Annotated in this window: 58 protein-coding genes (1 of these 58 only partly in view); 34 read left to right on the top strand and 24 right to left on the bottom strand. The window is 63.1% G+C overall.

Annotated features, from left to right (window positions below; all coding sequences use genetic code 11):
• Positions 1-448, bottom strand: partial view of a LysR family transcriptional regulator gene (locus R3X27_RS21325; protein WP_317710922.1) — the 5' portion only. The gene continues 410 nt to the left of window position 1, outside the view; only the first 448 of its 858 coding nucleotides appear in the window; its start codon is at positions 446-448; its stop codon lies beyond the left edge, outside the window.
• Positions 449-611: 163 nt separating this feature from the next.
• Between R3X27_RS21325 and R3X27_RS21320 the strand changes: the two genes are divergently transcribed.
• Entirely contained in the window at positions 612-1,826 is a 1,215-nt protein-coding gene (locus R3X27_RS21320) for a pyridoxal phosphate-dependent aminotransferase (protein ID WP_317710921.1), read from the top strand.
• Entirely contained in the window at positions 1,823-2,626 is an 804-nt protein-coding gene (locus R3X27_RS21315; protein WP_317710920.1) for an aspartate dehydrogenase, read from the top strand. Before R3X27_RS21320 ends, R3X27_RS21315 begins: the two co-directional genes overlap by 4 nt.
• Positions 2,627-2,737: 111 nt before the next feature.
• Here the strand turns inward: R3X27_RS21315 and R3X27_RS21310 are convergent, their stop codons facing one another.
• The 7 genes from R3X27_RS21310 to R3X27_RS21280 form a co-directional block, all read right to left on the bottom strand.
• A complete protein-coding gene (locus tag R3X27_RS21310; RefSeq protein WP_317710919.1) occupies positions 2,738-3,184 on the bottom strand; it encodes a hypothetical protein in 447 nt (148 codons plus the stop codon).
• 407 nt (positions 3,185-3,591) lie between these two features.
• Positions 3,592-4,344, bottom strand: coding sequence for an ABC transporter ATP-binding protein (locus tag R3X27_RS21305; RefSeq protein WP_317710918.1), 753 nt, complete (start codon positions 4,342-4,344; stop codon positions 3,592-3,594).
• Positions 4,341-5,207, bottom strand: a complete 867-nt coding sequence (locus tag R3X27_RS21300) for an ABC transporter ATP-binding protein (protein ID WP_317710917.1) — start codon at positions 5,205-5,207, stop codon at positions 4,341-4,343. Before R3X27_RS21300 ends, R3X27_RS21305 begins: the two co-directional genes overlap by 4 nt.
• Complete coding sequence (locus tag R3X27_RS21295; RefSeq protein WP_317710916.1) at positions 5,204-6,121, bottom strand: ABC transporter permease; 918 nt, start codon at positions 6,119-6,121, stop codon at positions 5,204-5,206. Before R3X27_RS21295 ends, R3X27_RS21300 begins: the two co-directional genes overlap by 4 nt.
• Entirely contained in the window at positions 6,118-7,140 is a 1,023-nt protein-coding gene (locus tag R3X27_RS21290; protein WP_317710915.1) for an ABC transporter permease, read from the bottom strand. The genes R3X27_RS21295 and R3X27_RS21290 overlap by 4 nt, the downstream gene beginning before the upstream one ends.
• A 36-nt stretch (positions 7,141-7,176) precedes the next feature.
• Positions 7,177-8,778, bottom strand: coding sequence for an ABC transporter substrate-binding protein (locus R3X27_RS21285; RefSeq protein ID WP_317710914.1), 1,602 nt, complete (start codon positions 8,776-8,778; stop codon positions 7,177-7,179).
• A 40-nt stretch (positions 8,779-8,818) separates the two neighbouring features.
• Positions 8,819-9,868, bottom strand: a complete 1,050-nt coding sequence (locus tag R3X27_RS21280; protein ID WP_317710913.1) for a dipeptidase — start codon at positions 9,866-9,868, stop codon at positions 8,819-8,821.
• 268 nt (positions 9,869-10,136) lie between these two features.
• Here R3X27_RS21280 and R3X27_RS21275 point away from each other — a divergent pair, with 268 nt between their 5' ends.
• Positions 10,137-12,197, top strand: a complete 2,061-nt coding sequence (locus tag R3X27_RS21275) for a methyl-accepting chemotaxis protein (protein ID WP_317710912.1) — start codon at positions 10,137-10,139, stop codon at positions 12,195-12,197.
• 374 nt (positions 12,198-12,571) lie between these two features.
• Here the strand turns inward: R3X27_RS21275 and R3X27_RS21270 are convergent, their stop codons facing one another.
• Complete coding sequence (locus R3X27_RS21270) at positions 12,572-12,796, bottom strand: hypothetical protein (protein WP_317710911.1); 225 nt, start codon at positions 12,794-12,796, stop codon at positions 12,572-12,574.
• Between the two features lie 141 nt (positions 12,797-12,937).
• Between R3X27_RS21270 and R3X27_RS21265 the strand changes: the two genes are divergently transcribed.
• The 12 genes from R3X27_RS21265 to R3X27_RS21210 all read left to right on the top strand — a co-directional run bounded on the left by R3X27_RS21265 (position 12,938) and on the right by R3X27_RS21210 (position 25,461).
• Positions 12,938-14,302 carry an MATE family efflux transporter gene (locus tag R3X27_RS21265; RefSeq protein WP_317710910.1) on the top strand — a complete coding sequence of 455 codons (1,365 nt, stop codon included), beginning with the start codon at positions 12,938-12,940 and terminating at the stop codon, positions 14,300-14,302.
• 130 nt (positions 14,303-14,432) lie between these two features.
• A complete protein-coding gene (locus R3X27_RS21260) occupies positions 14,433-15,335 on the top strand; it encodes an EF-hand domain-containing protein (protein ID WP_317710909.1) in 903 nt (300 codons plus the stop codon).
• Positions 15,336-15,492: 157 nt separating this feature from the next.
• Entirely contained in the window at positions 15,493-16,695 is a 1,203-nt protein-coding gene (locus tag R3X27_RS21255) for a PepSY-associated TM helix domain-containing protein (protein ID WP_317710908.1), read from the top strand.
• Positions 16,696-16,787: 92 nt separating this feature from the next.
• Positions 16,788-17,204 carry a hypothetical protein gene (locus R3X27_RS21250; protein ID WP_317710907.1) on the top strand — a complete coding sequence of 139 codons (417 nt, stop codon included), beginning with the start codon at positions 16,788-16,790 and terminating at the stop codon, positions 17,202-17,204.
• A gap of 165 nt (positions 17,205-17,369) precedes the next feature.
• Positions 17,370-17,966, top strand: coding sequence for a nitrous oxide reductase accessory protein NosL (locus R3X27_RS21245; RefSeq protein ID WP_317710906.1), 597 nt, complete (start codon positions 17,370-17,372; stop codon positions 17,964-17,966).
• Positions 17,967-18,033: 67 nt separating this feature from the next.
• Entirely contained in the window at positions 18,034-18,567 is a 534-nt protein-coding gene (locus tag R3X27_RS21240; RefSeq protein WP_317710905.1) for a nitrous oxide reductase accessory protein NosL, read from the top strand.
• On the top strand, positions 18,564-18,896 hold the full coding sequence (locus R3X27_RS21235; protein ID WP_317710904.1) for a hypothetical protein: 333 nt from the start codon (positions 18,564-18,566) through the stop codon (positions 18,894-18,896). Before R3X27_RS21240 ends, R3X27_RS21235 begins: the two co-directional genes overlap by 4 nt.
• Positions 18,893-20,035 (top strand): ABC transporter permease, encoded by a 1,143-nt coding sequence (locus R3X27_RS21230; protein ID WP_317710903.1) that lies wholly within the window; start codon positions 18,893-18,895, stop codon positions 20,033-20,035. The genes R3X27_RS21235 and R3X27_RS21230 overlap by 4 nt, the downstream gene beginning before the upstream one ends.
• 9 nt (positions 20,036-20,044) lie before the next feature.
• Positions 20,045-20,725, top strand: a complete 681-nt coding sequence (locus R3X27_RS21225; protein ID WP_317710902.1) for an ABC transporter ATP-binding protein — start codon at positions 20,045-20,047, stop codon at positions 20,723-20,725.
• Entirely contained in the window at positions 20,722-21,720 is a 999-nt protein-coding gene (locus R3X27_RS21220; RefSeq protein ID WP_317710901.1) for a hypothetical protein, read from the top strand. The genes R3X27_RS21225 and R3X27_RS21220 overlap by 4 nt, the downstream gene beginning before the upstream one ends.
• A 208-nt stretch (positions 21,721-21,928) precedes the next feature.
• Positions 21,929-24,298 carry a putative bifunctional diguanylate cyclase/phosphodiesterase gene (locus R3X27_RS21215; RefSeq protein ID WP_317710900.1) on the top strand — a complete coding sequence of 790 codons (2,370 nt, stop codon included), beginning with the start codon at positions 21,929-21,931 and terminating at the stop codon, positions 24,296-24,298.
• Positions 24,299-24,432: 134 nt separating this feature from the next.
• Positions 24,433-25,461 (top strand): Gfo/Idh/MocA family oxidoreductase, encoded by a 1,029-nt coding sequence (locus R3X27_RS21210; protein ID WP_317710899.1) that lies wholly within the window; start codon positions 24,433-24,435, stop codon positions 25,459-25,461.
• Positions 25,462-25,783: 322 nt separating this feature from the next.
• Here the strand turns inward: R3X27_RS21210 and R3X27_RS21205 are convergent, their stop codons facing one another.
• The 10 genes from R3X27_RS21205 to R3X27_RS21160 all read right to left on the bottom strand — a co-directional run bounded on the left by R3X27_RS21205 (position 25,784) and on the right by R3X27_RS21160 (position 33,416).
• Positions 25,784-26,563, bottom strand: coding sequence for a succinate dehydrogenase iron-sulfur subunit (locus tag R3X27_RS21205; RefSeq protein WP_317710898.1), 780 nt, complete (start codon positions 26,561-26,563; stop codon positions 25,784-25,786).
• Positions 26,564-26,649: 86 nt separating this feature from the next.
• Positions 26,650-27,081: a hypothetical protein gene (locus tag R3X27_RS21200; protein WP_317710897.1), complete on the bottom strand. Its 432-nt coding sequence runs from the start codon at positions 27,079-27,081 to the stop codon at positions 26,650-26,652.
• Positions 27,081-28,886 (bottom strand): succinate dehydrogenase flavoprotein subunit, encoded by a 1,806-nt coding sequence (sdhA, locus tag R3X27_RS21195; RefSeq protein WP_317710896.1) that lies wholly within the window; start codon positions 28,884-28,886, stop codon positions 27,081-27,083. The genes R3X27_RS21200 and sdhA overlap by 1 nt, the downstream gene beginning before the upstream one ends.
• Before the next feature lie 20 nt (positions 28,887-28,906).
• Positions 28,907-29,293 (bottom strand): hypothetical protein, encoded by a 387-nt coding sequence (locus R3X27_RS21190; RefSeq protein WP_317710895.1) that lies wholly within the window; start codon positions 29,291-29,293, stop codon positions 28,907-28,909.
• A 14-nt stretch (positions 29,294-29,307) separates the two neighbouring features.
• Positions 29,308-29,706 (bottom strand): succinate dehydrogenase, cytochrome b556 subunit, encoded by a 399-nt coding sequence (gene sdhC / locus R3X27_RS21185; protein WP_317710894.1) that lies wholly within the window; start codon positions 29,704-29,706, stop codon positions 29,308-29,310.
• A gap of 256 nt (positions 29,707-29,962) precedes the next feature.
• The gene (locus R3X27_RS21180) at positions 29,963-30,706 is read right to left on the bottom strand and encodes a DUF4344 domain-containing metallopeptidase (protein WP_317710893.1); all 744 of its coding nucleotides are present in this window, start codon (positions 30,704-30,706) and stop codon (positions 29,963-29,965) included.
• A gap of 27 nt (positions 30,707-30,733) precedes the next feature.
• Positions 30,734-31,768, bottom strand: a complete 1,035-nt coding sequence (locus R3X27_RS21175; RefSeq protein ID WP_317710892.1) for a MaoC family dehydratase — start codon at positions 31,766-31,768, stop codon at positions 30,734-30,736.
• 3 nt (positions 31,769-31,771) lie between these two features.
• A complete protein-coding gene (locus tag R3X27_RS21170; protein WP_317710891.1) occupies positions 31,772-31,975 on the bottom strand; it encodes a DUF1737 domain-containing protein in 204 nt (67 codons plus the stop codon).
• A gap of 4 nt (positions 31,976-31,979) precedes the next feature.
• Positions 31,980-32,537 (bottom strand): NnrU family protein, encoded by a 558-nt coding sequence (locus tag R3X27_RS21165; protein ID WP_317710890.1) that lies wholly within the window; start codon positions 32,535-32,537, stop codon positions 31,980-31,982.
• Between the two features lie 9 nt (positions 32,538-32,546).
• Positions 32,547-33,416, bottom strand: coding sequence for a CoA ester lyase (locus R3X27_RS21160; RefSeq protein WP_317710889.1), 870 nt, complete (start codon positions 33,414-33,416; stop codon positions 32,547-32,549).
• 204 nt (positions 33,417-33,620) lie between these two features.
• Between R3X27_RS21160 and R3X27_RS21155 the strand changes: the two genes are divergently transcribed.
• From R3X27_RS21155 to mdh, 3 genes are all read left to right on the top strand, one after another.
• Positions 33,621-33,977 carry a hypothetical protein gene (locus R3X27_RS21155; RefSeq protein WP_317710888.1) on the top strand — a complete coding sequence of 119 codons (357 nt, stop codon included), beginning with the start codon at positions 33,621-33,623 and terminating at the stop codon, positions 33,975-33,977.
• A 206-nt stretch (positions 33,978-34,183) separates the two neighbouring features.
• The gene (locus R3X27_RS21150; RefSeq protein WP_317710887.1) at positions 34,184-34,495 is read left to right on the top strand and encodes a hypothetical protein; all 312 of its coding nucleotides are present in this window, start codon (positions 34,184-34,186) and stop codon (positions 34,493-34,495) included.
• A 459-nt stretch (positions 34,496-34,954) separates the two neighbouring features.
• Positions 34,955-35,917, top strand: a complete 963-nt coding sequence (gene mdh, locus R3X27_RS21145) for a malate dehydrogenase (RefSeq protein WP_317710886.1) — start codon at positions 34,955-34,957, stop codon at positions 35,915-35,917.
• 157 nt (positions 35,918-36,074) lie between these two features.
• On the opposite strand, the gene R3X27_RS21140 is transcribed toward mdh, so the two are convergent.
• Positions 36,075-36,467, bottom strand: coding sequence for a VOC family protein (locus R3X27_RS21140; protein WP_317710885.1), 393 nt, complete (start codon positions 36,465-36,467; stop codon positions 36,075-36,077).
• A 96-nt stretch (positions 36,468-36,563) separates the two neighbouring features.
• On the opposite strand from R3X27_RS21140, the gene soxR reads away from it, so the two are divergent.
• On the top strand, positions 36,564-37,022 hold the full coding sequence (soxR, locus tag R3X27_RS21135; protein WP_317710884.1) for a redox-sensitive transcriptional activator SoxR: 459 nt from the start codon (positions 36,564-36,566) through the stop codon (positions 37,020-37,022).
• Positions 37,023-37,026: 4 nt separating this feature from the next.
• Here the strand turns inward: soxR and R3X27_RS21130 are convergent, their stop codons facing one another.
• Complete coding sequence (locus tag R3X27_RS21130; RefSeq protein ID WP_411572522.1) at positions 37,027-37,566, bottom strand: SH3 domain-containing protein; 540 nt, start codon at positions 37,564-37,566, stop codon at positions 37,027-37,029.
• Between the two features lie 101 nt (positions 37,567-37,667).
• Between R3X27_RS21130 and R3X27_RS21125 the strand changes: the two genes are divergently transcribed.
• Both R3X27_RS21125 and R3X27_RS21120 read left to right on the top strand, forming a co-directional pair.
• A complete protein-coding gene (locus tag R3X27_RS21125) occupies positions 37,668-38,654 on the top strand; it encodes a D-glycerate dehydrogenase (protein WP_317710882.1) in 987 nt (328 codons plus the stop codon).
• A 13-nt stretch (positions 38,655-38,667) separates the two neighbouring features.
• A complete protein-coding gene (locus R3X27_RS21120; protein ID WP_317710881.1) occupies positions 38,668-39,492 on the top strand; it encodes a hypothetical protein in 825 nt (274 codons plus the stop codon).
• A gap of 43 nt (positions 39,493-39,535) precedes the next feature.
• Here R3X27_RS21120 and panB read toward each other — a convergent pair whose 3' ends face one another.
• Together panB and panC are read right to left on the bottom strand one after the other, a co-directional pair.
• Complete coding sequence (panB, locus tag R3X27_RS21115; protein WP_317710880.1) at positions 39,536-40,345, bottom strand: 3-methyl-2-oxobutanoate hydroxymethyltransferase; 810 nt, start codon at positions 40,343-40,345, stop codon at positions 39,536-39,538.
• Positions 40,342-41,187, bottom strand: a complete 846-nt coding sequence (panC, locus tag R3X27_RS21110; protein WP_317710879.1) for a pantoate--beta-alanine ligase — start codon at positions 41,185-41,187, stop codon at positions 40,342-40,344. Before panC ends, panB begins: the two co-directional genes overlap by 4 nt.
• Positions 41,188-41,536: 349 nt before the next feature.
• On the opposite strand from panC, the gene tolQ reads away from it, so the two are divergent.
• From tolQ to tolB, 5 genes are read left to right on the top strand one after another with little or no spacing between them, the layout of a single operon-like run.
• On the top strand, positions 41,537-42,232 hold the full coding sequence (tolQ, locus tag R3X27_RS21105) for a protein TolQ (RefSeq protein ID WP_317710878.1): 696 nt from the start codon (positions 41,537-41,539) through the stop codon (positions 42,230-42,232).
• A gap of 3 nt (positions 42,233-42,235) precedes the next feature.
• Positions 42,236-42,724: a protein TolR gene (gene tolR / locus R3X27_RS21100; RefSeq protein WP_317710877.1), complete on the top strand. Its 489-nt coding sequence runs from the start codon at positions 42,236-42,238 to the stop codon at positions 42,722-42,724.
• The gene (locus tag R3X27_RS21095; protein ID WP_317710876.1) at positions 42,717-43,877 is read left to right on the top strand and encodes an energy transducer TonB; all 1,161 of its coding nucleotides are present in this window, start codon (positions 42,717-42,719) and stop codon (positions 43,875-43,877) included. The genes tolR and R3X27_RS21095 overlap by 8 nt, the downstream gene beginning before the upstream one ends.
• Positions 43,874-44,329 (top strand): hypothetical protein, encoded by a 456-nt coding sequence (locus R3X27_RS21090; protein WP_317710875.1) that lies wholly within the window; start codon positions 43,874-43,876, stop codon positions 44,327-44,329. Before R3X27_RS21095 ends, R3X27_RS21090 begins: the two co-directional genes overlap by 4 nt.
• Before the next feature lie 5 nt (positions 44,330-44,334).
• Positions 44,335-45,660 carry a Tol-Pal system beta propeller repeat protein TolB gene (gene tolB / locus R3X27_RS21085; protein ID WP_411572523.1) on the top strand — a complete coding sequence of 442 codons (1,326 nt, stop codon included), beginning with the start codon at positions 44,335-44,337 and terminating at the stop codon, positions 45,658-45,660.
• Positions 45,661-45,806: 146 nt separating this feature from the next.
• On the opposite strand, the gene R3X27_RS21080 is transcribed toward tolB, so the two are convergent.
• Positions 45,807-46,178, bottom strand: coding sequence for a hypothetical protein (locus R3X27_RS21080; protein ID WP_317710873.1), 372 nt, complete (start codon positions 46,176-46,178; stop codon positions 45,807-45,809).
• A gap of 195 nt (positions 46,179-46,373) precedes the next feature.
• Here R3X27_RS21080 and pal point away from each other — a divergent pair, with 195 nt between their 5' ends.
• The 8 genes from pal (at position 46,374) to folD (ending at position 55,240) form a co-directional block, all read left to right on the top strand.
• Positions 46,374-46,886, top strand: a complete 513-nt coding sequence (gene pal / locus R3X27_RS21075; protein WP_317710872.1) for a peptidoglycan-associated lipoprotein Pal — start codon at positions 46,374-46,376, stop codon at positions 46,884-46,886.
• A gap of 11 nt (positions 46,887-46,897) precedes the next feature.
• Positions 46,898-47,716 carry a tol-pal system protein YbgF gene (gene ybgF, locus R3X27_RS21070; protein WP_317710871.1) on the top strand — a complete coding sequence of 273 codons (819 nt, stop codon included), beginning with the start codon at positions 46,898-46,900 and terminating at the stop codon, positions 47,714-47,716.
• 10 nt (positions 47,717-47,726) lie between these two features.
• A complete protein-coding gene (gene tilS, locus R3X27_RS21065) occupies positions 47,727-49,040 on the top strand; it encodes a tRNA lysidine(34) synthetase TilS (RefSeq protein ID WP_317710870.1) in 1,314 nt (437 codons plus the stop codon).
• A gap of 76 nt (positions 49,041-49,116) precedes the next feature.
• Positions 49,117-51,042, top strand: a complete 1,926-nt coding sequence (ftsH, locus tag R3X27_RS21060; protein ID WP_317710869.1) for an ATP-dependent zinc metalloprotease FtsH — start codon at positions 49,117-49,119, stop codon at positions 51,040-51,042.
• Positions 51,043-51,302: 260 nt separating this feature from the next.
• Positions 51,303-52,082, top strand: coding sequence for a methyltransferase domain-containing protein (locus tag R3X27_RS21055; protein ID WP_317710868.1), 780 nt, complete (start codon positions 51,303-51,305; stop codon positions 52,080-52,082).
• Positions 52,083-52,230: 148 nt separating this feature from the next.
• Complete coding sequence (locus R3X27_RS21050; protein WP_317710867.1) at positions 52,231-53,907, top strand: formate--tetrahydrofolate ligase; 1,677 nt, start codon at positions 52,231-52,233, stop codon at positions 53,905-53,907.
• 56 nt (positions 53,908-53,963) lie between these two features.
• Positions 53,964-54,272, top strand: coding sequence for a chorismate mutase (locus R3X27_RS21045; RefSeq protein ID WP_317710866.1), 309 nt, complete (start codon positions 53,964-53,966; stop codon positions 54,270-54,272).
• Between the two features lie 74 nt (positions 54,273-54,346).
• A complete protein-coding gene (folD, locus tag R3X27_RS21040; protein ID WP_317710865.1) occupies positions 54,347-55,240 on the top strand; it encodes a bifunctional methylenetetrahydrofolate dehydrogenase/methenyltetrahydrofolate cyclohydrolase FolD in 894 nt (297 codons plus the stop codon).
• Positions 55,241-55,308 lie beyond the last annotated feature (68 nt).

The raw sequence follows: 55,308 nt of genomic DNA, 5'->3' as shown, positions 1-55,308 counted from the left end.
CGAAAGGCGGACGGATCAGGAAGGCGGCATCGATTTCCTGGCGCGAGAGCCGTTCGAACAGCTCGCGCGACGTCCCCGGAACGATATGCAGTGACGCGCCGGGCGCGGCGTCAGGCAATCTGGCGAGAAGGGCGGGGATACGGTCGCTGAGCGCGGTCGATATGGCGCCGAGGCGGATCTCTCCGCTGAGGCCGGTCTGGTCCAGATCCGTTGCGAGCTGTTCCATCTCGGCGCAGATCCGGCGCAGACGGGGCAAGCTCGCCAGACAGGCCGGTGTCGGCGCAACCCGTTGCCCGGCCCGGACCACAAGGCTTTCCCCAAGTTCTGCCTCAAGGCTCCGGACCCGTTGCGTGACAGCAGCTGGCGTGAGCTGTTGGAGGCGCGCAGCCGCGGCAAAGGACCCGGTCTCGACAACCGCAACCAGAGTTCGAATGAATCTTGAATCCATGCAAAACCTATCTTCTGAATTCAATTAAACATAGTATTTCTTCGTTTTGAAGCATGTTAAATGTTTCTTGCGCGGCCTTCCGGAGACAGGGCCGCTATGGGAAACTTTTCCGCAGGGGTGCCAATAGGATGTCCAGTGCGGGTCTTGCGGCAAGGGCAAAAAAATGACGACATTGGAAGCCAGGTTCAGCGGCCTTGGAGCCGACAACGCACCCGGACAAGAAGTGCGGCAAAGCGTGGATCAGGTTGCGGCCCTCCAGCGCGGGGAACGCATGGACGGAGCGCCCGTCGATTTCTCGCATGGCGATGTCGATGCCTTTCCGCCGCCGCCGGGAGCGGAACAGGCTTGGCGAGAGGGATATGCGGTCGGTGGCGCCCAGGCCTATACCGAATATCGCGGGGCCGCCGCGATCCGGGAGGGGTTGGCCGGCCGGCTCGCGGAGTTCTCCGGCGCTCCGATCGATCCGGAGCAGGAACTGATCCTCACGCCGGGCACGCAGGGCGCGCTCTTCCTTGCCATGGGCGCGGTTGTTGCGGACGGAACGAAGGTTGCCATCGTCGAGCCCGACTATTTTGCTAATCGCAAGCTTGTCCGCTTCTATGGCGGCGAGATTGTCCCCATCCCGCTTCGGTATTCCGGGAAGGCGGGCGAAAACGGCCCCGATCTCGACCGGTTGGAACAGGCGTTCCGGGATGGCACCAAGGTCTTGGTCTTTTCCAACCCGAACAACCCGACCGGGCATGTCTGCTCCGAGGAAACGATCAACAGGATTGCCGCGCTGGCGGCGGAGCATGGCGCGACGGTGATCGTCGACCAGCTCTATTCCCGCCTGCTCTATAGCGGCGAGACCTACACCCATCTGCGGGCCTGCCAGACGCGGCCGGAGAACCTTCTCACCATCATGGGGCCGTCCAAGACGGAATCGCTGAGCGGCTTCCGGCTCGGGGTCGCTTTCGGATCTGCCGCGCTTGTCGACAGGATGGAGAAGCTGCAGGCCATCGTTTCTCTGCGGGCCGCCGGGTATAATCAAGCGGCGCTCACCACTTGGTTCCAGGAGCCGGCAGGCTGGATGGACCAACGGATCGCGGCGCATGAGGCGATCCGGGATGAGCTCCTCGACATCTTCCGAACCGCAGGATTGCCGACCGCCGCACCTCAGGCGGGCAGCTATCTCTTCCCAGAACTGCCGCCGCTCTGTGTCGCACCGGAGGTCTTCGTGCGACTGCTGCGGCACCAAGCCGGTGTGACCGTGACACCGGGCAGCGAGTTCGGACCGGACTCGGGCCAGTCGATCCGTCTGAATTTCTCGCAGGATCATGGGAATGCTGCCGCAGCGGCGCGGCGGATCGTGGAGATGGTCGAGAGGTATCGGGCATGAAAGTCGGCATCGCGGGGATGGGGGCCATCGGGCTGAACGTTGCCGGGGCGCTGGATCGCGACGAGATCCCCGGCTGCACGCTCGCGGGGTTTGCCGCGCGTTCGCAGGCGCGCGCGGACGCCTTCAACGCCACGCTCGCGCGGCCGGTTGCGCATCTCGGCTTCGAGGACCTGGCCGACCGCTGCGACCTGGTGATCGAATGCCTGCCACCGCAGCTCTTCGAGGCGATAGCCCGACCGGTGCTTGAGCGGGGCAAGAGCCTGGTCGTGCTGTCCGCAAGTCAACTGCTCGGCCGCGACGACCTCATCGCCCTGGCCGAGGCACATGGTGGCCGGATCCTCGTGCCTTCCGGCGCCATGCTTGGCCTCGATGCGCTCAAGGCGGCGGCGGTTGGAGAGATCACCTCGGTGACGATTGAGACCCGGAAGCCGGTGGCCGGCCTGCTCGGCGCCCCCTATCTCGCCGAAGCGGGCATCGACCTGACGGGGCTGGACGCGCCGCGCTGTATCCTGTCGGGATCGGTGACCGAGGTCGCGCGGGCCTTCCCGGCCAATGTCAATGTTGCCGCCGCTGTCAGTCTCGCCGGTCTGGGGCCTGACCTCACCCGGCTGGAAATCTGGGCCGACCCTGGGCTTGAGCGGAACCAGCACAGCGTCCACGTGATTTCGGACAGTTCTGATTTCACCATGACGATACAGGGCCGCCCGAGTGCGCAGAACCCGGCAACCGGCCGGATCACCCCGCAAAGCGTCATTGCCCTGCTCCGGCAGCGCTCCGCATCCCTGCGGGTCGGCACCTGAAGGCAGCGGCCCCGGCGCGCCGGGGCCGACGGACAGAAACGACGGCTCCAACGAATTTGGCCCGCCCCTTTCGGGACGGGCCTTTGAGCGACATCTGTCTGTTGGAGAGGGTCAGCTGTCGCGACCGTTCTCCGAGGACAGCTCGGACTTCAGCTTGACCAGCTCGGCCAGCGAGTAGTCGGCCGCATCAACACCGAGGGACTCGGCGAGCTGGGCATGTCCGGCGGAGATGCCGCTCTTGGTGGAAACCGTGAAGCTGCCGTTCTCCCCGCCGTTGCGGAGGTAGTTGGCAGCGGCCTGCTCGTGATCCTGCTCGGCGCTGCGCAGGGCGATTTCACGAACCGTTTCAGCATCGACGCTGCCGAACCCGCCGGGATTGGAGAGGATCGCGTTGGCCGCAGCGCGATCGTCGCTCTCAAGGGCGTTGCGCAGGGAGATAAGCTCGGCCGTGGTGTAAACACCCGGCTCGACATTCAGCTGATTGGCGAGCTGGTCGGAGGCGAAAGCCGGCGCGGAGAGCGAGAGCAGGAGGGCGGTGGTCAGGGCGATGCGGTTCATGGGGATGGTCCTTCTTGATGCGTTTGGTCGTTGATGCGGTTTGTGTTGCAGCGCTGTGTGCGCCTTCGATGAGAAACAGATGGGTCTGTGATCCCTGAACGAAAACAGAAGAATATATTGGGTTCATGTGCGCTGATGCACATCACAGATAGCGGAGCAGGGGTTGGCAAAAAACGGGCGGCGCCAATCGGAGCGGCCGCGCGGGCGAGGCGGCGCGTGTGGCGTTTTTCGGTTGGAATGGCAGCGCAGCTCAGGGTCAGGGGCGCGCCGTATCGCCAATGGCCGTCCGGGCTCCGGGCGGATGCGCCCATAGCCCGCAGGTCGCGCCATCGGGGCATGACTCCCAGAGGAAGGCGGAAACGGGTGGAAGGCGGTTTTCGCGCATTACGCCCCGCGCATCCTTGTCGTTACCTGAGCGAGTGGATCGAGCTTTCAAGCAGGTGCCTTGTATAGGGGTCGGTCGCCTGAAGTTTGCGCATCTCCTCGACACCCAGAAACTCGACGATCTCGGCGGATTTCATAACGGCGATCCGCTCGCAGAGATGGCCGACGACGCCAAGGTCATGCGAGACCATGACATAGGTCAGCTTGTGCTCCTCGCGCAGATCGACGAGCAGGTTCAGAATCTCGGCCTGGACCGAGACATCAAGCGCCGAGGTCGGCTCATCGAGAAGCAGGATGCGAGGCTCCGGCGCCAGCGCCCGCGCGATGGCGACGCGTTGGCGTTGTCCTCCCGAGAGCTGATGCGGGAAACGGAAACGGAACCCGGTGCCGAGCCCGACATCGTCCAGCAGCTTGTCGATCCGGCTGTCGATATCGGTGACGCCATGCAGGCGCATCACCTCCGACAGCACCCGGTCCACGGTCTGGCGCGGGTGCAGCGAGGCGTAGGGGTCCTGGAAGACCATCTGGACGTTGCGGTAAAACTGGTGGCTGCGCCGTTTGCTCAGCAGTTCTCCGGCCACCGACATCTCGCCCGACCAGTTCGGCGCAATGCCCTCGATGGCGCGCAGGATGGTGGACTTTCCCGAGCCGCTTTCGCCGACCAGCCCGAAGCTCTCGCCTTCTGCCACGTCGAAGCTGACATCCGAGACGGCGTCGGAGCGTTCCGTGCCGTTGCCGAACCAGACATCGAGATGCCGGATTGTGATCGCATTCATGTCCGCGCACTCACAGATGGGGCCTCACGCCAGGCCGGGTCGCGTTTCAGAACGTCCAGCCGCGCGCGCGGGTGTTCAAGATCGGGGACCGAGTTCAGCAAGCCGAGCGTGTAGGGATGGCGCGCGTTGCGCAGCTCGGACGCCTCGACGACCTCGACGATCCGCCCTGCATACATGATCACGATCCGGTCGCAGAACTTGGCGACGAGGTTCAGGTCATGGCTGATGAAGATCAGCCCCATACCGCGCTCGCGCACCAGCCGGTCCATGATATCGAGCACCTGGAGCTGGACTGAGACATCGAGCGCCGAGGTCGGCTCATCCGCGATCAGCACTTCGGGGTTCGGCAGCAGCATCATTGCGATCATGATCCGCTGCCCCATGCCGCCCGAGACCTCGTGCGGGTAGAGGTCGAAGACCCGCTCCGGGTCGCGGATCGAGACCTCTTCCAGCATGGCGATCGCCTGGGTGCGGGCGGCGACCCTGGAGAACTTCTCATGCGTCCGCAGCGCCTCGACCATCTGCTGGCCGACGCTCATCACCGGGTTGAGCGAGAATTTCGGGTCCTGCATGATCATCGAGACCTTGCCGCCCCGGAGTGCGCGCATCCGCGTCTCGGAGGCCGTCAGCAATTCCTCGCCGCGCAATTCCATCCGGTCCGCCGTGACGGCGCCGGGGGAGCGGATGAGGCGCAGGATCGCGCGCCCGGTCATCGACTTTCCGGAGCCGGATTCTCCGACGATGCCCAGCCGCTCGCGGCCCAGCGAGACCGAGATCCCGCGCACGGCGTCGAAGGTGCCGGACCGGGTCGCGAAGCGGACCCAGAGATTCTCGATGTCGAGAAGGGGTGTTGCGTCGCTCACGAGTTTCCTTCCTTCGGGTCGAGCACGTCACGCAGGCCATCTCCGAGCAGGTTGAAAGCGAGCGAAATGGCGAAGATGGCGAGGCCGGGGATCGTGGCCACCCACCAGTAATCGAGGATGTATTTGCGCCCCTCGGAGATCATCGCGCCCCATTCCGGGCTGGGTGGCTGCGCGCCGAGACCGAGAAAGCCAAGGCCCGCCGCGGTCAGGATGATCCCGGCCATGTCGAGCGTGACCCGGATCACCAGCGAAGAGATGCAGAGCGGCCAGATATGCCGGGTGACGATTTGGGTATGCCCCGCGCCTTGTAGCCGAATGGCGTGGATGAAGTCGGAGTTGCGGATGGTCAGGGTCTCCGCCCGCGCGATCCGCGCATAGGGCGGCCAGGCGGTCAGCGAGATCGCAAGCACCGCGTTTTCGATGCCGGCGCCGAGGGCGGCGACAAAGGCCAGTGCGAGGATGAGGCGGGGGAAGGCGAGGAAAATGTCGGTTATCCGCATCAGCAACACGTCCACCCAGCCGCCGGCATAGCCCGCCACCGTGCCCACGATCAGCCCTACGAGCGGCGCCACCATGGCGACGAGCAGCACGATATAGATCGAGATCCGCGCGCCGAAGAGGATGCGGGAATAAATGTCCCGGCCGAGGCTGTCCGTGCCGAAGAGATGCCTATTCTCGCCCGGTTCCAGCAGCCGCGCGCCAAGGTCCTGCGTGAAGGGGTCATGGCTCGCCAGCAGCGGCGCAAAGATCGCGGCGAGGATCAGGATGGCGAGCACGCCGAGCCCGATCATAGCCAGCGTGTTGGACCGGAAAGTCAGCCAGCCCTTGTACCAGGCCGCAAGGCTCGCCTGTCGGCGGGAGGTTGGCGCATCGGAAAGCAACCAGTCGCGCACTCCGTGGGTGTCTGTCGTCATTTGGCCCTCGGATCGAAGAAGCGGTACAGCAGGTCAGAGAAGATGTTGATGCCGACGAAGATCGTCCCGATCACGATGGTTCCGCCCAGCACCGAGTTCATGTCATTGGCCAGAAGCGAGGTCGTGATGTATTGCCCGAGGCCGGGCCAGGCGAAGATGATCTCTGTCAGCACGGAACCCTCCAGCAGGTTGGCATAAGCCAGCGCGATCACCGTAACGAGCTGGATGCGGATGTTGCGGAAGGCGTGGCCCCAGATCACGTTCCACTCGCTCAGCCCTTTCACCCGCGCGGTCGTTACATATTCCGAGCCGAGCTGTTCGAGCATGAAGGAGCGGGTCATGCGGCTGATATAGGCGAGGCTGTAGTAGCCCAGCAGCGAGGCAGGCAGGATGATATGGGAGAAGGCGTCGCGGAACACGGCCCATTCGCCGCGCAGCGCGCTGTCGACAAGGAGCATCCCGGTGATCGGTTCCACAACGCCTTGATAGAAGATACCGACCCGTCCGGGCCCGGCAACCCAGCCGAGAATGCCGTAAAAAACGAGAAGACCGAGAAGCCCGAGCCAGAAGATCGGCATCGAGTAGCCGATCAACCCGACGAAGCGCGCGATCTGGTCGATCCAGCTCCCCCGTTTGACGGCGGCAAGAACCCCGAGCGGGACGCCGAGGATGATGCCGATCAGCGTACCGAGCGTGGCCAGCTCCAGTGTTGCCGGGAAGACGCGGGCGATATCGGTCGAGACCTCCTGACCGGTCCGGATCGACTGGCCCAGATCGCCGTGGAGCACCGAGTTCACGTAAATCCCGAACTGGACGAGCAGCGGTTTGTCGAGCCCAAGCGCGAGGAAGGTCTCATCATACTGGGCCTGCGTCGCCCGTTCGCCGATCACCGCGAGCACGGGGTCGATCGGCATCACGCGGCCGATCATGAAGGTCACGAAAAGCAGCCCGAGAATGGTCGCCGCGACCGTCGCCAACGTGGTCAGCGATTTGCGCAACCAGGGTGGAAGGGACGGCATCTGCCGTCCCCCGTCACTTGCGTAGCTGTCGGACATCTATTTCGTGATGACCCAGTAGGAGACCGCCGTGGTGGCGCCACCGGCGACGAAGTTCTCGACGTTGGCGCGCATGCCGTTCTGTTCGATCTTCTGGAACATGACACCGAAGGGGCTGACCATCTGGTGTTCGCCCTGCAGCGCCAAATACATCTCCTTGCGCTTTTCGGTGTCGTTCTCGACGACCGCCGCCAGCGTGGTCTCACTCATCTCCGGGATACCCCAGGCATTTCGCCAGGCGAGAAGGCCAGTCGCGCCCGCCTCGTCGGAATTGTCCGGGTTGATGGCGAACGTGCCGGCATTGGTGTTCGGGTCCGGATAGTCGGGCCCCCAGGCGCCGAGATAGATGTCATGCTCGCGGGCGCGGTAGCGGTCGAGCGTCTGTGCGCCGGTGCCGACGATCAACTCGACCTCGCAGCCGATCTGGCCCCAGGTGTTCTGAAGCGACTGGCCGATATCGAGGCGCTCTTGCGCATCGCGAACCGAGATCTTGATCGGGCCACATTCCGGATAGCCGGACTCCGCCAGCGCCGCCTTGGCCTTCTCCAGGTCGAAATCGAAGGGCTTCTCTTCCAGCGCACCGAGGAAGGTGAGCGGCAGGAAGGCCTGATGCACCGTGTATTGACCCTTGAGGAAGGAATCCGCCATGCCGGTGTAATCGGTTGCCCATTTCAGCGCCTCGACCACCTTGGGGTCGGCCAACATCTCGACTTTCTGGTTGGCCGACCAGTACATCAGGCGGCCACGCAGTTCGTCGACGATCTTCACGCCTTCGACCTCGGAAAGCCCCGCCACGTCCTCGGGCGAGAGGTTGCGCGCAACGTCGATATCGCCGCGCTGGAGTTGCAGCCGCTGGGTTGCGCTCTCCTGGATGTGCTGGACGATGACCCGCTCCATGGCCGGTGTTTCACCGCCATAATTCGGGTTCAGGTCCATCAGCACGCTCTCGTTCGGCTTCCAGTCCATGACCTTGTAGGGCCCCGAGCCGACCGTGTTGGTGCGCAGCCAGGCGTTGCCCATGTCACCCTCGACCTCGTTCTCCATCACCGCCTTCATGTCGACGATGCCGCCGATCGTGGAGGTAAGGCAGTTGAGTACGAAGGAAACCGCGTAGGGCTTGTCCAGCGTCAGGACCAGCGTGGCATCATCCGGGGCGACGATGGTTTCCTCGACATTGTCGGCGGTGAAACCGAACTGGGTCAGGATGAAGGCGGGCGTCTTGTTCAGCAGCACCGCCCGGCGCAGCGAGAACTCGGCATCCTTCGCCGTCACCGGGTTGCCGCTGGAGAAGACATGTCCTTCGGCCATTGTGAAGGTGATGGTCAGGCCATCCGCCGAGATTTCCCAGCTTTCCGCGAGGGCCGGCTGGTAACCGGCGTCAAGGTCGAGCGGGTCGAAATTGACGAGCTTTTCATAGACGTTGCGGTTTACGTCAGAACCGGCGAACTCGAAGGTTTCGGCTGGGTCGAAGGTCTTGATGTCGTCGATCCGGTTGGCGATGACGAGCATGTTGGGCGGCGTTTCGGCAAATACGGGGGCGATCCCGGAGCCGGCCATCAGGGCGGCCACGGCAGCGCTTGCGAGTGCGTATCTCAAATTCATCTTTCGAACTCCCTGTTCGGTTTTCCACTGTGGGAACGCGCTACTCTCCCCACGTGTTGCTCAAGACGCGCAACCAATTTCCATGTGTGACCTTGGTCATGAGGGCCTCGTCGACCCCATGTGCCCCCATGGCCGCCAGAAGTTTGGGCAGGCCGGCACAATCCTGTATCGGTTTGGGAACAAGAGCACCGTCGAAATCCGAACCGAATCCGATGCGGTTCTCGCCCAGCCGCTCGACGAGATGGTCGAAATGCCGGAGCATGACATCGAACCCGAGATCGTTATCCATCCGGCCGTCGGGCCGCAGGAAGGCACTGGCGAAATTGATCCCGACCATGCCGTCGCTGTCGCGGATTATGTCCAGTTGCCGGTCGGTCAGGTTGCGCGAATGCGGGGTCACGCTCCAGGCATTGGAGTGGGTCGCGACCAGCGGCGCGTCGCTGATCCGGGCCACATCGTCGAAGCCTTTCTCGTTCAGGTGTGAAACATCTACAATGATTTTCAAAGCGTTACAGGCGCGGATCAATGCCTTGCCATCCTCGGTCAGTCCCGGCCCGATATCTGGCGTCGACGGGAAACGGAAGGGGACGCCATGACCCCAAACCGTGTCCCGGCTCCAGACCGGGCCGAGGGAGCGCAACCCGCGCGCATGGAAGTCGTGTAACCGCCCGAAATCTCGATCAATCGCTTCTGCGCCCTCGATATGGCTGACCGCGGCCATCGCCTCGCCGGGCAGCGCCGCGGCGATCTCCGCCGATGTCCGGCACAGGCGCACCGCTCCCGCAGCTTCGAGCGCGTCCAGTGCTTCAAAGCCCCGCAACGTCCAATCGAGCCCTTCCTCTTCCGTCAATGGCGCGGGCAGTGGCAGGTCATAGGAGGGCTTGCACATCTCGGCCGCCTTGTTGCCTCCATCGTTCGGGCTCGGGGCGTAGATGGCAAAGAATCCACCGCCGAACCCGCCTGCAATGGCGCGCGGCTTGTCGATGTGGCCGTCTTCCAGCCTTGCCGATACATCTTTAGCTGTGGTGTCTCCCAGCAAAAGGCGAAGAACGAGGTCGTTATGGCCATCGAAGACGGGGAAATCGGTCATGGTTGCTCCAGGCATAGTCATGGGGAGAGACCGAGCGTTGCTGGCTCGGCGGGAGAACGCTGAATTCGCAACGCCATCTATCTCCCCCTGTCCGGTACAGGCGAGCGCTGCCCTCGGAGGGATGTGGAAACACACCCGAGACCGGGCGCTGTGCGATTGGAGAACGACCTCCGTGCTGGAAATATGAGCACCCAATAAGGTTACGTTAGGAGAACTGTGGGAGGACTTCGTTGATCCAAAATCGGCGAATCGCCAGAAGAGGCCCACCGTGCTCAAGAACATCAAACTCGGAGTTGGCGCCCGCATCTACGCAATCGTAGTCGCGGCGATCCTGGTCACCATCGCAATTGGTCTTGTGATCAACACGATCACGTTGCGCAACAGTTACGCGCTTCGGGAACTCCACCTGCGGGATGTTGTTGATGTGACGGTCAGTCAGTTGGCAGCGCTCGATGCAGAGGTCCAGGCAGGCGAGTTGCCGCGCGAAGAGGCGATCGAACAGGGCATAAAACTCGTCAACGATGCGAGCTATGACAACGGGAATTACCTCTTCGCCTTCGATCAGGACCTCTCGCTATATGCCCATGGACGAAATCCCGACCGGCGCGGGGAAAATGTCTCCGGGTTTTCCGATCCCAACGGGGTCAAGGTCTATGTCGAACTGGGGGCCGTCGCGAAAGCCGAGGGCAGCGGTTTCGTTTCCTACAGCGCCAAACGCAAAGGGGATGATTCCGGAGCGCTTCGCCCGAAGTTGAGCTTTGCCCGCGCGTTCGAGCCATGGGGTTGGGTGATCGCCACGGGCTCGTATATCGAGGATATCGAGGCTCAGATTGCCAGTGTGCGCAATCTGGCGCTGATTGCCTTGGGGGCAGGTATTATGGTGCTGGCCGCGTTCAGTTGGGGCATTGCCCGTTCCATCACCGGCCCGCTCTCCGGTCTGGTTGGTCGCATGCAGGCGATGCGGGAAGATGATCTGGAATCGGATGTGCCGCATACGGCAGCCAGAAGCGAGCTTGGGCTGATGGCGCGTTCCATTGACGTTTTTCGGGAGCAGCTGGTCGAGCGCAAGCGACTGGAAAAGGAGCAGGCGGAGAAAGATACGGAGCTTGCGCGGGAACGCGAGGAATCGCTGCAACAGAAACTGGCGATGGAGAAACGTGACGCTGAGGAAGCAGAACGCCGTCGCGCGGATGAAGAGCGTCAAAGAATTGAACGCGAGGAGCAACGTTCAAAGGTCGAGGCAGAGCGAGAGGCGCGTCGTGCCGAGCAAGCCAAGGTCGTAGCAGCCCTGTCGAGTTCTCTGAGCGCGATGTCAAAGGGCGATCTCAGTTCCCGGATCGAAGACAGGTTCCCGGAGGATTACGAAGAGTTGCGCCGGAACTTCAATGATGCCATCGAACGGATTTCCTCGTTAGTCCGCGCGATTGTCGAGGGCTCTCAGACGATCAACGGCGAAAGCGACACCTTGAGCAATGCCGCGACTGAAATGAGCCGCCGAACCGAATCCCAGGCGGCCTCCCTAGAGCAAACCGCAGCGGCGATCACTGAGCTTTCGGCCTCTGTGGATAGCTCGAGCAAGGGGGCGCACGAAGCAACTAGCACTGTGGTCAAAGCCCGCGAGAAGACCGAGGTCGGGCGAGAGGTGGTCGAACAGACCATTGCCTCCATGTCCGAGATCGCCGAAAGCTCCGGCAAGATTTCCAAGATTACGAATGTGATTGACGACATTGCCTTCCAGACCAACCTCTTGGCGTTGAACGCCGGTGTCGAGGCGGCCAGGGCTGGGGAAGCAGGACGCGGTTTCTCGGTGGTCGCTTCGGAGGTCCGCGCCCTTGCACAGAGATCGTCCGAAGCAGCGAAGGAGATTGCCGAACTGATCAATACATCCGGTCAGCAGGTTGAGACTGGGGTGACACTGGTAAAGAACTCGGGTGAAGCACTTCAGGAAATCCAGGGTATGGTGATGTCGCTGAACGAGCTTGTTGCGGCGGTTGCGGATGCTTCCACGCAGCAATCGACGACCCTCTCCGAGATTACGACGGCGGTCAACCGGCTCGATCAGGTCACACAGCAAAACGCGGCGATGTTTGAAGAGACGACTGCTGCGGTCAGTTCGCTTCAGGCGCAAGCTGGTGCGCTTGACCGCAACAGTGCGAGCTTCCGCCTTGGCCGAGAAAACGTCTTGGCGATTTCGCATGAATCTTCTGCGGCGACTCCCAACGCCGGTCGGAAAGCTCCGGCAGTCGCGAAGGCAGTGAATGAGACCGTATCGGCTTCAACATCTGCCACCCCGGAAACGGATCTCGATGACGGATGGGCAGACTTCTGACCCTGATGCCCGGAACTGCCTTCGGGCAATAGATACTTTCGGCGTTGGTCTTGTAACGATCGCAAAAAGCCATTGGCAGACGGTGTCCCGGGCGGACAGTGGGTTTGTTGAGAAACAACGACCCATTGTTCGCTTCGGGACTCGTCTGGGCTCTTCCAACTCCCAATTCTGTTCTCCAACGACATACTGCTGCAGGCAGAGAGCCGACATATCACCTTGATCAGGTTCAGAAACGTGGTTCTGGCGCGGGCAAGTGGGTCTTCTGTTTCGGCACTGAAGCCAGGTTTTCAGGACAGCATGGTTAGCGCCAAAGAGGTGGTCCCGGATATTTCGATCAATCTTTGGCGTGGAGAACGGGAAAAAACGACTTCGGTTCAGATGCCTCTTTTGACATCGCTGCGTTCGGTTTCAATCGCGCCGCCGTGATTCAAGAGATCGTGGGGAGACTTGGTCGCTGGATAGCGCGCGGTTGTTTCGATGTGAAACGACGGAGGAGCATACCGGCGATAACACAGACCCAGACGTGATCCGTCCGAAGGGCGGTCGATTCCGAGCGCATGGGTTTTGGAATGATGGGCGGTTTCGCGGATGGTCTGCATCAGCAGACAACGTCATGCGTCTGAAGGTTCCTGCAACCTGAAATCGCTGTATTGCAACGGTCGGGTTGAACGCAATTGCGGTTGCCTTTCCCTTCGCTTCGGTCGATACGTATTTGTTTCTTTTTGTAAGCAGGATCCCGAATGACTGTCTCGTCGTCGAGCCAGGACACCTTGTCGTATGCAGACATCTTCAGACTTGCCTGGCCGCTTGGGCTCAAGGCAATGATGTTGCATGGCATCGTTGTAATCGATGTCTGGCTGGTCTCGGCGCTTGGCGAAGGTTCGGTGGCCGCGATGGGACTGGCGGCCACGGTTGGCGGTCTGCTGCTCGGTGTGCTTTTCGCCTTCTCCAACGCGGCGCAGATCCGTATTGCTCAAGCCTTCGGCTCAGGTGATCGAAGGTCACTCAAGACCGGCGTCTATATCGGGATGATGATCAATATCGTCTCGGCGCTGTTCGGGATCGTTCTCGTATGGGCTATCGGCGACTGGATCATCGATAGCTTCGCTCACTCGCCGGACATCGCAGCCCAAGCCCGGAGCTACCTCTCGGTCTTTCTGTGGGTTGTGCTGATGGAGGCTGTCGCGCAATGCCTCGGCAGCTACTTCAACGGCTGCGGGCGCACGACGTTGCCGGCCTTCAGCTACATGATCGCCATTCCGATCAACGTGGCGGTCAGCTATTCCCTGATCCACGGACATTTCGGCTTGCCTGCCATGGGGGTAACTGGGGCGGCCGTCGGCAGCGCTGTCTCCTCTTTCACCCGGGCGCTATTTCTTGGTGCGTTTTTCCTGCGCCTGACGGGCGCATACCGGGACGTCGAAGGATGGCGGAATGGCTCTTTCAGTGCCTCGGTGCGTCGCCATCTTGTTTTTGCCATGCCGATTGCCGGCCAATTCATCTCTATGGTGATCGTCAACAATATCTGCATGCTGATCTATGCCAAGATGACCGTGAACCAGTTCGCGGCGCTGACTCTGATCAATCCATGGGTAATGGTTGCAGGCAATTTCAGTACGGCTTGGGGTATGGCGACGGGGATCGCGGTCGCGCAGATGCTGGGCAATGGGCAGAGTGGTTCAACCCTGAACGACTTCCTGTTGCGTGCCTGGCGCGGGGCTTTTGTGGCTGCGCTGATCGTGGCCGCGTGTTTTCTGGCGCTCTGCCTGTCCGTTGACCGGATCTACGCCAATCTCGGCGAAGAGACGCGGGGGGCGCTGGTGTCGTTCCTCCCGGTCCTGCTGCTGATGCCGCTGCTGCGTGGCTCGAATATCATGTGCGGACACACGCTGCGGGCCGGTGGAGATACGCTCTACTCGATGAATGTGCACGTCATGACGCAGTGGCTGTTCCGCGTACCGATGGTGGCGCTCTTCGTTTTGTGGCTGGATCTTTCGGCCACCTGGGTCTTCTCGCTGATCTTGTTCGAAGAGCTCCTGAAGTTCCCCTTCTTCCACCGACGGGTGCTCAAGGGAGAATGGCGCAAGGGTCCGGCGGAAGAATAGGCGAGGGCAGGGCCTGCGGGGCAACCTCGGATCTCGGGAGATCAGGCAAAAAAGATTGCGGGCCTGCGACGGAACACAGCCGGTTATGCGTATTGCTGATATAGCAAACAGGAACCGAAGGGTCTTCGTCATGAAACCGATCTTCTTCACCACCGTTGCCGTCCTGGCTCTGAGCACCGTCCCGTCGATTGCACAGCAGTCCGGGGACAGTTTCGTCCCGGGCGCCAGCTTTCTGACCAACTGGGACGCGGACGAGGACGGCAAGGTCACCCTCGACGAGTTGAGCGAACGCCGGGGCGATGTCTTCGCGGGATTCGATGAGAACGAAGATGGTGCGCTGAGCGCCGAAGAATATCGCGCGTTGGACGAAGCGCGCATGGGAACGATGCAACGCCCCGACGACCGCGGCAACGGAGCTGGTCGCGGCGAACAGGTCTGGGCATTCGACGCAGCAGATGCCGACAAGGATGGCGCGGTCTCGCTGGAGGAATTCGCCGGAGCTTCTGCTCAATGGATGCAGGTGATGGACAGCAACGGGGACAGCGTGCTGACGGTCGAGGATTTCGGCCAGGGAGCACGGCAAGACGGTCAGGGCCAACGCCCCGCCATGGGGCAGGGCAACGGGCAAGGGCGCGGCCAGGGCAAAGGTCAGGGGCGTGGCCAGGGCCAAGGACAGGGCCGTGGACAGGGTCAAGGGCAGGGCCAGGGGCGTCAATCGGACGTGCAGTCACCAGCGCAAGGCATGGGCCAGCCTCAACAGGGGCGCGCGCCGGGCAAGGACCGGGGATATGCTCAGCAAGGCCGGCAGCAAGGTCAGGAACAGCGCGCCGGTCAGGGGCGCGGTCACGGTCAGCAGGGCGGTCAGGGCAAGATGCGCGGCCAGCAGACGGCTGCGTTTGAGGCAGTCCCGACCTCCGATGGCACCCTTTGGATCGTGGACGCGCGCACGGGCGACATCCTCGCCTGCAAGTCCGTCGCCGACAGCACTGCCGCGGCCGGGTTCACTCCTGTTTGCGTGGAGGTCGGCCAATAGCAGGCCGGGTACGATCCCGGCAGGGCGGACAGGGCACCCTGTCCGCCCGTTTTCGCAATGAATCCCAGTAAACTGACATCGTGACCCGACAAGACGGCGGAAGGCAGGGCCCGACGCTACCAGAATTGTCCAAGGGACACCGCATTCCGAGCCTGTCATGACTTTCCGAAAGATCCTCTTCTGGAGCCACCTTGTTACCGGGATCGCCGCCGGGTTGGTGATCCTGCTGCTCTCCGTCACCGGCCTGTTGTTGACCTACGAAGTCCAGATGATCCACTGGGCGGAGAACCGATTTGGTGTCGAAGGGGCCGGCGCGGGGCCGCTCTCGGCCGACGCGCTCGCCGAAATCGCTGTTCTGGAGACGGGAGGCGCGGTCACCGAACTTGTTTTCGAGAACGATCCGAGCGCATCTGTTCTGGCGAGCTCCGGGCGGGACGGGAAGATCTTCCTTGATCCCTATTCCGGTGAAGTCCTCTCCGACACTCCCACCGCAATCGAGGGTTTTTTCGGCTCGGTCACACATCTTCATCGCTGGCTGAGTTTCTCGGGTCCGAGCAAGACGGGCGGCGCCATCACCGGGGCTGCGAACCTTCTATTCGGCTTCCTGTTGCTCTCCGGGGCCTATCTCTGGCTGCCGAAGCTTTGGAGGTGGGGAATGTTGAAGATGCGGATCCTGTTCCGCCGCAGCTACCCCAATGCCAAGGCGCGCGATTTCGCCTGGCACCATGTCTTTGCCTGCTGGGCCGCAATCCCGCTCTTCTTCATCATCTTCTCCGGGGTGGTGATTTCCTATTCCTGGGCAAGCGATCTCGTGCAGGCCGCATTTGGCGAAGCTGTCCACACTGAGGAGGACGGCGCGCAAGGTCATGGGCCCGGCAAGGGCATGGGCGCTGGCATGGGGCGCGGACGGGGCCGATCCGGGGGCGATGATCATGCCACCGGATCGCTGGCCATTGCGGAAGAGGGCGTGGGGCTGCAGGCCGTGCTCGACACGGCGGCGGCGCATGACCCGGCCTGGAACCGGATCACCCTGACCCTGCCGCGCGGAGACGCGGCCGAGATGGTCAGCGCCAAACTCGATACGGGAACCGGTAAACAGGCCGCGCGTCAGGAGACGCTGGCAATTTCGCAGGAGACCGGCGAGGTGACCGGGGTGTCGTCCCTTGCCGACCGCTCCGCCGCGATGCGGGCGCGGATCTGGCTGCGCTTCGTCCATACCGGCGAGGTCTACGGCATCATTGGCCAGACCATTGCCGGGCTGGCCTCGCTGGCGGGCATCTTCATGGTCTATACCGGCTTGGCCCTGAGCTATCGCCGCCTGATCCGGCCGCTCTTCCGTCGCGCGAAATCCACGGTCTGAAATCCCGGCGCGGGACGTCGTGTCTCATTGATCCGCACGCGTGACACGCGCCCCATGGCGGGGACGTCCGTTCCGGAAAGCGACCTCGCCCGATGCAGCGCCTCGAGAGCCATCTCTTCCCACCGACAGGCCGCGCTTTGCTGCGCGGGCTGGCGCTCGTGGCGATGCTGTTCCAGATCCTCTTAACGACGGATCATCTCGGCGCCTCGGCGGTTCGGGCCTTCGGGGCAGAGCCGGAGATCGCCGGCTTCGGGCTGATGGAGATCTGCGCCGGGGACGGTGTGCTGGTCATCGAACTCGGTGGGGGGGCGGAGAAGACGGGTGATGCCTGCCCGGTCTGTATCAGCGCCGCGGTCGCGGATTTCGGAGAGGTCGCCGCAGCCGCGCCGCCTGATCCGGCCTTCGCGCTTCTCGCCCAGTCCAGTGCGATCAGCGTGGGGGAAGCTGTCACCAGTCCCGGTGTCTCGAGCACCAAGCCGATCCGTGCCCCGCCATCTCGCCTGAGCTGATCGGCCGGACCGCAGGCAACGACCGACGCAGGACTGCCGGTTCCTTCGGCAGGGCTTGCCGTGTCGAGACTGCGGTATGTGCGACCGCTTCGCTGCTTGGAGACAGGGGTGCCCCCCGTTTCGACCCGCGCGGCGTTCGCGATCCTCAGGACAACAGGACAGACAATGAAACGTCGCGATTTCATCCGCACCACTTCTGCCGGGGCACTGCTTGCCGCTGGTTCCGCAACCGCCCAGCCGAAGATGAAAACCCCCTGGGACTGGACCGACGAGAACGGGCTTGCCCGCTTTCTCAAGGAAGATCCGACCCCGCTGGAAAACGAGTTCGAAAAATATCCGCGCTGCCCCTATTGCGGCATGATGCGCAAGCAGTGGAGCCATACCCGTCACCTCATCCATTTCGAGGACGAGACGGTCGACGCCACTTGCTCCATCCATTGCGCCGCGATCAGCCTGTCGCTGAACATGGATCGCGGTCCGCGCGTGATTTATGCCGGCGATGCCGGAGCCGAGGGCGAGGTCAAGCCGCTCGTCGATACGGCCGGAATGAGCTATGTTATTGATCCCGCGAAGATGGGCACGATGACGAAAGTCTCGAAATGGGCCTATGCGGAGACAGCGGCTGCCGAGGCAGCGGCGGGGGAAGGGGCGACACTCGTCGGGTTCGATGACGCTTTGCGCGCTGCCTTCGCCTCCATGGCCGAGGATACGATCGCGATCCGCAAGCGCCGGGCAGAGCGCCGCGCCCGCGCTGCCAATTGACGCCATGCCTGTCGGCCTGTCCGGTCTCGCACCGGACGGGCCCTCCCCGATGCGAAACGGACCCGCCATGTGCTCTCATTCTTTCCGCCCCAACCGCCGGCGCCTGCTGGCATATCTTCCCGTTGCCGCCCTGTTTGCGGGCCTCGGCTTTCGCCCTGTGCGTGCCGATGCCCCCACCATCGACCTGCCCCCGCCCGGCCCGCGAGACGTTTGCCCTGTCTGCGGTATGTTCGTCGCCCAATACCCCGAATGGGTCGCCACGATCCTTTGGGATGATGGTGAAGCGGTGCATTTTGATGGTGCGAAGGACTTCTTCAAATATCTCGACAATCTGACGAAATACGCCCCCGGTCGCGATGTTGGCCAGATCGCGGGCATGGGCGTGACGGAGTATTACGGTCTTACGCTGATCGATGCGCAAGCGGCGGAATATGTCATCGGCTCCGATGTCTATGGTCCAATGGGGCATGAGTTGGTGCCGCTGGCGACAGCCCTCGACGCGACGGATTTTCTCAAGGATCACACGGGAAAGGCGCGCGTCACCTTTGCGCAGGTCACCCGCGAAATGCTCACCGATCTCGACGCCGGAACATTCGAATGATCCAGCGCACAACGATAGTGTTCGGCCTAATCGCAGCCGGTTGCGCAGCACTCGCTCTCGAGGCGCTGCATGCCCGGATCATGCTCCGTTCCGAACAGGCCCGAATGGCCGGCTCGGCCGAGTTGGTGCGCCGCGCCGGCCTGACCGATCTCGCACTTTTCACCGAAGCCCGCTTTGCCCGTCACCCGGCGATGGCGGATCTGCACACAGCGTTTCAAGATAATCCGATGTCCTTCGAACATTTCCCAAGCGGCACCTTCGCCCCGCGCCCGGCAAGCGGCTTCGGGCGAGGTGCGCTGTATTTCGGCGCCGAAGAGGCCGTGCAATGACCGGCTGGTTGCGCCGCCAGCGCGCGCTGGCCGATTACACCCTTGCCGCCCTTGCCCGGAGGCGGGTCAAGAATGCCGGGTTGCTGCTGATCTACGCTTTGGTGGTCTTCATCGTCGCTTCGGCCACGCTTTTTTCTTCCGCGATCCGCAAGGAAGCCGAGATCGTCCTCGCTGAGGCACCGGAACTCATCATCCAGGATCTCGTGATGGGGCGACACGCGATGATCTCGGGAGAGCTGGTCGAGGAACTGGTGGGCATCCGCGGTGTGAGTGGGGTCAAGGGCCGGCTCTGGGGGTATTTTTACGACCGGGTGAACGGGGCCAATTACACGCTCATGGTGCCGCTCGACGAGACACTGGTCCCGGCACGCGGCGAGGCAATATTCGGCGAGGCGTTGCCCCGGACGCGCGGCCTGAACTGGGACAAGGCCCCGCTCTTTCTGAGCCGCTTCCCCGGGGATCTCTTCCGGCTCAACCCGGCGGGGCGGCTGGAGAGCGACAGCGCCCTTGTCTCCGCCGACCTGATCCTGATCGGAGAAGAGGATTTCCGCAGCTTCTTCGAACTGCCAGAGGGCGTCTATACCGACATCGCCGTCTCGATCCGCAATAGCCGGGAGATCGGCACCATCGTCGAGAAGGCCGGCAGGTTGCTGCCCCATGCCCGGCTCATCACCCGTGACGAGATTTCACGCACCTATCAGAAGCTGTTTTCGTGGCGCGAGGGGATCATGGTGGTGTTGGCGGGCGCTTGCGTCCTGGCCTTCGCGGTCTTCGCCGCCGAAAAGGCCTCCGGGCTCTCTGCCGAAGAGACCCGCGAAATCGGCATCCTCAAGGCGATCGGCTGGGACACAGGAGATGTCATCGCCATGAAGCTCTGGGAGGGCGGGCTGATCTCGATCGGTGCCTTCCTGCTGGGAACGGTGCTGGCCTATCTCCATGTCTTCGCCTTCGACGCGGCGCTCTTCGCTTCGGTGCTCAAGGGCTGGTCGGTCATCTACCCCGATTTCGCGCTCACACCGATGATCGACGGATTGCAGCTCTCTGCTCTCTTTTTCCTGACGGTGCTGCCCTACACGGCGGCTACAATCGTTCCGATTTGGCGCGCGGCGACGGCCGACCCAGACCAGGTCATGCGATAGGGGGCGACGATGATTTCACTGCAATCTGTCAGCAAGCTCTACAATGAGGGCCGCCCCAGCGAGACCACCGCGCTTTCGGGCATCGACCTCGAGATCGCCCGCGACGCGCTTACCGTCTTCAAGGGGCCTTCCGGCTCCGGCAAGACAACATTGCTGTCCATCATTGCCTGCATGGCGCGGCCAACCTCCGGGCGGATCTATGTCGACGGGCGCATGACGTCCGGCCTGCCGGAGAGCTTCCTTGCGAAAGAGCGTCGCCGGACTTTCGGCTTCGTCTTCCAGCGGTTCAACCTGATCCGGGGCCTGACGGTGATGGAAAATGTCCTTCTCCCGACCGCGCCGCTTGGCGGAAACCCGCAAGCCGATATCGACCGGGCTGCGGCCCGGCTCGATACGCTCGGGCTGGGGCCGAAGGCCAATGTCGCGGTGGAGCATCTTTCCGGGGGCGAGGCACAGCGCGCCGCTATTGCCCGCGCGCTCATCAACGACCCGCCCGTGCTGATCGCCGACGAGCCCACGGCCAATCTCGACACGGAACTTGCCCTGCGCTTTCTCGATATCGTCGCCGGGTTGCGCGCCGAAGGGCGGGCCGTGATCATGACCAGCCACGATGCGCGGATCTGGGGATCCGAGCTGGTGGACAAGGTGGTATCCATGCGGGACGGCCGGCTTGACGAGGGCACGTCATGATCCTGCAGACCCCGATCCTGGCCCTGCTCTTCGCCTCCGCGCTGGCCGGTCTCGTGGCGCTCTGGGCCGGCTGGTTCTCTTTTCGGGTGCTGCGGCACTGGGACGTTGCCAGTGGCAGCCGCCAGCAACTGACGCTGGAGCGTTCGACACAGCTCGTCTCCACGCTCTTCGGCTTCGTCATGCTGATCGAGATCGCGACGCTCTTTCTCTTCGTCTTCAATGCCGACCGCATGGCGGCGCTCTTCGTCGGTGCGATGTGCGCTGTTGGCACACTCAACGTGAACCCCTATGGCTTCCCGGCGCTCTATCTCAAGATCGCCGTCTTCTTTGCCGCGGCGCTCTGGCTGATCCTCGACCGGCTGGACAGGGCCGGCTATGACTACCCGCTGACCCGGTTGAAATACGCAGCCATTCTCGGCATCGCCCCGCTCGTGCTTGCCAGTGCCGCGACCGAACTGGCGTATTTCGCCAACCTGAAGACGGATGTCATCACTTCCTGCTGCTCGAAGCTTTACACGCCTGCCAATGAAGGGCTGGTGGCCGATATGACAGGCCTTGCGCCGGCGAACGCGCTCTGGCTGCTGGCCAATGCCGGGGGCGCGGTGCTCCTTTCGGGTATCTCCGTTCTATGGCTGGGGCGCGGGGAGCGGCTGCTGGCGTTTTTCGGGGCGGGTCTCTTCTTCGCGGCCCTCACGGCGATCGTCTCGGTGATCTCACTGTATGTCTATGACCACCCGAACCACCATTGCCCCTTCTGCCTGCTGAAACGGGAATATGGCTATTTCGGCTATGCGCTGTACCTACCGCTCTTCGCTGGCACGGTATGGGCCCTGGGAGCCGGGCTGGTGCGATCCATCCCGTGCGGCGACAGCCTCGCCGCAGTGGTGCCGGAGGCGGTCCGACGCCTGACGGTTCTTTCTCTGACAGCCTTCCTTCTCTTCGGCGTCGCGGTTTTCTGGGCCGTCGCGCGATCGCACCTCATTCTCCTCGGTTGACAGTTAGGTTTCTTCTCAACATGCCCCTCCCGTTCGACGCCATGTTCGCGTTCAAGCTGTGCTCTGCTGATCCCGGTGTTTGTGTTATATCTGCCTGGCAGGAGAGTTTGTGCAATCGGCGTAGCGTCTTGTTAGGAATATGGAGAGGGAGGCGCGGTAGCCTGCGTGGAAGTGTCCTTGTCACGAGTCGGAACGAAAGCATAAGTGGATGGAAAATGTTGGTGCTCCAGGCAATCAGCAGGTTGATATCCTTGCGCGTGTGCGCAAGTTCAACGCCGTACTCGACCAACTCATGCAGATCTACTCCGAGGACATCCTTTCTGAATTGGAGTTCTTTCGGCATGTCACCCGGGCTGTCTGCCTCGAAATGGAAGTGCCCCGGTTCAGCCTCTGGTCGCTGGATGACGACGAGAGCGCAATCCGATGCATAGATCTTTTTGAAGCAGAGAGTGACAACCACAGTTCGGGCTTCGTTCTCAATGAAGCCAGCTTTCCAGAGTATTTCAAGGCCGTTCTGCGGGATCGGGTGGTCGACGCTGTCGATGCCGGAAGTGACCCGAGAACCTCGGAGTTCCTCGATGTTTACCTGAAACCGGTCGGAATCCGGTCGATGCTGGATGCCCAGATCCGTTCTGCCGCCGGTCCCCGTGGGGTGGTTTGCGCCGAGACGCTTGGCGTGCAACGCGATTGGACACCGGACGAGATTGCTTTTGTGATCTCGGTTGCCGAAATGGTCGGCTTTTTCATGGACCGGGAAGACCGGAGGCTTGTTCATGCGACGCTGGAGCGCGTGAACAATCAACTCGAAGATGCCGTGCGCACGGCGAAGGAGGCAACCGAGCGCTACGATCTGGCGTTGAAGGGCGCGTCAGACGGATTGTTCGACATCGACTACCTGACCGGCCGGGTGTTCTTTTCCCCGCGCTGGTTCCAGATGCTTGGATACAAGGCGAATGGACTCCCGAATGAAATCGAAACATTCGCCTCCCTGCTTCATCCGGACGATGTAGAACACGTCGTGATCCTGCCCGAACAGATCTACGATCTGGCCGGTGACGTTGTGGAACGGGAATTCCGGATGCGACACAAGAACGGGAGCTGGGTAACGATCCTGTCCCGGGCCTATATCGTTCGGCGCGCGGGAAAGCTTGCGCGGGTGGTCGGAACGCATGTCGATATCAGCGAGTTGCGACAACAGCAGGCGGAACTGGAACGCGCGGCGACGACGGATCCGCTGACCGGCATCAGAAACCGCCGTGGATTGGCGGGGTTCATCGCAAAACAGGCCGTTTCGAGGAAAGTTGGTTCGCGGCTGGCGATCTTCCATCTGGATCTCGACAGTTTCAAGTCGATCAACGACATGAACGGTCATGAAGCTGGCGATCATGTCCTCAAGGAAATCGCGAGTCGGCTGACGGCACACCGGGCGGCCTTCCCGGTGATCGCCAGGGTCGGGGGCGACGAGTTCCTTTTGGCTCAGACAAGCCATGGCGACGATGCGAGCGTTCTGGAGATCGCGCAGCAGGTGGTCGAGGATGTGTCCTTGCCTATCCAGTATTTCGGCCTGAGCCTCCGCATCGGAGCGAGCATCGGAATCGCCTTCGCCGAGGATACGCGGGAGGAGACGATCGAACAGGCGGCCGCGAATGCCGACATAGCGCTCTATGCCGCCAAATCGATGGGCCGAAATCACTGCCTGATCTTCGAATCCGGAATGCGTGCGGCAGCCATGCGCGCCATCGAAGTGTCGTCGGATATTCACTACGGGCTGGAACGCGACGAGTTCCAACCGCTCTTCCAGCCGCAGGTGGATGCCTCCACGGGCAAGATCGTCGGTTTTGAAGCCCTTGCGCGCTGGTATCACCCGAGCCGTGGTCTTCTGAGTGCATCGGAGTTCGTCTCTTACGCCGAAAACGCGCATTTGCTCGAAGCCATCGATGACACGATCTTCGAACATGCCTGTGAGGCCATCCCGATCCTTGCTGCGTTTGGGGTGGGAATGGCAACGGTCAGTGTCAATGTCTCAACGGCAAGACTTGGAGATGCAAGGCTTGTCGAAAAGCTGATCCGGGCGACCGACAGGGTCTGTGTCGCGCGAGATCGCATCCGGATCGAGATCCTGGAGTCGACGCTACTGAACGAAAGATGCGGCAATATCCTGCGGAATATCTTCGAGTTGTCCAAGGCTGGTTTCGAGATGGAGCTCGACGATTTCGGCACCGGGCATACGGCGATCGCAAGCCTGCGAAACTATCCCATCTCGCGGATAAAGATCGACAGGAGCCTGATTACCGATATCCAGCAGGATCGGACGCTCCAGGCCTTGTCCGGGACCATCGTGGATCTTGGCAGGAAGCTGGGCATCGACGTTCTTGCGGAAGGTGTCGAGACCGATGAGGAGCTTCGATACCTTACGAGCATCGGCTGCTCGCAAGTGCAGGGTTACCTGATCGCCGAACCGATGCCCCTCGAGACCTTGAGAACCTGGATCGAGGACTGGACCGGACAGGTCAATTCGCGATCAGAGTACGAACGGTATCGGGATGTCGTGGGAAATAGGATGGCACTCCGTCGATAAGGCTGCCTTTTGTGCCTCACGTGCTGGAGTTTTGGCGGTCATCTTGCCCGTGGGCGGACGATTTCGCATCATCAGGTGGCAACATAACGTGCCGCGGGGCGACCGGCCTCGGGAACTCCAGAAGGGGACCAGACATGAACGCAAAGCTTGGTCTCGCGGTAATTGGCTGCGGCATGGCCGCCAAGCCACACGCCTTGGCGCTTCAGGCGTTGTCCAACATGATCGATGTCCGGGGAGTTCATGCGCGCGACCGCCAACGTCTCGAGCGTTTCGCGACGGAGTTCGGGTTTCCTGTGTCCGAAAAGGCCGAGGCGCTGGCCGCAGATCCGGGTGTCGATGCGGTGCTGATACTGACGCCGCCGAACGCGCGCGCGGCATATGTCGAGCTTTTTGCCGCCGCCGGAAAGCATGTCCTGTGCGAAAAGCCCTTGGAACGGACGGTCGAAGCGGCGGAACGGATCGTGCAACTCTGCCGCGACCATGCCGTAACGCTCGGTGTTGTGTTTCAGCATCGTTTTCGCGCTGCAAGCCAGGACCTGGCGCGCCGCCTTGCAATGGATGAACTCGGCGCGATCCGCATGGTGCGTGTCGACATCCCATGGTGGCGCGATCAAGGGTATTACGACGAGCCGGGCCGCGGTAGCTATGCGCGCGATGGTGGTGGGGTGCTGATATGCCAGGCCATTCATACTCTTGACCTGATGCTTGACCTGACCGGGCCGGTGCGCGCGGTGCAAGCCATGGTCGCAACCACGGCGTTGCACCGGATGGAGGCGGAGGATTTTGCCGCAGGCACAATGGAGTTCGCCAATGGTGCCGTCGGCTCCCTCTTCGCGACGACGGCGGCCTATCCGGGAGAACCGGAATCGATCCGGCTTGAATGCGACGCCGCCTCGGTACGGCTGCAATCGGGCACCGTGACCTATTCCTGGCGAGATGGGCGGGTCGAAACCGCCGGAGCCGAGGCGCGCACGGGGGGCGGTGCCGATCCGATGGCGTTCCCGATGGACTGGCACCGGGATCTGATCGCGGACTTTGCCGAGGCGGTCAAAAGAGACCAGCGCCCGCGTGTGACGGGCGAGGACGCCCTTCAGGTGCAACGCCTGATCGAAGCAATCGAGATCTCGTCCTCGAGACGGTGCCGCGTCGAGTTGAGCGTCTGAAACGAGGTCAAGGGGCCGCGCCTTGACCCAGTGCCGAGGAATGGCTGGGCGTGGCCTCGAGCAAGTCCCGTCAGCGGCTCAGATCTGACCGTTCGAGCTCAGGGCGCTATGGTCGTCTCCGGTTGACGGAGCAGATGTTCACGGCCACTTTTAGCCGCGCCTTTCAGTTGCGCAGTCCCAATGTCTGCGCGAGCGAGAGCCGGGCTGACACGACTTAGAAAAATGTACCAAAGAAGAAGCCTGCCAACGCGGGGTTGGCAGGCTCCGATTTCGTTGCCCCGCAATTTGCTTCGCGGCGGGCTCTTCTGTCATTGACAGGGGCTTAGTGCAGGCGTTCCTGCGCCATCAGGCGGATCTCGGCGATCGCCTTGCCCGGATTCAGACCTTTCGGGCAGGTCTGGGTGCAGTTCATGATCACGTGGCAGCGATAGAGCTTGTAGGGATCTTCCACGTCGTCAAGACGCTCGCCGGTTGCCTCGTCGCGGCTGTCGATCATCCAGCGATAGGCGTGCAGCAGCGCGGCCGGGCCGAGATACCGATCGCCATTCCACCAGTAGGCGGGGCAGGAGGTCGAGCAGGATGCGCAGAGCACGCATTCATACAGACCATCGAGCAGGGCGCGGTCTTCAGGGGATTGAAGCCACTCTTTCTCGGGGGCCGGGGTCTTGGTTTCCAGCCAGGGCATGATGGAGGCATGCTGGGCATAGAAATGGGTCAGGTCCGGCACAAGGTCCTTGACGACGGGCATGTGCGGCAACGGGTAGATCTTCACGTCGCCTTTCTGCTCGTCGATGCCCCAGATACAGGCAAGCTTGTTGATCCCGTTGATGTTCATCGCGCAGGAGCCGCAGATGCCTTCACGGCAGGAGCGGCGGAACGTGAGTGTGGGATCGATCTCGTCCTTGATCTTGATCAGCGCGTCCAGGATCATCGGGCCGCAATCGTCCAGATCAATGAAATACGTGTCGAGCTGCGGGTTTTTCCCGTCATCCGGGTTCCAGCGATAGATCACGAATTTGCGGACGTTCTTGGCTCCGGCCGGCTTGGGCCATGTCTTGCCGACCTTTACCGTGGAGTTTTTGGGGAGAGTGAATTGAACCATTTGGTCACCTCAGCTGGCTCGCGTGGGGCGCGAGGCCGCCACGTGGCGTGGATTCGAGTGAAATGGGGTGCACAGTTTCATGTCCGTCAGCGCCTCGACCATTGGCAATATAGGTCGCCCTTGTAGAGAATCGACGGGTTCCGGCCGCAGCTCATGTTGCGGTAGCCGCCGCCGGCCCGGATCGACCGGACCACCGTCTTGTTCCGCGAATTGAACTGCTCCATCTCCGCCTCTCCGAGGCCAAGCTTCCCTGCCGCGCAGCGATTGATGGAATCCGCGGACTGGTAGGTCACCTGATCATAGGGGGCGATCTGCACGGCCATCCTGTCGGTGGCCGTGCCGGAAGAGCGCTGCTCGATATAGGCCGCCCCGCCAACCAGTTGTTGCCGTTTGCACTCCAGGATGGCGGTGCGCTGCACCTCCAGTTCGGCAGCGCTCAGCGCCGAGGCCACGCCCGGAAGGGCGGCGGCCAAGGCAAAGGCAATTACGGAAATCGGCAGTTTGACCTGAGACATCATCAGTACACCCTCGCTTTCGGCGCGATCTTGGCTGTTGCGATCCCACCTTCATCTTCGGTGGTGAGCGGGTCAAGATGCACCGGACGATAGTCGAGGCGGACATCCGGCCCGTCGACCCAAGCCAGAGAGTGCTTGCGCCAATTCTCGTCGTCGCGGTCCGGGTAGTCCTCGTGGGCATGCGCGCCACGGGATTCCTTGCGGGCGTCGGCAGCGACGATGGTGGCCATCGCGTTCGGCATAAGGTTGGTCAGCTCCAGGGTTTCCATCAGGTCGGAGTTCCAGACCAGCGAGCGGTCCGTGACCTTCAGGTCGTCCATCTTGGCGGCGACCACCTTCATCTTCTCGACGCCTTCGGCGAGGACCTTTTCGGTGCGGAAGACGGCAGCGTTGTCCTGCATGGTCTTCTGCATGTCCAGCCGCAGCTCGGCGGTGGTGGTGCCACCATCAGCGTAGCGCACCTTGTCGAAGCGCTCCAGGGCCGCGTCCAGCGACGCCTTGTTCAGCTCCGGGTTCGCTTCGTTCGGGTTCACGATCTGACCGGCGCGGATCGCGGCGGCACGACCGAAGACCACAAGGTCGATCAGCGAGTTGGAGCCAAGACGGTTGGCACCGTGAACCGAGGCACAGCCAGCTTCGCCCACGGCCATAAGGCCCGGCGCAACGGCGTCGGGATTATCGGCAGTCGGGTTCAGCACTTCACCCCAGTAGTTCGTCGGGATGCCGCCCATGTTGTAGTGCACCGTCGGCAGAACCGGCACCGGCTCGCGGGTCAGGTCCACACCGGCGAAGATCTCGGCGCTCTCGGTGATGCCCGGCAGGCGCTCGGCGAGCGTTTCTGGCGGGATGTGGTTGAGGTGCAGCGAGATGTGGTCCTTGTTCGGGCCCACGCCGCGGCCTTCGCGGATCTCGATGGTCATGCAGCGCGAAACGACGTCGCGGCTGGCCAGATCCTTGTAGGTCGGTGCATAGCGCTCCATGAAGCGCTCGCCTTCGGAGTTGGTCAGGTAACCGCCTTCGCCGCGGGCACCCTCGGTGATCAGGCAGCCCGAGCCATAGATGCCGGTCGGGTGGAACTGAACGAACTCCATGTCCTGCAGGGGCAGGGCCTGACGCGCCAGCATGGCGTTGCCATCACCGGTGCAGGTATGGGCCGAGGTGGCCGAGAAGTAAGCACGGCCATAGCCGCCAGTGGCTTGAACGACCATCTTGGCGTTGAAGGCGTGCAGGGTGCCGTCATCCAGTTTCCAGGCCAGAACGCCCTGACATTGCCCGTCTTCGGACATGATCAGGTCGGTGGCGAAATACTCGATGAAGAACTGCGCGTCTTCCTTGATCGACTGGCCATAGAGCGTGTGCAGAATGGCGTGGCCGGTGCGGTCGGCGGCGGCACAGGTCCGCTGCACGGCGGGGCCTTCACCGTATTCGGTGGTGTGGCCGCCGAAGGGACGCTGGTAGATGCGGCCTTCTTCGGTGCGCGAGAAGGGCACGCCGTAATGCTCGAGCTCGTAGACGGCCTTGGGGGCCTCGCGAACCATGTATTCCATCGCGTCGGTGTCGCCGAGCCAGTCGGACCCCTTCACGGTGTCATACATGTGCCACTGCCAGCTGTCTGGGCCCATGTTGCCGAGGGAGGCGGCGATGCCGCCTTGGGCGGCGACGGTGTGCGAACGGGTCGGGAAGACCTTGGTGATACAGGCGGTCTTGAGCCCCTGCTCGGCCATGCCGAGCGTGGCGCGCAGGCCCGCGCCGCCGGCCCCGACGACGACAACGTCGTATGTGTGGTGGGTGATATCGTAAGCGGTCATTGTTCTTTATTCTCCGAAGCTTAGCCGATCATCGAGGCGATCAGGATCTTGACGAGGGCGAAGAGGCCCAGGCCACAGAAGAACCAGCCAAGCATGTTGGTGATGATCATTCCGCCGAAATCGTAGCCCTTGGGGACATAGTCTTCGAACACTTTCCTGATGTTGAAACGCCAGTGATAGGTGGTCGAAACGACGAAGAGTCCGGCGATGACGAAGTTGAAGGGCTTGGTCAGGCCTTCGACGAGAGCGTCATAGTCGCTGCCCATGAGCGGCGCGATCCGGACGAGGAAGAGGATGACCAGGGTGGCCATCGCATAGGAGCTGTAGGTGACTTCCAGCTGGTGCTCGGCTCCATGAGCCAGGGAGCCTTTGCCGGCGGCGCGTTTGCGGTCGGTCTGATAGGACATGTGCAACCTCCGGTTCAGACGATAAGAAGGATGATCGAGGTCAGGACGGCGCCAACAACGGAGCCGAAGACGATGATCCAACCGAGTTTTTCAGCGGTTTCCAGTTCGAGCCCGATGGCTTCGTCCCAGATGAGGTGACGGATGCCACCCAGCATGTGGTACCAGAGCGCCCAGATGACGCCGAACCAGACGATATAGGAGAGCCACCAGCCGAAGAGCCAGGCGCTGTGGGCCGCGTAGACTTCGGGGCCGGCGGCTGCGGCGAGCATCCACCAAAGGACGAGGAGCATACCGACGGTCGAGCCGTTACCAGTGATCCGGATAAGGATCGAGCTGATCATGAGGATATGCGGGCGATAGATCTGGAGGTGGGGCGACCGGGGCCGATTTCCCCGGTTCACATCGGCTGTCATAAGACTGACTCCTTTTGCTGACGCGGGGGCGGTCCCGCATTTGCCCCCTTCTCTAATACATCTTTTGAGGGTGTCACGCGAATGCAGCGCGAATCGGCGCGGTTAATTGGCGCAATCCCGAGCAAATCCGCGCGTCCCATTCCGAAAATTCTATGTGTATTCCACAGGATACCGGAAAATGCCCAAAATGGCGGCAAACCATACTTCTCTACCGATTGATCCGGGGCTTGGGGTGCCCTTTCGGGGCTCTGAAACCTCATAGCCGCCCTGCCATCTCGTACAGATGATCCTCGAATTCGGTGCACATGGTGATGGTCACGCTGGAAGGATCGTACCAGGCATTCGCTTCGCCGCAGGGTTCGACTGAGACCAGAAGCGGTTCGGACAGCGATATCTCCTCGGCCAGTGCCTCCACTTCCGCACGCACAACCTCGAGCGTAAGGCTGTCTTGTGCGGATCTGTCGAACTCGAAGGTGAGGGACGTGTCATCCGCCCCGATCCAGATCTCGTCCAGAACTGCGCCCCAGGCGTCGGCGGCCTGATCGTACTCCTCCGGGCAATACTCCGCCCGATCTTCAGGCAGGCCCAACTCCTCGGCCAGATCGCCGCGCGCATCGGGGTCGGCGCCGTAGAAGATGCAGACAGTATTATAGTAGCGCTGCTCGTCTGGCCCATGCGTGTCCCACCAGGCGATCTCGTCCGCCATCTCGTCGCGCAGGAGGGCCTCGCCGAGAAAGCCCCACGCGGTGTCATAGGCGATGTCTTCGGCCGACTCGTCCTCGAAGATCGCGTCGATCAGGAAAATGGAAAACACATCCGCTGCATCTTCTTCCTGACCGAAGATCGGCACGGCCTCGATATCGATCAGCGCATGCCCGAGCTCGTGGTAGAAGATTGCCAGAAGGTTGGCCTCGACAAAGGCGTCGGCCTCTTCGCTGGCATCGGCAACCGCCGCCAGCAGAGTCGAGGCTGCCAGCACCGTCAGCATCTTCCGGATCATTCCAACCCTCCCGTTGGTTTCGACCGATCAGATAGGAACAAGCGCCCAGTAGTCCAGATCCAGAAGCACCTCGGCCAGGTATTTTCCGTCCTCGCCCTTCAGTCGGAACGGCGCGCCGCCCTTGGTCGCCACCAGTCGCAGCCGCAGCGCCCCAACGCCTGGGGCCACCTTCTCCGCCTTGTCGAGCACTTCGGTCCAAGCCTTGACCGTGTCGCCGGAGAAGCAGGGATTGGCATGGGCACCGCCATTGAGCCCGACGATCATCTGCGCATTGGCCAGCCCGTTGAAGCTCAGGGCGCGGGCCATGGAGATGACGTGGCCGCCATAGATCAGCCGTTGGCCATCGGGGCGGAAAGTGGCGTCGAAATGGACCTTGGCGGTGTTCTGCCAGAGCCGGGTCGCCATCATGTGCTCGGCTTCCTCGATGGTCACGCCGTCCACATGGTCGATCTGCTCGCCGATTTCGTAATCGCCCCAGCGATGCGGCTCGCCGGAGAGAGTGAAATCGTAGTTGGAGAAGTCGAGCCCCTCCGGAATCACGAGATCCGACGGGGCGACGACCTTCGCGAGATCCGGGATCACGGTTTCCGGCGCCGGCGCGTCGTGGTCGCCCTTCCGGACCATGACCCAGCGAACATAGTCCATCACCACCTCGTCGCGCTGGTTGCGCCCGGTGGTGCGGACATAGACAACGCCCGACTTGCCGTTGGAGTTCTGCTTCAACCCGATCACTTCGCTCTCCGAGCGCAGCGTGTCGCCCGGATAGACGGGTTTGCGGAAATACCCCTCTGCATAGCCGAGATTGGCCACCGCATTGAGCGAGATGTCCGGCACGGTCTTTCCGAAGACGGTATGGAAGGTGATCAGGTCGTCCATCGGGGCGGCCGCAAGACCGCTCGCGCGCGCGAATTCATCCGAAGACGCCAGTGCGAATCGCGAGGGGTAGAGCGCATGATAAAGTGCGCGCTCGCCGCCAGAGACGGTGCGCGGCACCGCATGCGGGATCACCTCGCCCAGCGTGTAGTCTTCGAAGAAACGGCCCGGATTGGTCTTTGCGGCCATGGTTCAGAACTCCCCCAGTTTTATCTCCGGGCTGTAGGTGCCTGTCGCGTCCTTGACCACCGCCTGACCGCAGCGCATCACGCCGCGTTTCTCGTCGAAGGCATAGGTCGGGTTGCCCTGCAGGTGCCAGCCCTTGTTGAGCGCCTCGGTCACCTTGTGACAGAAGGCGGATGTGTCGTCTTCGGTAAGATAACGATAGAGTTTCATGTGCTTAGCTCCCGAAAACCGGATAGCCGAGCCATCCGTGGATGAAGCCGATCACCAGCAGAAGGACCACAGAGGCGCCCAGGAACATCGCATCCTTGGCGATGGGTCCCGGCTCCGGCGCGGTCCAGTCCGGTTCGGCGCGGTTGATAATGCCCGGCGTGATCAGCGACCAACCCAGCAGCCCGCCAAAGAGCAGCATCGCGGCGAGGTCTCCGTTGACCAGAAGATGCGCGATGGCCCAGAGGCTGAAGCCCAGCAGCATCGGGTGGCGCAACCCGCTCACCAGCTTGCCCTTCTTCGGCGCGGGCGACATCAGGTAAATCGCGATCAGCACGATCAGGTTGTTGAGATGGCGCAGGAAGCTCGGCGGGTTCCAGATCTCGACCACGGTTGCTGCGCGGAAGCCCACCACCATCAGAACGATGGAAAGCACCAGCGCGAAGGTCACCATGCCCTTCGCCTGTGAGTCGGGCATCAGGCCGCGCCGATCCGGTGCGACACGTTTGAACAAATGGGCACCCCACCACAGGGCAACGCCGAGAAAAAGAACCAGCCAGCTCATGGAAATCTCCTAGGAAAGTGCTGCAATGGCCTCCGCTTTCGCCAGCGTGGCCTTCGCGGTCACGATATGCAGGTTTTCCACGATCTTTCCATCCACAACTGCGACACCTTGCCCTTCGGCCTCTGCCGTCTCGAAGGCCTCGATCTGGCGCCGGGCGAGGTCGACCTCGGCTTCGGAGGGCGCAAAGGCCTTGTTGGCGATGGCCAGCTGCGCCGGGTGGATCAGGGTCTTGCCGTCCATGCCGAGATCGCGGCCCTGCTCGCATTCGACCCGCAGCCCGTCCTCATCCTTGAAGGCGTTGTAGACACCGTCAATGCAGACGATCCCGGCGGCGCGGGCTGCCATCAGGCAAGTTTGCAGTGCGGTCTGCATCGGCAGGCGATCGGCGCGGAAGCGGCAGTTCAGCTCCTTGGCGAGGTCATTCGTTCCCATGACGAATCCGGACATGCGCGGCGCGCTCGCGATTTCCAGCGCGTTGAGGATGCCGCGCGGCGTCTCCATCATCGCCCAGATTTCGGTTTCGGCACAGGCCGGATGCGCGTCGAGCCTGGCGGCCACGGCCTCGACCTGGGACCCGCTCTCCACCTTGGGCAGCAGCACGGCCTGCGGCCCGATCTCCATGATCGCAGCGAGGTCATCGGTGCCCCAATCCGTGTCCATGCCGTTCAGCCGCACGATCTGCGCGCGCTGGCCATAGCCGCCCGCGGTCAGCGTCTCGGCCAGAAGCGCGCGCGCATTGGCCTTCTCGTCGATGGCGACGGCGTCCTCGAGGTCGAAGATGATCGCGTCGACCGTCAGGCCCTTTGCTTTTTCCAGCGCGCGTTCTTTCGAGCCGGGAATATAGAGAACCGAGCGGTAGGGGCGGGCAGCGGTGTCCATGACTCTCTCCTGTCGTTTTGCTGCAGAGCAGAAACCACAGCTGCAGCGTTCGCGCAAGATATGAAATGCCACACCGCCGCGTCGCGCAAGAAATATGCGCGCACCTTTCGGGGTGAACGCCGAAAGGGGCCCGTAAACCTCCTGTTAACCGCTTGCTTAATATATGGTTTACGCGCTGGTCCGACGGCGCATCGGAGAGAGACGATGCCGAAAAAGATGAAACTGTTCCGCGGCGTATTCGGTTTCGCGAGCCTGTCGGTCGGACTGCTCCTCCTTGGCCTCAGCGCCGCGCAGCTTGGCCCATTCGCGACAAGCGAATCCTGCTCTCCGCGCGACCGGGTGGTGTCCGGGCTGGACAAGCTTTTTGGAGAGATCTACCGCGCTCGCGCTGTCGCTGCAGATGATACGTTGATGGAATTCTTCTCGTCCCACCGAAACAAGACCTGGACGCTTTTGAGAACCCTTCCGGATGGGCGGGCCTGTGTCGTGGCCACGGGCCGGGGGGACTGGATGGAAGCGGTGCCGAAGGTCCGGACGGCGGCAGTCGAGGTCGAGATCTGAGCGATCCCGGATCCGTCTGGGGAGGCAGGTCCACGGGGCGGCTAAAAACCTATCCAGGAAAATCAACCGATAGCGACATCGCGCCTGCGTGGTGAACGCCGCATTCACCGATTCTTGAGACCTCTGGCTCCAGACTTTTCGACAGAGCTTCGCGATAACAGGCGGGCCGATGACAGGGGAAATGACAAGAAGAGGAAAGGCAGACGATGAAGTCTCTCACCGCAATCCTGGCTCTCGGATGGGTCCTTTCCGCTCCGGCGGTCGAAGCTCAACAACAGCGAAGCTGCGGTCAACGTGATCCTATCGTGGAGCGTCTGGCGGAAAAATACGGCGAGAGCCGACAATCCATCGGGCTCGGCGCGGACAATTCGCTCCTCGAGGTCTATGCCTCGCCGGACACCGGGAGCTGGACGATCCTCGTCACCTATGCGTCCGGCTTGTCCTGCCTGATGGCCACCGGCCAGAACTTCGAGACGATGGCCGAGACCTTGCCGACGAAATCGGAGAAGGACGCCTGACATTTCGGTGCGCGCGCCCGGATCGGTTTGGGTTCGGGACAGGCGCGCTGCGGGCTACGAGAACCGAACGGGTCGAGCCGGGACTCAGATCAAGGCGTGGGTCGATGGCAGTCTCAGTTGTTCCTGAACGTAGGCAAGGCTGCGACAATGATCAGCGTCGGATGTGGCCACCTGATCCCAAATGTCATCGCGACTGCCGCACCCTGCACCAGAATCGGGGCGGCGAGACACACTGCGCTTCGGCTGACGCAGCCCATCGAAACCGTGGTTGCGAGTTTTGCGATGCAGCGATGTCCTGCTAGGTCAAGTCGGTATTCGCGAGAATCGGCCGATTTTTCGTCTGTTCTGAGGTTTTGTGTGTCAACTGCATCCTTGTGCCGCGCTGGCGCAAGCTTGCAAGGGGGCGGGCAAATGGCTAGGCACGGCGCCGAAGTCAACCAAATTCAGGGAAACGAAACCATGGCCAGACCCAAGATTGCCCTCATCGGCGCAGGTCAGATCGGCGGCACGCTCGCCCACCTCGCCGCGATGAAGGAACTCGGGGACGTTGTCCTCTTCGACATCGCTGAGGGCACGCCGGAAGGCAAGGCGCTCGACCTCGCCGAGTCCGGCCCCTCCGAAGGCTTTGACGCCACGCTCAAAGGCACCCAGGACTATGCCGACATCGCAGGCGCCGATGTCTGCATCGTGACCGCCGGTGTGCCGCGCAAGCCGGGCATGTCCCGCGACGACCTGCTGGGCATCAACCTCAAGGTGATGAAATCCGTCGGTGAAGGTATCCGCGACAACTGCCCGGACGCATTCGTCATCTGTATCACCAACCCGCTCGACGCGATGGTCTGGGCGCTGCAGAAATTCTCCGGTCTGCCGACCAACATGGTCTGCGGCATGGCTGGCGTGCTGGACTCCGCGCGCTTCCGTCACTTCCTCTCGGTCGAGTTCAATGTCTCGATGAAGGACGTCACTGCCTTCGTTCTGGGCGGCCACGGCGACACGATGGTTCCCTCCGTGCGTTACTCCACAGTTGGTGGCATCCCGCTGCCGGATCTGGTCGAAATGGGCTGGACCACGCAGGAGAAGCTGGACGCTATCGTGCAGCGCACCCGTGACGGCGGCGCCGAGATCGTTGGCCTGCTGAAGACCGGCTCCGCTTTCTATGCTCCGGCAACCTCCGCCATCGAGATGGCCGAAGCCTTCCTCAAGGACCAAAAGCGCCTTCTGCCCTGTGCCGCCTATTGCGATGGCGATCTCGGCCTGAAGGACACCTATGTTGGTGTGCCGACCATCATCGGCGCCGGCGGTGTCGAGAAGGTCGTCAACATCAAGCTGTCCAAGGAAGAGCAAGAGATGTTCGACAGCTCGGTTGGCGCCGTGAAAGGCCTGGTCGAGGCCTGCAAGGGCATCGAGCCGTCCCTCGGCTGATCGCCGCGCGATCATAGAGCGATGAATTCAAAGACCGCGGCCGTTCATTCGGCCGCGGTCTCTTTTTTGAGGGGAATGGAGCGACAGGCAATCGATGCGGACGAGGCGGCGTGGTCTTGCCCCCGTGATCTTCAATGCCCGGCTCCTTCAGATCGATCTAGGCCGCCTCATAGCTGACCACTTCAATCTCCAATCCATCCGCCATGTCGAAATAGAACCGCCGACCGGGCTCGTAATCGGCGTGATTATGCGGTTCGTATCCCGCTGCGGCGACCCGGGTTTCTGCGGCGTCGATATCCGCAACCACGATGCCCAGATGGTTCAGGCCACCAAGCGTCGAATAGCTTGATCCCCGAGGCGGGCTGGTTTCGCCTGGTGGAGCGTAAATTGCAAGATAGCTGGCCTCCTCGCCCACATGGATCGTGTGGCCACCGCTGATTGCCGCGCCTTGCCAGCGGATATGCCAGTCAAATAGGGTGCAAAGCTCCTGTGCGACCGCTTCGGGGTCGCGGACGGTGATATTGGCATGTTCCAATCGGGCCGGTGTCATGAGCTGTCTCCTGTTCAATGAATGCCGAAAGTCTGGACAGGATGACTCCTAATTTCTAAACCTCACTTTAGATCAAGCAATTTTTTTGGAGACCTTATGCCACTCGGTCGAGAAATCTCAATAGGCCAACTGGCCGCGCGAACGGGCCTCGCGGTCTCCGCGATCCGATACTACGAGACGGAAGGGTTGATCCGGTCGGAGCGCAATGCTGGCGGACACCGGCGCTTCGAACGCTCGGTGATCCGGCGGCTGTCCTTTATCCGGATCGCGCAACAGTTCGGTTTTTCACTGGACCGGATCCGAACGGAGCTTGCAGCGTTACCGGAAGGCCGGACGCCGACGCGGCAGGATTGGGCCGGGATCGGTGCCGGGTTGCGCGCGGAACTCGATGCGCGGATTGAGGCGCTGGTGGCGATGCGCGACCGGCTCGACGGCTGTATCGGCTGTGGCTGCCTCTCACTGGAGAGCTGCGCGCTCTACAACCCGGAGGACAAGGCGGCAAAGCGTGGGGCCGGTCCGCGCTACCTGATGGGCGACAGGTCCGAGGAGATCTGACGCGTCACTCGCGCAGTTCTGCCAGATCAACGCCCCAGAGCGCAGTTTTCTCGACCCAGCCATACTCGCCGCCGGCCGTTACCTGACACCAGACCGGCGTGCATTTGCCAAGCCGTGCGACGACGCCGGTTTCCGCCCGCGCCAGGACTTCGGCATCTTCGGTCGGTTGAGCACGCAGCGCGACCATGTCTTCCTGGATGAGGACGGTCCGTACGCCGGAAAGCAGCGAGTAATGCACCCAGCCGCCCGCACCGTCGCGGTCGCGCACGCGGCGCCAGTGGCCGAACTCAGCCGTAATCTCGAGGGGAAGTGAGCGGCGCTTGTAGACCCAGTCGATCCTGTGGCTCAGCGAAGGGCCGCGCCGCGCGTTGCCTTCGGAGGTCTTGAGCGAGACGAAGCGGGGCAAAGGCAGGTTCGTCACCGGGCCACGTGTGGCTTGTTGCGCGGCGGCTGGCGGGGCCGATACGGGGGCGAAAGCCAGCGTCAAAGCCAAAACTGCCAATAAAAACGCTCCGTGGCGGAACGTTGTTGCCTGAAGACCCATGATATTTTGTCGCTCGTTTCTGGGGGGCGCTTGTGCCGCGCCGCTTTGGTCGTCACTGTGCCAGCGAGCGAGACATCACGAAAGATATTTGGAGGGGTTTGATGCAAAGAGAACGGCTGAGTGTTGTTGTTACGCGACGGTTGCCTGAACCGGTGGAGAAGCGCCTGAGCGAGTTGTTCGACACGGAGCTGCGCGAAGACGACCAGCCGATGAGCCATGACGAGCTGACCGAGGCGCTCTGCCGGGCTGATGTGCTCGTTTCGACCATCACGGATCATATCGATGCGGCCATGCTGGCCCATGCCGGGGAGCGGGTGAAGCTGATAGCCAATTACGGCGCTGGCGTCGACAATATCGACGTTGCCACCGCGCGACAGCGCGGGATTCTTGTGACCAACACGCCGGGTGTGACCACGGATGACACGGCCGATATGGCGATGGCGTTGGTGTTGGCCGTGACGCGGCGTATCCCCGAGGGGCTCGCGGTGATGCAATCGGGAAAGTGGGACGGCTGGTCGCCGACAGGCTATCTCGGCGGACGCGTCGGCGGGCGCCGGATCGGCATTCTCGGCATGGGGCGGATCGGTCAGGCCGTGGCACGGCGGGCACGTGCCTTCGGCATGGAGGTGCATTATCACAACCGCCGGCGATTGCGGCCGGAGGTCGAGCAGGAGATCGGCGCGACCTTCTGGGAGAGTCTCGACCAGATGGTCAGCCGGATGGACGTGATCTCCATCAACTGCCCGCACACGCCGTCGAGCTATCACCTGATGAATGCGCGACGACTGAAGCTCTTGAAGCCCTCGGCAGTGCTGGTGAACACGTCGCGCGGCGAGGTGGTGGACGAGAATGCGCTGACGCGGATGCTGCGCGCGGGCGAGATCGCCGGGGCAGGGCTCGACGTCTACGAGCATGGCGCCGAGATCAACCCGAGGCTGCGCAACCAGGACAATGTCGTGTTGTTGCCGCAGATGGGCTCGGCCACGGTCGAGGGGCGGGTCGAGATGGGCGAGAAGGTGATCATAAATATCAAGACCTTCGATGACGGGCACCGGCCGCCGGATCTGGTATTGCCGTCGATGCTGTGAAGCGAGAGAGACGATGTTTCGTAGCTCTGTGCTCTTGCTGGCCGCCATGGCCTGTCTGGTTCTTGCGCTTGTGCAGGCCGAGCCAGTCAGCGGACCCGCGGAACGGACGGCCGAGCGCGCCGCCGCCGCCGGTCTCGGTGTCTATGTGGCGCTGCGCTCGGTGAATGCCGCCTTGTCGGTGGCGCAGGAAGTGGAGCTTGGCGGAAGTTTCGGCTTCTCCGCCAATGCTCAACCGCTGAAAGTGCTTGAGCCGATTGACGACACGGTCGAGCGTGTCGCCGGGGCGGTCTTCTCGGTGGCATTGCTGGCCGGGGTCCTGGCCATCGGAGTGGGGCCGGTCTCCAGTCTCGGATTCCTGCTGCTTGCGGCGGGGCTCGCCATCCAGGCAATGCGCGGGCCGCTTGAGCGCGGAGCGGGCGCGGTGGCCCGTCCGCTGTGCCGAGCGGGCAGTTTGTCCAACATGACCGGCTTGCTGCTGGCGGTTCTCTTGCCGCTGTCCCTCGCTCTGGGTGGCACGCTCGGCACCGTTGTGACGCAACAGAAATGGGACAGCGCAATGGCGCAGGTTTCGGCGGTGGAGGCACAGTCAAAGCAGCTGCTGGGCGTGCAGGAGGAAACCGGTGGTTCCGAGGCGACAGGTGTGTTGGGGCAGGTGCGGGGAGCTATTGAGCAGGCCGGCGACTACGGCGAGGCTGTCGGCTATTACCTTGCCGAGGCCGATGACCTGCTGAAGGCGTCGCTGACCCTTGTCGCGATCTTCCTGCTGCGCACGCTGATCCTGCCGCTGACGCTGGTTGCGGTCATGGTGGCGCTGTTGCGGCAGATGGCGCGACAGTGACCGGAGATCCCCCCGGCCCGAACGGGCCTGCTGGCGCGTCCCGCTACCGGTAGGTCTGGTCATCGGTCGGAAAGGCACGGCTGCGGACCTCCCCGGCATATTCCGAGACGGCCTGTTCGATCCTTCCGCCCAGATCTCCATATACCTTGACGAATTTCGGCGGCTTGGGGTTCAGCCCCAGCATGTCCTCCAGCACCAGGATCTGGCCGTCGCATTCCGCGCTGGCGCCGATGCCGATGGTCGGGATCGCGACCTGTTTGGTGATCCGCGCCGCCAGCGGCTCGACCATGCCTTCCAGAACCATGGCGAAGGCCCCGGCTTCGGCCACGTCCCGCGCGTCTGCCTCGTGCAGTGGCCAGCTGTCCGTGTCCCGGCCTTGTGTCTTGAACCCGCCCAACACGTTGCTCGATTGCGGCGTTAGCCCGATATGCGCCATCACCGGGATCCCGCGTTCGGTCAGGAAGCGGATTGTCTCCGCCATCCGCGCGCCGCCCTCAAGCTTCACCGCGCCGCAACCGGTTTCCTGAATGATCCGCGCCGCGTTGCGGAAGGCGACTGCGGGACTCTCCTCATAGCTGCCAAAGGGCATGTCCACGACGACAAGCGCCCGCTGCGAGCCGCGCATCACTGCCCGACCATGGGTGATCATCATTTCGACCGTCACACCAAGCGTCGAGTCCATGCCATGCATCACCATGCCAAGACTGTCGCCGACGAGGATGAAATCCGCATGTTTGTCGACGATCGCCGCCGTGTGCGCGTGATAGGAGGTCAGCGAGACGATCGGCTCGCCACCCTTGCGCGCGGCGATCTGCGGCACCGTAATCCGGCGCACCGGTTTCTGAACGCTCATGGGCTTATCTCCCTTTGGTCGATCAACAGGACATCGCCGAACTCGGCTGAAATCATCAATGCAAGCGGCCCGGCTGGTTTGCCGGAAACCGGGCGCAGGGTGATCGCTTCGGTCACGTCCACGGCGCGCAGATGCGAGCGCGGTTCAGCCTGGATCACAGCCGTCACCTCGGCCAGGAGCTCCTCTACCGTCGCCCCGTTCCCGCACATTTCCTCTGCCCGGTCCAGCGCCTGGTTCAGAACCAGCGCTGCCAATCGGTCCTCCGGCGAGAGTCGCACATTGCGCGAGGACAGGGCCAACCCGTCCGCCTCGCGCACGGTCGGGCAACCGATGATCCGCAGCGGGAAATGCAGGTCCTTCACCATCTGCCGAATGACCTGCAACTGCTGGTAATCCTTCTCGCCAAAACAGGCGAGATCGGGCTGGACGATGTTGAAGAGCTTTGCCACGACCGTCGCCACGCCACGGAAATGCCCCTCGCGCACCTCGCCATGCAATACATTGGCCAGCCGCATCGTCTCTACGATGGTCTCGGCGCCTTGCGGGTAGATATCTTCGACAGAAGGCAGGAAAACCGCCTCCACACCTGCGTCCCGCAACATCGCGAGGTCGCGTTCGGTGTCGCGCGGGTAGTTTTCGAGATCGGACGGGTCGCCGAATTGCGTCGGGTTGACGAAGATCGACACGATCACCCGGTCCGCTTCGCGCGCGGCCTGCGCGACAAGCGCCATATGGCCGGCATGAAGAAAGCCCATCGTCGGTACCAAGCCGACGCTGAAGCCCTGTCGTCGCAACCCGGCGATGTGTTCGCGGAGCTTCGCCACTGTCTTGCACGTTTCCATGGAGCGGGTGGGTAACAATATTGCGCGAATGCCGCAAACGATCTTTTGGACATTGCGCCAATTGCCAGGTGGAACACCCCGTCACACGGGGTCGACGCGATCTGCCGAATCCGAGATCCGGTGGTCCTGTACCCGTCGACGTGATCGCAGGAGGCTCCGGGGCAGGTCGGGTCTCGGCGTGGGAGCGACGAAAATGGTCCCGAACAGGCGGCGGAGAACCGCCCAATTGGCCGGGAGAGGCGGAAAACGCCGGCCACTCGCGGCTTCGTGTTGGCAATTCCCCTTCATTCGCTGTAGATTCCGGTCAATCAACGCCGTCGTCAGAACGGTCACAACAAGAGCAGGCAGCATGGATCCCTCGACCCTCTCAATGGCGCAGGAGATGGATTTCTCCCTGTTGGCGCTTTTTGCGCGCGCGACCTTCACCGTAAAACTCGTGATGCTGATGCTGGTGGTGGCCTCCTTCTGGGGCTGGGCAATCATCATCCAGAAACATATCACCTACCGGATCGCGCGCCGCGAAGCGGACAGTTTCGATGAACGCTTCTGGTCTGGCGAACCGCTGGACGAACTCTTCGACCAGGTCGGGCCGGATCCGAAGGGAGCCTCGCAGCGGATCTTCGCGGCCGGGATGGTCGAATGGCGCCGCTCGCACCGCGAGGATGGCGGGCTGATCGCCGGCGCACAGGCGCGGATCGACCGGTCTATGGATGTCGCCATCGGCAAGGAGGCAGACGGCCTCAACCGGGGGCTGGGTTTTTTGGCCACCACGGGCTCGACAGCGCCATTCATCGGACTCTTCGGCACGGTCTGGGGCATCAAGAACGCCTTCGAGGAGATCGCCATCGCGCAGAACACCAATCTGGCGGTTGTCGCGCCCGGCATCTCCGAAGCGCTGGTCGCCACGGCGCTCGGCCTGCTCGCGGCGATCCCGGCGGTGATCTTCTACAACAAGCTCAATGCCGACAGCGACCGGATCGTCGGCGGCTATGAGAGCTTCGCGGACGAGTTCGCAACCATCCTGTCGCGCCAGCTGGACAGCTGAACCATGGGCGCGGGAGTTATCAAGTCAGGCGGCGATAGCGGCGGCGGGGGCACCCGGCGTCGGCGTCGGGCCAACCGCCACCCGGCCGCGATGTCGGAGATCAATGTCACGCCCTTCGTGGACGTCATGCTGGTGTTGCTCATCATCTTCATGGTTGCCGCGCCCCTGATGACGGTTGGCGTCCCGGTCGAACTGCCGAAGACGGCGGCACAGGCGCTGCCGACCGAGCAGGAAGAGCCGCTTGTCGTTTCCCTCTCGGCCGATGGCCGGGTCACGATCATGACCACGGAGGTGCCGGAAGCCGAGCTGGTCAGCCGGCTGCGCGGCGTGGCAACCGAACGGGACGATGATAAGGTCTTCCTGCGCGCCGATGGTTCCATTCCCTATGAGCGGGTCATGCAGGTCATGGGCGCGCTCAATGCCGGCGGCTTCGGCAATATCGGGCTCGTGACCGACACGGGCGGGCCGATGCTCGACGGCGGGGATGGCTAGCTGGTTCCATATGAATACCGGGGTTAAGATCTCCGGCGCAGCCCATCTGGGGCTGATCCTGTGGATGGCAATCGGCGGGATCTTTTCCTTCGAGGACTCTCCGCCGATGGAAGTGGCCGAGGTCTCGGTCATCAGCTCCGAACAGTTCGAAGCGATGATGGCGGTCGGACGCGAGGCGCCGGATGTGGCCGAGGCTCCGGCCAGCCCGGCGGCACCGGAGCCGCCCGAGGCCACGGAAACGCCGGACATTCCAGCCCCGGAACCTGCGCCGGAGGCCACTGAGCCCCCCGAACCCTCCGATCCGGTCGCGCCCGAGCCGGAGCCGGAAGCGGCCGAGCCGCTCGATGTCCCGCAGGCGGAGGTCGCCCCGGTTGCGCCGCCCACGCCTGCGCGCCCCGAACTGCCTGATGGTGCCTCTACCACGGTCGCGCCGGAAAACCCGCCCGCGCCGGATGCCGCGCCGCGTGTTGCGCCGCGCCCGGCTGACCGCCCCGATCCCGATGCCAATGTCGCCGAAGAGGTGCAGGAAGCGGCGCGGCGCGAGGAGGCTCCCGAGGCCCCGCCCGTGCCCGAAGCGCCGGAAGAGACGACCGCACCCGAGGAAACCGGCACTGTCGTCGAGACCGAAGCGACCGAGGAGGCGGGCGGAACGGCTGTCACCGAGCTGGCCCCGGCGGGTGCTCCGCGTCCGGTGCGGCGCCCTGATCGTCCGCGCCCGTCCCCGCCCGATCCAGAACCCAGTCCGGCCCGCGACCCGTTGGCCGATGCCATCGCCGGTGCCGTGGCCGAGGCCGTTGCCGAGACCCCACCCGTCCCCGCGCGCGCCTCTGGCGGGCCGCAGCTTTCCTATGGCGAGAAGGAAGCGCTCAAGCTCGCCGTCAGCGCCTGTTGGAGTGTCGGCTCGCTTTCGACCGATGCGATGCGAACCACCGTGACGGTGCTTGTCGAGATGCAGGAAGATGGCAGGCCGGTAACCATCCACCTGCTGGATTTCGAGGGCGGCACGGAAGCCGCCGCGCGCCAGGCGTTCGAAGCCGCGCGCCGTGCCATCCTGCGCTGTGGCGCGCGCGGCTATGATCTGCCGCGGGACAAGTACGAGCGCTGGCGCGAGATGGAGCTTGTCTTCAACCCCGAAAAGATGCGTGCGCGATGAGCTGGTCGCTGTTGAAATATCCCGCCACGTCGGCGTTCGCCCTGCTGCTGGGTGCGGCAACGCCCGTTCCGCCCGCGCCCAGCCTGCCGCCCGGCGTCAAGACGGGTCCGCAACTGCCGGATACTCCTGGCGATACGATGATCGGACCGCATTGGATTCGCTTCGTCGACTCCGTCATGGCCTGCTGGAATGTCGAAGCGCTCTCCACCGAGGCGGCGCAGATCGTGCTCCGGCTCGGGGTCGAGTTGGAGGAAAGCGGACTGCCGGTCGCGAGCTCGATCCGGCTCATGGACGCCCCGCCTGACAGCGCTCCGGTCCGCGAAACCTTTGAAAGTGCCCGCCGCGCCATCCTGGAGTGCGGCGAGCGGGGATTTGACCTGCCACAGGGGAACCATGACCAGTGGCGCTGGGTCGAGATCGAATTCAATCCAGAAATCATGAGGACCAGATGATGTTCCTGCGTTCCGTCGCAAAAGCCGCAGCCCTTGCGCTGGCCTGCCTTCTGCCCGTCGCCTTGCCGGCGCTGGCGCAGGACCGTCTGCGCATCGAGATCACCGAAGGTGTGATCGAGCCCTTGCCCTTCGCCATTCCGACCTTCCAGGCCGAGACGGTTGAAGCGAGCCAGCTGGCGGCCGAGATCACCCGCGTGGTCGCCGCCGACCTGATCGGCACCGGCCTCTTCCGGGAGATCGACGAGAGCGCGCACATCGCCCGCGTGACCAGTTTCTCAGCGCCGGTCTCCTATCCTGACTGGAAGGCGATCAACGCCCAGGCACTGATCACCGGAGCTGTTTCCGTGGATGGATCGGGTCGGATCAATGTGAAGTTCCGCCTGCATGACGTCTATGCCGGCGGCGAACTGGGCGAAGGGCTGCAGCTCGGCGGCTCGACCAATTCCTGGCGCAGGCTCGCCCACAAGGTCGCCGACCAGGTCTATTCGCGCATAACGGGCGAGGGTCCGTATTTCGACAGCCGGGTGGTCTTTGTCCACGAGGAAGGCCCGAAGAACGCCCGTCAGAAGCGGCTGGCGATCATGGATTATGATGGCGCGGGCGTGCAATATCTGACTGACAGCTCCTCCACCGTGCTTGCGCCGCGCTTCTCGCCCACTGGCGACCGCGTGCTCTACACCTCCTACGCGACCGGTCGGCCCGAGATCTACATGATGCAGGTCGGCAATCCGCGCCCGCAGAAGATCACCGCGGGCAGCGGCGCCATGACCTTCGCGCCGCGCTTCGGACCCGACGGCAACACGGTCGTCTATTCCGAAAGCCGGGGCGGCAACACGGATATCTTCACCAAGTCCATCGCCGGAACCCCGGTCCAGCTCACCAATACGCCCGCCATCGAGACGGCGCCGAGCTACTCGCCGGATGGCGCGCAGATCGTCTTCGAAAGCGATCGCTCCGGCGCGCAACAGCTCTATGTCATGTCAGCGCGCGGCGGCGAGGCGCGGCGGATTTCCTTTGGCGAGGGGCGCTATGGCACGCCGGTCTGGTCGCCCCGTGGCGACTACATCGCCTTTACCAAGCAGCATGGAGGGCGCTTTCATATCGGCGTGATGCGGACCGACGGCTCCGAGGAGCGGCTGCTGACAGCCTCCTTCCTCGACGAGGGGCCAAGCTGGTCGCCCAATGGCCGGGTCATCATGTTCACCCGCCAGTCTGCGGGGGCAGGCGGTCAGCCGGCGCTCTATTCGGTGGATATCACCGGGCGGAACCTGCGCCGCGTGCCAACGCCGGGCTCGGCCTCCGACCCGGCATGGTCGCCTCTGCTGCCCTAGGTCGCGGCGATACCTGCGGAGATTTCCGGCGCGGCCTGCGGACAGAGCAGGCCTTCGCGGCGCCTGAAAAGAAGGGCGTTGATAGCTGTGCCGTCCAGCCCGGTCCCGGCATTCGCTTCCGGATCGAGGCCGATTGTCAGGCGGTGTCAGATGTCTTGGTTTGTCGGTACTGCGGAGGGCGTGAGCGCCACCGGCTGGGGTTGGCTGGCATAAAGGAGCAACGCCGCGACAGAGAGGATCAGCGCGAGGAAGACCCCCGGCGGGATCAGCAGCAGCCAGCGCAAGGAGCGTCCGCGCGGGATATGCCGCCGCAGAACAAGGCCAAGCATGGCCAGCGCGCCGGCTGCGGTCTGCCACCCCAGGAAGGTGACGATGCGGTTCGCGCCCGCCGTGAAGCCGAAATCTCGCGGCTCGGTAAGTGCCGAGGCGATGAAGGCGCCGGCAAACACTGCGATCCACAGATAAAACGAGATCCACCCAGTCCGGATCGCTCCGTCGTCCTGCTGCCTGTCCTGCATGGATTCACCTCCTTGCAGGAGAAACTGCCACGGGGAGTCGTCTCAGGCAATCCCGATGAGACAGGGTTGGGGTATCGCTCGGCGCATGGGCGGAAATCCACGAAAGGGAAGGGCTTTCCACGCGAGGCGTTCCCTTGTCCGAATCAGGGTGCTAGGAGAGGGAAAAGGCAGCAGGCAGCCAGGGAGCAGAACAACATGGCCCATCGTGCTTTCACTATTCTCGTCCTTGTTGGAGCAATGGGCCTCGCGGCTTGCTCCAACAACTCCCGTTTCGGCTCCGGTGACGGGGCAGGGGGCGGCGCTGGCGCCGGGGCCGGATACGACTCGGCGCAGAATCCCAACTCGCCCGCCTATTTCCAGAGCGCTGTCGGCGACCGTGTCCTCTTCCCGGTGGACCAGTCGACCCTGACCACCGAGGCCCGCGCAACGCTGGACGGGCAAGCGCAGTGGATGAACACCAACACCGCCTATAGCGCGAATATCGAAGGCCATGCCGACGAGCAGGGCACGCGCGAATACAATATCGCGCTCGGCAGCCGACGCGCCAACGCGGTGCAGGAATACCTGATCTCGCGCGGTGTGGCCGGGACGCGACTCGATGTCGTTTCCTGGGGCAAGGAACGCCCGATCGAGATCTGTTCGGAAGAAGCCTGCTACGCCAAGAACCGACGCGCCGTGACGGTGCTGCGGGCGGCGGCTGGCAGCTGAGGGAAGACTCCATGCGCCTGACGATCCTCGCGGCGATTGCCGCCATCTCCCTGCCGATGGCCGCGCCGGCCCAGGGCAATGATCAGACCCTGGCCGATATCCGCCAGGAGCTGTCGGTCCTTTTTGTCGAGTTGCAGACCCTCAAGCGGGAGCTGTCGACCACCGGGGGCGCACAGACCATCGCCCCCTCTTCCTCGGTGCTGGACCGTGTGAACGTGATCGAGAGCGAGCTGCAGCGGCTGACAGCAAAATCCGAAGAGCTGGAGTTCCGCATCGATTCCGTGGTCAGGGACGGCACCAACCGGATCGGCGATATCCAGTTCCGCCTGTGCGAAATCGAGCCGGGCTGCGATCTTGCCAGCCTGCCGGAGACGCCCGTTCTCGGCGGCGGCGATGCGCCGGTCGCGCCGCGCCCGACCCCGCCCGCCTCCAATGGTGCGCAAATGGCTGTGGGCGAACAGGCTGATTTCGACCGCGCCAAGGGCGAGCTGGACAATGGCTCCTTCGAGAGCGCCTCGTCGCTCTTCGCAGCATTCACCGAAACCTATCCGGCCGGCCCACTGACCGCGCCGGCGCATTTCCACCAGGGCGACGCGCTGACGGAGATGGGGCAATCCTCGGAGGCTGCGCGGGCCTATCTAAACGCCTTCTCGGCGGATCCGAACGGCGCGCAGGCGCCGATGTCGCTGTTGCGGCTGGGACAGAGTCTCGGCCGTCTGGGGCAACTCAACGAAGCCTGCATCACGCTGGGCGAGGTCGGGACGCGTTTCCCCGGCGGCGAACCGGCTGCGGAGGCCGAGGCGTCCCGCGCCAGCCTCGGGTGCTCCTGAGCCGGACGGAATGACCCTCGAGACGCGTTTTGCCGACCGAATGGACCAACTCCTGCAGGGAGCGGTCCCGGCGCGGATGGGCGTTGCGGTTTCCGGGGGCAGCGATTCCACAGCCTTGATGTGTCTGGCGGCCGGTTGGGCGGCAAAGCAGGGCGTCGAGCTTCGTGTCGCGACGGTCGATCACGGCTTGCGCACGGAGGCCGCCGAAGAGGCGCGTCGCGTTCGCCAACAGGCCGAGTTGCTCGGTCTCTCTCATGAAACGCTCTGCTGGGATGACTGGGACGGGCAGGGCAACCTGCAGGATGTTGCGCGCCGGGCACGTCGGCGGCTGCTCTGGTCCTGGAGCCGGGGTTTCGAACATGTCCTGATCGGCCATACGATGGATGATCAGGCGGAAACGGTGTTGCGCAATCTGGCGCGTGGCTCCGGCGTGGCAGGGCTGTCGGGCATGTCTGATCGGGCACGGTTGCCGCCGCCGACTGGGCCAATGCCCGGGCGGAACGAAGACCAGATTCATGATCCGCAGCTTCTGCGCCCGCTGCTTGCGTTCCGCAGGGAGGACTTGCGGGACTGGCTGCGCGCAGGGGGGATCGGCTGGATCGAGGACCCATCCAACGAGGACAGCCGCTACGACCGGGTGCGCACCCGCAAGGCGCTGGCCGAGGGCAAGGCGCTTGGCCTGACGGTCGAGGGGCTGGCTGAAACTGCCCGCCGGCAGGGACGCGCGCGGCAGGCGCTGGAACTTCGAGCGCAGGACGCGGCGCGCCGGATGACATCGATCGAGCATGGCGACGTGGTTCTCGACCGGGAGGCGCTCGCAGCGCTTGATGCGGAAACCCGCCTGCATGTCGTCGCCCATGCCCTGCGGTGGGTCTCCTCGTCGGACTATCGGCCGCGCATGATCTCCCTCGAAACCGCCCTGTCGGAGTCGCTCGGCGGGCGGGCCGTGACCTTGCATGGCTGCGTGCTGCGCGCCGGGCGGGGCGGGCTGCGGGTTTACCGGGAACTCAAGGCGGTCTCCGGCCTCGCGGCGGTGGCGGATGGTCCGATCCTGTGGGATCGCCGTTGGAAGGTAGAGGGGGTGGACGTCCCGGGCTGCGAGATCCGAGCCGCGGGAGAGGCGGGGTTGCTGCAGGCAAAGGCGTTGCCGGAATGGTGCCCGGAGAGAGGCGCTCCCAAACCGCCCCATGCCAGCCTTCTGGCCGCTCCGGCGTTGTTTTTGCAAGGACAGCTCATCGCCTTGCCGCCTTTTGCGGGGGCTCCTTGCCGCCTGAAACTGTGTCCGCCAATGGGTGGTTTCATTGAATCAATGTTATCGCGTTGAACCTTGCGCATGATCCACTATCTTAGGGGGAACCGGCTGGCGCGATGCGTGCGGCCAAATGAGGAGATTCGCCCCCGTGGGAAATGCCCGTAATTTTGCATTCTGGATCGTGCTGTTTTTGCTGATCCTTGCCTTATTCAACCTGTTCAGCGGCGGCCAGTCGACTATGGCCTCGCGGAGCTTGAGCTATTCCGAGTTCATCAGCCAGGCCGAAAACGGCGCTATCAGCCAGGTCACGATCGATGGCGAACGGGTCCGGATTCGCGGCACCGATGGCAATATGTATTCCACCGTGCTGCCCGCGGGCGCAGATGTCACGGATCGGCTGGTTGATTCCGGCGTGGAGGTCATTGCCGAGCCGCAACAGCAGAACGGGCTGCTGGCCTATCTCGGCACGCTCCTGCCCTTCATCATCCTGATCGGCATCTGGATCTTCCTGATGAACCGCATGCAGGGCGGCGGGCGCGGCGGCGCGATGGGCTTCGGCAAGTCCAAGGCGAAGCTGCTGACCGAGAAGTCGGGGCGCGTGACTTTCGACGACGTGGCCGGCATCGACGAGGCCAAGGAGGAACTCGAAGAGATCGTCGAGTTCCTGCGCAACCCGCAGAAATTCTCCCGCCTCGGCGGCAAGATCCCGAAAGGCGCGCTGCTTGTCGGCCCGCCGGGCACCGGTAAGACCCTGCTGGCACGCGCCATTGCTGGAGAAGCGGGTGTGCCCTTCTTCACCATCTCCGGTTCCGATTTCGTCGAGATGTTTGTTGGCGTCGGCGCGAGCCGTGTCCGGGACATGTTCGAACAGGCCAAGAAGAATGCGCCCTGCATCGTCTTCATCGACGAGATCGACGCGGTCGGCCGCTCCCGTGGGGTCGGCTATGGCGGCGGCAATGACGAGCGTGAACAGACACTGAACCAGCTCCTCGTCGAGATGGACGGTTTCGAGGCCAATGAAGGCATCATCATCGTCGCGGCCACCAACCGGCCCGACGTGCTCGACCCAGCCCTGCTGCGTCCGGGACGTTTCGACCGCCAGGTCCAGGTGCCGAACCCGGACATCAAGGGCCGCGAGAAGATCCTTGGCGTACATGCCCGCAAGGTGCCGCTCGGCCCCGATGTCGACCTGCGCATCATCGCACGTGGTACGCCCGGTTTCTCCGGTGCGGATCTCGCCAACCTCGTGAACGAAGCCGCGCTGATGGCGGCGCGTGTTGGCCGGCGTTTCGTGACGATGGAAGATTTCGAGAATGCCAAGGACAAGGTCATGATGGGGGCGGAACGCCGCTCCATGGTCATGACCGAGGACGAGAAGAAGCTGACCGCCTATCACGAGGCCGGCCATGCTATTGTCGGTCTCAATGTCCCGCAGCATGACCCGATCCACAAGGCGACGATCATTCCGCGCGGCCGGGCGCTCGGTCTCGTGCTCAGCTTGCCGGAACGCGACCAGCTTTCTGTGACCTACACCAAGTACAAGTCCAAGATCGCGATGGCGATGGGCGGCAAGGTGGCCGAGGAGCTGATCTTCGGCAAGGAGAACGTCACCTCCGGCGCCGCGTCGGACATCCAGCAGGTCTCCAAGATCGCCCGGGCGATGGTGACTCAGTTCGGCATGTCGGACGAGCTGGGCAATATCGACTATGCCAACGAGCAACAGAGCTACCTTGGCAACTATCAGGCGGCGGCCAATGCGTCGCCTGATACGCAAGAGCGGATCGACGAAGAGGTTCGCCGGCTGGTGGACGAGGGCTATGAACGCGCCAAGCAGATCCTGACCGACAAGTCGAAGGATCTGGAGAACCTCGCGCAGGGCCTTCTGGAATATGAGACGCTGACAGGTCCGGAAATCGGCAAGGTTATCGCGGGTGAAGCGCTCAACCGTGGCGATGATGACGATACACCGGCCGATAGCGGCAACGCGCCCTCGCTGACGGCGATCCCGAAGACCAAGCCCAAAGTGGTGAAGTCGGAGACGGATGGGGATATGGAGCCCGATCCGACGGCCTGATCCAAGCACGACGAAGATTTGGAACGCCCGGTCAACCGTTGGTTGGCCGGGCGGTTTCGTTTGGGGATGGGGAACGCCTTGCGGTTCTTGCGACCTGTCTGCCGGGACTTGGGACGAGCCGCGATTGGCACGGCTCCTGCTGGGCTCTTGCAAGCAGTGTGAACGGAGGTCGCCAATCTCACGTCACGTTGCGGACTGCCATGCATCAGATAGTCTGACGCCATCCGGCGGACTGGCCGGCCTCGAGTCGGGAGGATGCGATGCAGAGAGATTGGAACCCCGAGAGCTATCTGGCCTTCTCGGATTTGAGGCTTCGCCCGGCCCTGGACCTGCTCTGCGCCGTTCCGGATATCCCGCAAGGGGATATTGTCGATCTGGGCTGCGGCGCTGGAAATATCGGCGCAGCACTGGCGGCGCGGTTTCCGGGACGGCGGTTGATCGGGCTGGACAGGTCGACCGCGATGCTGGAGACGGCCGGGAAAGCTCTCGCCTATGACCGGATCGAACAAGCGGATATCACGACCTGGACACCGGCGCGGCGGCCGGCGTTGATCTATTCCAATGCAGTTTTGCACTGGCTGCCGGAACATGGGCAGCTTCTGCCCCGCCTGCTCGGTGAGCTTGTCCCGGGCGGTGTGCTCGCTGTGCAGATGCCGCGCCAGCAAGATTCACCGGCGCAGCGGATCCTGCGGGAGGTTGCCGCCGAACTGTTTCCCGAACGGTTCGACTGGTCCGGATGGCAGGCGCCGGTCGCAGCGCCCGCGGAATACGCATCCCTGCTCGATCCGGTCGGAGCGCTTGCGCTCTGGGAGACAGAGTATTTCCAGCGGCTGGAGCCATCGCCCGAGGGCCACCCCGTCCGCCTCTTCTCGCAATCGACTGCGGCGCGACCGATGCTTGAGAAGATGACGGAACAGGAAGCGATTGCGTATCTCGTTGCTTGCGATGGCGCGTTGGAGCAGGCCTACCCTACCCGCGCCGATGGCAGCGTCTTCTACCCGTTCCGTCGGATATTCTTTACGCTCAGGAAGGCCAGTTGAGGCTCCGCCCGTTTCCGATCCGAAACCTGCGCCGCCCGAACGCCGCAACCGACGTGACAAATGTCGGAAAACCTCTCTCAGAAGGGGTGTCAGAAAGCTATCAGCGATCTATGCACGGAAACTGCGACAGCCCGGGAGGAAATGGGACGTGAGCTACAAATCGGATATCGAGATTGCCCGCGAGGCCAGGAAGAAGCCGATCCAGGAGATCGGCGCCAAGCTTGGCATTCCCTCCGAGGACCTGCTGCCCTACGGCCATGACAAGGCGAAGCTCGGGCAGGATTTCATCAACGGGCTGAAGGATCGTGAAGATGGCAAGCTGATCCTTGTGACGGCGATCAATCCGACCCCGGCCGGCGAGGGCAAGACGACCACCACCGTGGGGCTTGGCGACGGGCTCAACCGGATCGGCAAGAAAGCCGCGATCTGCATCCGCGAGGCCTCTCTGGGGCCGTGTTTCGGCATGAAGGGAGGCGCTGCGGGGGGCGGTTATGCCCAGGTCGTGCCGATGGAGGAGATGAACCTTCATTTCACCGGTGATTTCCACGCTATCACCAGCGCCCATAACCTGCTTTCGGCGATGATCGACAACCATATCTACTGGGGCAATGATCTGGATATCGACGAGCGCCGTGTGTCCTGGCGCCGGGTGGTCGATATGAACGACCGCGCGCTGCGCGACATCGTCACCTCGCTGGGTGGTGTGAGCAACGGGTTCCCGCGTCAGACCGGGTTCGACATCACCGTGGCCTCCGAGGTGATGGCGTGCCTCTGCCTTGCGAACGATCTGGTCGACCTCCAAAAACGGCTCGGGGACATCATCGTCGCCTATACCCGAAAGCGCGTGCCGATCTATGCGCGTGACCTGAAGGCCGACGGCGCGATGACCGTGCTCTTGAAAGACGCGATGCAGCCCAATCTCGTGCAGACGTTGGAGAACAACCCCGCCTTTGTTCATGGGGGCCCCTTCGCCAATATCGCTCATGGCTGCAACTCGGTCATCGCCACCAAGGCAGCGCTCAAACTGGCCGATTATGTCGTGACCGAGGCCGGGTTCGGCGCGGATCTGGGTGCCGAGAAATTCATGAACATCAAGTGCCGCAAGGCCGGCCTGGCGCCGGATGCGGTTGTCATCGTCGCTACAATCCGGGCGCTGAAGATGAATGGCGGCGTGGCCAAGAAGGATCTCGGGCCAGAGAATGTCGAGGCCGTGGAAGCGGGGTGCCCGAATCTCGGTCGGCATATTTCCAATCTGAAAGGCTTCGGCGTGCCGGTCGTGGTCGCGATCAACCATTTCGTCTCCGACACAGAGGCAGAAGTGGCCGCCGTGACCCGTTTCGTCGAGACCCAGGGGGCCGAGGCTATTCTCTGCCGCCACTGGGAGCTGGGCTCTGAGGGAACCGAGGCGTTGGCAATCCGCGTGGCCGAGATCGCCGATTCCGGCGTGTCGCAATTTGCGCCGCTCTACGAGGACGAGCTGCCGCTCTTTGAGAAGATCGAGACCATCGCCAAGCGGATCTACCATGCCGACGAGGTATTGGCGGACAAAAAGATCCGCGACCAGCTTCGCGCCTGGGAAGAACAGGGTTACGGACACCTGCCGGTCTGCATGGCGAAGACTCAATACAGCTTCTCGACGGATCCGAATCTGCGCGGCGCCCCCACCGGGCATGGCGTGCCGATCCGGGAGGTGCGGCTGTCGGCCGGGGCCGGGTTCATCGTCGTGATCTGCGGTGAGATCATGACCATGCCAGGCCTGCCGCGCGTGCCCTCGGCCGAGGCGATCATGCTCAACGATGCTGGCGATATCGAGGGCTTGTTCTGAGCAATGAGAGGTATATGCCTGCGGCCGAGAATGCGGCCGCAGGAGCGAGTGAGACAATGACGATCCTTCCCCCCGGAGACTGTGCGACGATGGCTGACCTGCGGGTTCAGATCGATGCTCTCGACGCGGAACTGGTCGGGATGCTGGCGCAGCGCGCAGGATATATCGACCGCGCGGCCGAGCTGAAACCGGGCGAGGGGCTGCCGGCGCGGATCGAGGCGCGGGTGGAAGATGTGGTCGCGAATGTGCGGGGCGCGGCCGAGGCGGCCGGGCTTGATGCGGATCTGGCGGAGGCGCTCTGGCGCCGGCTGATCGACTGGTCGATCGAGCGGGAGGAGAAGGTGCTGGGCACGGCGAGCGCCTAAGCCATGCGCAGCGGAAAACTGGATATCCTGGTCGGTCTTCGGGGCCGAACGGACCGTAAGAAGGAGCAACGGCGATGACAGCAGCGATCATCGACGGCAAGGCATTTGCCGTCACAGTGAGGGAAAAGGTGGCCGGCCATGTTGCGCGGCTGGTGGAAGAGCACGGGATCACGCCCGGACTGGCCGTGGTGCTGGTCGGCGAGGACCCGGCGAGCCAGGTCTATGTGCGCAACAAGGGCAAGCAAACCAAGGAAGTGGGCATGCTGTCGGTCGAGCACCGGCTGGCGGACACGACCTCGGAAGAGGATCTGCTGGCTCTCATCGACCAACTGAACAAGGATCCGAAGATTCACGGTATCCTCGTTCAACTGCCGCTGCCCGACCAGCTGGATTCGGACCTCGTCATCAACTCAATCGACCCGGCCAAGGATGTAGACGGGTTCCACATCTCCAATGTCGGCTTGCTCGGGACGGGGCAGAAGTCGATGGTGCCCTGTACACCGCTGGGCTGCCTGATGATGCTGCGCGATACGCACGGCTCGCTTTCCGGGTTGAACGCGGTGGTGGTCGGGCGCTCCAATATCGTCGGCAAGCCGATGGCGCAGCTGTTGCTGGGCGATAGCTGTACTGTGACTATCGCGCATTCGCGCACCAAGGATCTCGCGGAGGTCTGCCGTGGCGCAGATATCCTCGTGGCCGCCGTGGGCCGTCCGCAGATGATCCCGGGAGACTGGGTCAAGCCGGGCGCGACGGTGATCGATGTGGGTATCAACCGGATCCCGAAGGAAGACGGCAAGTCCCGCCTCGTCGGCGATATGGACTTCGCCAGCGCGGTCCAGGTTGCTGGCGCGATCACACCGGTGCCCGGCGGGGTTGGTCCGATGACCATCGCCTGCCTGCTTGCCAACACGGTGACGGCGTGCTGCCGTGCCAACGGTCTGCCGGAGCCTGAGGGTCTGACGGTCTGACGGTCTGACGCACGCGGGTTCCGCCCGACGCCGGCGCATCGCAGATGCGCAGTCTTTCGGTCGGGGGG

The organism is Tropicimonas sp. TH_r6, from assembly GCF_033101155.1.
GTDB lineage: Bacteria > Pseudomonadota > Alphaproteobacteria > Rhodobacterales > Rhodobacteraceae > Tropicimonas.
The sequence above is the reverse complement of the archived record's forward strand: the minus strand, read 5'-3'. Positions and strand labels throughout refer to the sequence as shown.

Coding starts and splice junctions, on each gene's coding strand:
- R3X27_RS21305 (WP_317710918.1), bottom strand. CDS start 4,344: ATGAATGCGATCACAATCCGGCATCTCGATGTCTGGTTCGGCAACGGC.
- R3X27_RS21045 (WP_317710866.1), top strand. CDS start 53,964: ATGACGATCCTTCCCCCCGGAGACTGTGCGACGATGGCTGACCTGCGG.
- R3X27_RS21260 (WP_317710909.1), top strand. CDS start 14,433: ATGAAACCGATCTTCTTCACCACCGTTGCCGTCCTGGCTCTGAGCACC.
- R3X27_RS21150 (WP_317710887.1), top strand. CDS start 34,184: ATGAAGTCTCTCACCGCAATCCTGGCTCTCGGATGGGTCCTTTCCGCT.
- R3X27_RS21095 (WP_317710876.1), top strand. CDS start 42,717: ATGGCTAGCTGGTTCCATATGAATACCGGGGTTAAGATCTCCGGCGCA.
- sdhA (WP_317710896.1), bottom strand. CDS start 28,886: ATGACCGCTTACGATATCACCCACCACACATACGACGTTGTCGTCGTC.
- R3X27_RS21165 (WP_317710890.1), bottom strand. CDS start 32,537: ATGAGCTGGCTGGTTCTTTTTCTCGGCGTTGCCCTGTGGTGGGGTGCC.
- R3X27_RS21180 (WP_317710893.1), bottom strand. CDS start 30,706: ATGATCCGGAAGATGCTGACGGTGCTGGCAGCCTCGACTCTGCTGGCG.
- R3X27_RS21140 (WP_317710885.1), bottom strand. CDS start 36,467: ATGACACCGGCCCGATTGGAACATGCCAATATCACCGTCCGCGACCCC.
- R3X27_RS21215 (WP_317710900.1), top strand. CDS start 21,929: ATGGAAAATGTTGGTGCTCCAGGCAATCAGCAGGTTGATATCCTTGCG.
- R3X27_RS21245 (WP_317710906.1), top strand. CDS start 17,370: ATGAAACGTCGCGATTTCATCCGCACCACTTCTGCCGGGGCACTGCTT.
- tilS (WP_317710870.1), top strand. CDS start 47,727: ATGACCCTCGAGACGCGTTTTGCCGACCGAATGGACCAACTCCTGCAG.
- R3X27_RS21090 (WP_317710875.1), top strand. CDS start 43,874: ATGAGCTGGTCGCTGTTGAAATATCCCGCCACGTCGGCGTTCGCCCTG.
- R3X27_RS21125 (WP_317710882.1), top strand. CDS start 37,668: ATGCAAAGAGAACGGCTGAGTGTTGTTGTTACGCGACGGTTGCCTGAA.
- R3X27_RS21190 (WP_317710895.1), bottom strand. CDS start 29,293: ATGTCCTATCAGACCGACCGCAAACGCGCCGCCGGCAAAGGCTCCCTG.
- R3X27_RS21200 (WP_317710897.1), bottom strand. CDS start 27,081: ATGATGTCTCAGGTCAAACTGCCGATTTCCGTAATTGCCTTTGCCTTG.
- R3X27_RS21220 (WP_317710901.1), top strand. CDS start 20,722: ATGATCCTGCAGACCCCGATCCTGGCCCTGCTCTTCGCCTCCGCGCTG.
- R3X27_RS21270 (WP_317710911.1), bottom strand. CDS start 12,796: ATGCAGACCATCCGCGAAACCGCCCATCATTCCAAAACCCATGCGCTC.
- R3X27_RS21240 (WP_317710905.1), top strand. CDS start 18,034: ATGTGCTCTCATTCTTTCCGCCCCAACCGCCGGCGCCTGCTGGCATAT.
- R3X27_RS21080 (WP_317710873.1), bottom strand. CDS start 46,178: ATGCAGGACAGGCAGCAGGACGACGGAGCGATCCGGACTGGGTGGATC.
- R3X27_RS21265 (WP_317710910.1), top strand. CDS start 12,938: ATGACTGTCTCGTCGTCGAGCCAGGACACCTTGTCGTATGCAGACATC.
- R3X27_RS21120 (WP_317710881.1), top strand. CDS start 38,668: ATGTTTCGTAGCTCTGTGCTCTTGCTGGCCGCCATGGCCTGTCTGGTT.
- R3X27_RS21280 (WP_317710913.1), bottom strand. CDS start 9,868: ATGACCGATTTCCCCGTCTTCGATGGCCATAACGACCTCGTTCTTCGC.
- tolQ (WP_317710878.1), top strand. CDS start 41,537: ATGGATCCCTCGACCCTCTCAATGGCGCAGGAGATGGATTTCTCCCTG.
- R3X27_RS21205 (WP_317710898.1), bottom strand. CDS start 26,563: ATGGTTCAATTCACTCTCCCCAAAAACTCCACGGTAAAGGTCGGCAAG.
- mdh (WP_317710886.1), top strand. CDS start 34,955: ATGGCCAGACCCAAGATTGCCCTCATCGGCGCAGGTCAGATCGGCGGC.
- R3X27_RS21235 (WP_317710904.1), top strand. CDS start 18,564: ATGATCCAGCGCACAACGATAGTGTTCGGCCTAATCGCAGCCGGTTGC.
- panC (WP_317710879.1), bottom strand. CDS start 41,187: ATGGAAACGTGCAAGACAGTGGCGAAGCTCCGCGAACACATCGCCGGG.
- R3X27_RS21210 (WP_317710899.1), top strand. CDS start 24,433: ATGAACGCAAAGCTTGGTCTCGCGGTAATTGGCTGCGGCATGGCCGCC.
- folD (WP_317710865.1), top strand. CDS start 54,347: ATGACAGCAGCGATCATCGACGGCAAGGCATTTGCCGTCACAGTGAGG.
- soxR (WP_317710884.1), top strand. CDS start 36,564: ATGCCACTCGGTCGAGAAATCTCAATAGGCCAACTGGCCGCGCGAACG.
- tolR (WP_317710877.1), top strand. CDS start 42,236: ATGGGCGCGGGAGTTATCAAGTCAGGCGGCGATAGCGGCGGCGGGGGC.
- R3X27_RS21285 (WP_317710914.1), bottom strand. CDS start 8,778: ATGAATTTGAGATACGCACTCGCAAGCGCTGCCGTGGCCGCCCTGATG.
- R3X27_RS21295 (WP_317710916.1), bottom strand. CDS start 6,121: ATGACGACAGACACCCACGGAGTGCGCGACTGGTTGCTTTCCGATGCG.
- R3X27_RS21055 (WP_317710868.1), top strand. CDS start 51,303: ATGCAGAGAGATTGGAACCCCGAGAGCTATCTGGCCTTCTCGGATTTG.
- R3X27_RS21155 (WP_317710888.1), top strand. CDS start 33,621: ATGCCGAAAAAGATGAAACTGTTCCGCGGCGTATTCGGTTTCGCGAGC.
- panB (WP_317710880.1), bottom strand. CDS start 40,345: ATGAGCGTTCAGAAACCGGTGCGCCGGATTACGGTGCCGCAGATCGCC.
- R3X27_RS21290 (WP_317710915.1), bottom strand. CDS start 7,140: ATGCCGTCCCTTCCACCCTGGTTGCGCAAATCGCTGACCACGTTGGCG.
- sdhC (WP_317710894.1), bottom strand. CDS start 29,706: ATGACAGCCGATGTGAACCGGGGAAATCGGCCCCGGTCGCCCCACCTC.
- R3X27_RS21230 (WP_317710903.1), top strand. CDS start 18,893: ATGACCGGCTGGTTGCGCCGCCAGCGCGCGCTGGCCGATTACACCCTT.
- R3X27_RS21175 (WP_317710892.1), bottom strand. CDS start 31,768: ATGGCCGCAAAGACCAATCCGGGCCGTTTCTTCGAAGACTACACGCTG.
- R3X27_RS21310 (WP_317710919.1), bottom strand. CDS start 3,184: ATGAACCGCATCGCCCTGACCACCGCCCTCCTGCTCTCGCTCTCCGCG.
- R3X27_RS21225 (WP_317710902.1), top strand. CDS start 20,045: ATGATTTCACTGCAATCTGTCAGCAAGCTCTACAATGAGGGCCGCCCC.
- pal (WP_317710872.1), top strand. CDS start 46,374: ATGGCCCATCGTGCTTTCACTATTCTCGTCCTTGTTGGAGCAATGGGC.
- R3X27_RS21250 (WP_317710907.1), top strand. CDS start 16,788: ATGCAGCGCCTCGAGAGCCATCTCTTCCCACCGACAGGCCGCGCTTTG.
- R3X27_RS21320 (WP_317710921.1), top strand. CDS start 612: ATGACGACATTGGAAGCCAGGTTCAGCGGCCTTGGAGCCGACAACGCA.
- R3X27_RS21315 (WP_317710920.1), top strand. CDS start 1,823: ATGAAAGTCGGCATCGCGGGGATGGGGGCCATCGGGCTGAACGTTGCC.
- R3X27_RS21255 (WP_317710908.1), top strand. CDS start 15,493: ATGACTTTCCGAAAGATCCTCTTCTGGAGCCACCTTGTTACCGGGATC.
- ybgF (WP_317710871.1), top strand. CDS start 46,898: ATGCGCCTGACGATCCTCGCGGCGATTGCCGCCATCTCCCTGCCGATG.
- R3X27_RS21160 (WP_317710889.1), bottom strand. CDS start 33,416: ATGGACACCGCTGCCCGCCCCTACCGCTCGGTTCTCTATATTCCCGGC.
- R3X27_RS21130 (WP_411572522.1), bottom strand. CDS start 37,566: ATGGGTCTTCAGGCAACAACGTTCCGCCACGGAGCGTTTTTATTGGCA.
- R3X27_RS21170 (WP_317710891.1), bottom strand. CDS start 31,975: ATGAAACTCTATCGTTATCTTACCGAAGACGACACATCCGCCTTCTGT.